Here is a 52863-nt window from a genome sequence, read left to right on the forward strand (position 1 = left end):
GGCTTCCGCGCGATGAAGGCGGCGCTGGCTCGGGCGGGTATGACGCCCGACAAGATCGACTACATCAATGCGCATGGTACCTCGACCATGGCCGACGTGATCGAGCTGGGTGCGGTGCAGCGTCTGCTGGGCGATGCGGCCAAGACGACAACGATGAGCTCGACCAAATCCTCGGTCGGCCACCTTCTGGGGGCTGCCGGCGCGGTTGAGGCGATCTTCTGCGTGCTCGCGATCCGTGACCAGATCGCGCCGCCGACGCTCAATCTCGACACTCCTCCGGAAGAGGCGGTGATCGACCTTGCGCCGAAGGCTGCGGTCAAGCGCAAGATCGATGTGGCGCTGTCGAACAGCTTCGGCTTTGGCGGCACCAATGCGAGCCTCGTGCTCGGTAAGGTGCAGGACTGATGTGGCGTAACATCGTCTCGAATTTCCTGACGCTGCTGATCGTGATCCTGGTGGCGCTTGGCGGGCTGGTGGCCTGGGCAAAGCGCCAATATACCGAGCCCGGCCCGCTGGCGCAGGCAATGTGCCTGCGCGTGGCGCCCGGGGCGAGCATCCAGGGGGTCTCGGGTGACCTCGTGGATCATGGCGCGGTCAGCTCGGCCTACATTTTCCGTACCGGTGCGCAATATGAAGAGAAGGCGGGCAAGCTGAAATTCGGCTCCTACCTGATCGAGCCCAACAGCTCGATGCAGCAGATCGTGGATCAGATCACGGCAGGTGGTCCCTCGACCTGTGGCACCGAGCTGGTGTTCCGCATCGGGGTGGGCGGCAATGATGTGCTGCTGCGCGAGCTGGACCCGAAAACCGGCGATTACGAGAAGGTCGCGGAATATAACCCCGAGACCGAGACGCCGCCCGAGGGGTTCGAGGCGAAAGCCGAGGCGCCCGATGTGCGCGCCCGCGTGACGGTGGTCGATGGCGTGACGAGCTGGCAGATCGTGCAGGGGCTCAAAGAGGCGAGCTTCCTTGCCGGTACGATCGACGGCGTTCCTGCCGAAGGGACGCTCGCGCCTGACAGCTACGAGGTCAAGCGCGGGGCCGACCGGCAGGCGCTGGTTGACCTGATGAAGGACCGTCAATCGAAGATCCTGGCCGACGCATGGGCAGGGCGGGCCGAAGGTCTGCCCTATGACAGCCCCGAGCAGGCGCTGATCATGGCGTCGATCGTGGAGAAGGAAACGGGCGTGCCGAGCGAGCGCGCGCAGGTCGCGAGCGTCTTCATCAACCGTCTCGAGAAGGGGATGAAGCTGCAAACCGACCCGACGGTGATCTACGGGGTGACCGAGGGCAAGGGGGTGCTGGGCCGCGGGCTGCGCCAGTCCGAGCTGCGCAAGGCCACGCCCTACAACACCTATGTCATCGACGGGCTGCCACCGACCCCGATCGCGAATCCCGGTAAGGCTGCCATCGAGGCCGCGCTGCATCCCGATTCGACGCCCTATCTGTTCTTCGTGGCTGACGGGTCGGGCGGGCATGCTTTCGCGACGACGATCGAAGAGCATAACCGGAACGTGGCGAAGTGGCGCGAGATCGAAAAGCAGCGTCAGGAAAACGCCTCAGGGAATTGATATTGAACGGAAAACCCCGGTTCGCGCCGGGGTTTTTCTTTGGCGGGCGTCACAACCCTGAATTTAGCGCTTGACTTAGCGAACGCTCTAAAGTAGAGATAAGGCATGCTAGGAGAAGTGGGCAAACGCCGCGGGGCAACCCGACGGCGTTTTTTCATGTCTTTCGAACGGGCCAACTTGGAACGGGTGGGTTCGTATAGATGCAAAAAGACGAATTGGGTGGGGCGGGCGCTCCGGTGGATCTGCTGGATCAGACCGAGGCGCTCTATCGGGATGTGGCCGAAGAGCTCGCGCAGGCGTTGCAGGGGGTGCGGCGCGGCGAGATCTCGGAGGCGAAAGCGGCGGTGCAGGCGGTCAAGGACCTCCGCACCGCTTTTCATTTGGTGATGGAGGAGCGCTCTCGTGTCGAGAAACTCCGCAGACAGCTGGCGGGCGTTGCCGCCGGGCGCGATGTCGCGCTCGATTTCGACGCCGCCCGAGCTGAAATCGGGCGCCGCCTGGCTCGCCTCCGCAACGCAGGAGGATGTTGACGCCTTCCTCGACGGGCTCGAGGAAAACGCGTTGCTGGCCTTGCCCTGGATTTTCGAATTCTGGGCCTTGCCGCATCAGCTGCCGCCCGCAGGTGCCTGGAAAAGCTGGGTCATCATGGGCGGCCGCGGGGCCGGCAAGACGCGGGCCGGGGCCGAGTGGGTGCGTTCCATGGTGGAAGGCGCCAGACCGCTCGACCCCGGCCGGGCAAGGCGCGTGGCCCTGCTCGGAGAGACCTTCGATCAGGTCCGCGACGTGATGGTGATGGGGGAGAGCGGGATCCTGGCCTGCTCTCCGCCCGACCGCCGCCCGGATTGGGAGGCGGGGCGCAAACGGCTCGTCTGGCCCAACGGCGCGACGGCGCAGGCGTTTTCGGCCCATGAGCCCGAGGCGCTTCGCGGTCCGCAATTCGATGCCGCCTGGGTCGATGAACTGGCGAAATGGAAGAAGGCCGAGGAGGTCTGGGACATGCTGCAATTCGCGCTGCGGCTGGGCGATCATCCGCAGCAGGTGATCACCACGACGCCGCGCAATGTGGGCGTGCTGAAGATGATCCTGAACAACCCCTCGACCGTGGTGACCCATGCCCCGACCGAGGCGAACCGGGCCTATCTGGCCGAGAGTTTCCTCGAAGAGGTCCGGGCGCGCTATGCGGGCACGCGGCTGGGGCGGCAGGAGCTGGACGGGGTGCTCTTGGAGGATGTCGAAGGCGCGCTCTGGACGACGCGGATGCTGGAGGCGGCGCGGGTGGCAGATGCGGGCGATCTGGACCGGATCGTCGTGGCACTCGATCCGTCGGTGAGTGGCAAGGCAGCGTCGGACGAATGCGGGATCGTGGTCGTCGGCGCGAAGACCCAGGGCCCGGTGCAGGACTGGCGCGCGGTGGTGTTGGAAGATGCCAGCACGCGCGGCAAGCCGATCGACTGGGCGCGGGCCGGGATCGCCGCGATGGAACGCTGGGGCGCGGAAAAACTGGTGGCTGAGGTCAATCAGGGCGGTGATCTGATCGAGACGATGCTGCGCCAGATCGACCCGCTGATCCCCTTCAAGGCGCTGCGCGCGAGCCGGGGCAAATCCGCGCGGGCCGAACCCGTGGCCGCGCTTTACGAACAGGGCCGGGTGGCGCATCTCAAATCCGCCGATCTGGGGCTCCTGGAAGATCAGATGTGCCGGATGGGGTTGCAGGGCTATCAGGGCAGGGGCTCGCCCGATCGCGTGGACGCGCTGGTCTGGGCGATCACCGAACTGATCCTGGAACCTGCCGCGCATTGGCGACGGCCGCAGATGCGGGGGCTTTAGCGGCCCTTCGGCGCGGGACAGATGAATTCAAGAGCAAGGGCCGAGGTCGAACCTCCGGCCCTTTTTCTTTGCCAGCCGGTCTCGATCTGGGGCCGCGAGAAGGAGACGGGAATGGGTTGGAACATCTTTCGCAAATCTGAAGGCGCGCGCCCGCCGGAGGTGAAGGCCTCGGCGACGGGACGGATCGTCGCGATGGCGAGCGGATCGGGGCGCGTCGTCTGGTCGCCGCGCGACACGGCGAGCCTGACGCGGCAGGGCTTTACCGGCAACCCGATCGGGTTTCGCTGCGTGAAGCTGATCGCGGAAGCCGCCGCCGCGCTGCCGCTGGTGTGCCAGGATGCGGAGCGGCGTTACGACATTCACCCGATGCTGGATCTGATCGCGCGGCCCAACGCGGCGCAGGGGAAGGGCGAGTTCTTCGAGGCGCTGTTCGGGCAGATGCTGCTGTCGGGCAATGGCTATCTCGAGGCGGTGGCGATGGAGCCGGGCCTGCCGCGCGAGCTGCATGTGCTGCGTTCGGACCGGATGAGCATCGTGCCGGGCGCGGATGGCTGGCCGGTGGCCTATGACTACACGGTGGCCGGGCGCAAGCATCGCTTCGACATGACGGGCAGCCCCGATCCGATCTGTCACCTGAAAAGCTTCCACCCGCAGGACGACCATTACGGGCTGAGCCCGTTGCAGGCGGCGGCGGTGGCGCTCGATGTGCATAACAGCGCGAGCGCCTGGTCGAAGGCGCTTCTGGACAATGCCGCGCGGCCCTCGGGCGCGATCGTCTACAAGGGCACGGACGGGCAGGGCACGCTGTCGCCCGATCAATATGACCGGCTCGTCTTCGAGATGGAGACGCATCATCAGGGCGCGCGCAATGCGGGGCGGCCGATGCTGCTCGAAGGCGGGCTCGACTGGAAGCCGATGGGGTTCAGCCCCTCGGATATGGAGTTCCACGAAACCAAGATCGCCGCCGCCCGCGAAATCGCGGTGGCCTTCGGCGTGCCGCCGATGCTGCTCGGGATCCCGGGCGATGCGACCTACGCGAACTATGCCGAGGCGCATCGGGCTTTCTACCGGCTGACGGTGCTGCCGTTGGCCACGAAAGTGGCGGCCGATATCGCGTGGTGGCTGTCGGTCTGGGCGGGGGAGCGCGTGAACCTGAAGCCCGATCTCGACCAGATCCCGGCGCTGGCGATGGAGCGCGATCAGCAATGGAAGCGCGTCGGCGAGGCGAGCTTTCTGAGCGATGCGGAGAAGCGCGCGCTGCTGGGGCTGCCGCCGCTGGCGGAGGATTGAGATGGCGACAGCGGGTTCGCGCTATCTCAAGGAGCCTTTCGCCGTTCACGAGGAGCGGATGCAGGCGACCGAGAAGATCATGGAGCTGCAATTCACCCAGGTCGAACAGCGGCTCGGCAAGATCGAGGGGATGATCGAACGGCTCGAGCGGCGGCTCTGGATGGCGGTTTACGGCGTGGTGGCGGTGATCCTGACGCAGGCGGTGATCAGCCTGATTGAGATCGGGCCGAGATAAGGAAAATGACATGAAGACAGATGATTACGGTTTGGAGTTGAAGTTCTGCTCTGCCGAGGCGCAGCCGGTTCGTGTCACCGATGGGACGATCATCGAAGGCTATGCGAGCCTCTTCGGTCTGCCCGATCAGGGCGGCGATATCGTGTGCAAGGGCGCCTATGCGAAAGGGCTGGAGCGGCTCAGGGCGCGGGGCGGCAACGTCAAGATGCTCTGGCAGCACGACCCGGCCCAGCCGATCGGGATCTGGGACGAGATCTACGAGGATACGCGCGGGCTCTACGTCAAGGGCAGGCTGCTGCCCGATGTGGCGCGCGCGAAGGAAGCGGCGGCGCTGATCGCGGCGGGGGCGATTGACGGGCTGTCGATCGGCTATCGCACGATCGCCGCCGAGAAGGACGCAAAAGGCCAGCGGCTGCTTGCGGAACTGGAGCTTTGGGAAGTGTCTCTGGTGACCTTTCCGATGCTTCGCGAAGCGCGGGTGGCGGCAAAGGGCGAGAGCCTGGAGAGCAGCCTGCGTGATCTGGCCGAGGCGCTGAACGGTGCCGCGGCGGAACTGGCTGACCGCTGACGCGGCCCGGCCTCTGACCCCATTGGAGATGGAGCGACGATGAAGACCGAGACCAAGGCTCGGGCCGGGGCGGGTATGTCCGAAGGCCCGGATCCGGCAGCTGACGTGAAGACCGCGCTGGCCGGGTTCGTGAAGGAAGTCAAAAACTTCCGCGACAAAGTTGAAGTGAAGATGCAACAACAAGATGAGCGTTTGACCATGCTGCAGACCAAGACCATGACCGCCGGGCGTCCCGCCCTTTCCGCCGCCGCTTCGGAAGAAGCGCCGCATCTCAAGGCCTTTGCCTCCTATCTGCGTTCGGGCGATGACGACGCGCTGCGTGGCCTCTCGCTCGAGGGCAAGGCGCTGAATACGGCCGTTGCGGCCGAGGGTGGCTATCTCGTCGATCCGCAGACCTCGGACACGATCCGTTCGGTGCTCAAGGCGACCGCTTCGATCCGCCAGATCGCCAATGTGGTGAATGTCGAGGCGACCTCCTATGACGTGCTGGTCGACCGCACCGATGTCGGTACCGGTTGGGCGACCGAGACCGCGACGCTGACCGAGACCGCGACGCCGATGATCGACCGGATCTCGATCCCGCTGCACGAGCTCTCGGCGATGCCGAAAGCCTCGCAGCGCCTGCTCGACGACAGCGCGTTCGATGTCGAGGGCTGGCTCGCGCAGCGCATCGCGGAGAAATTTGCCCGCGCCGAGGCCGCGGCCTTCATCTCGGGTGACGGTATCGACAAGCCGACCGGCTTCCTGACCCATCCGAAACTGGCCAATGATGCCTGGGACTGGGGCTCGCTCGGTTATGTCGCGACCGGTGCGGATGGCGATTTCTCGGGCGCGAACCCGGCCGATGCCGTGGTCGATCTGGTCTATGCGCTCGACGCGGAATATCGCGCCAATGCGAGCTTCGTGATGAACTCGAAGACCGCCGGCGCCGTGCGCAAGATGAAGGATGCGGATGGCCGGTTCCTGTGGACCGACGGTCTGGCCGCGGGCGAGCCGCCGCGCCTGATGGGCTACCCGGTGCTGATCGCCGAGGACATGCCCGATATCGCCTCCGACAGCTTCGCGATCGCTTACGGCGATTTCGACGCGGGCTACACGGTTGCCGAGCGTCCGGATCTGCGCGTGCTGCGCGACCCCTTCTCGGCCAAGCCGCATGTGCTGTTCTACGCCTCGAAGCGCGTGGGCGGTGATGTCAGCGATTTTGCCGCGATCAAGCTGCTGAAATTCGCGATCGCCTGAGGCGCGTGACCCGGATCGGGGGGCGGGCGCCTTCCGGTCCTTGGGCCGGGCGACCGGTTCCGAGGCGGGCGCGGGGCTGACGGCCGTCGCCTAGCTGCTCCCTCCGTTCGAGCGGCGGCGGGGCTCGCGCCCGACATGACAGACGGCATCCCGAGGAGCCGGGGTGTCGTCTCGCGTTTTTCGGAGACGATCCATGATGTTGAAAGAAGAGACGACGGTGGCCTCGGGCACGCTGCCGGTCGCGGAGTTTCGTGCGCATCTGAGGCTGGGCACCGGGTTTGCGGATGTGGGAGCAGAGGATGCGGCGCTGGAGGCTTACCTGCGCGCGGCCCTCGCGGCGATCGAAGGGCGCACGGCGAAAGTGCTTCTGGCGCGCGATTTCATGCTGGGCCTGGCGGCCTGGCGCGGCGCGGTGGAGCAGCCCTTGCCGGTCTCGCCGGTGAGCGCGATCTCCGAGATCCGGCTCGTCGATGCGGCGGGCGTTTTCACGACGGTCCCGAGCGAGAGCTATCGGCTGATCGCGGATCTGCAGCGCCCGCGTATCGAGGCGCTGAGCGGCGTGCTGCCCTCGATCCCGGCGGGCGGCACGGTGGAGATCCGGTTCCGAGCCGGGTTCGGACCGAGCTGGTCCGATCTGCCGGTCGATCTGGCGCAGGCGGCCTTTCTGCTCGCCGCGCAATATTACGAGCTGCGCCATGAGGGTGCGGGCGAGGGCGATGCGATGCCCTTCGGCGTGGCCGCGCTGATCGAGCGCTGGCGCACCGTGCGGATGCTGGGAGGCCGGGGATGAAGGTTCCGGTCCTCAATCGACAGCTGGTGCTGGAGGCGCCCGATCGGGTGCCGGACGGCGCGGGCGGCTTCATCGAGGTCTGGTCCGAGCTAGGCGTGCTCTGGGCGCAGATGAAACCGGGCACCGGGGTGGAGCGCGCGGGCGAGTTCGTCACGCTCGCCTCGGTGCCCTGGAAGATCACGGTGCGCGCCGCGCTCGAGGGTTCGCCGCGCAGGCCGCGCCCCGAGCAGCGTTTTCGCGAGGGCACGCGGGTGTTTCGCATCCTCGCGGTCGCAGAGGCCGATGCGGGGGCGCATTACCTGACCTGTTTCGCGCGTGAGGAGGTGGTGGCATGAGCTACGCGATCGGAGCCGCGCTTCAGGCGGCGGTCTATACAAGGCTGCAGGGCGATGCGGCGCTTACCGCGCTGTTGGGAGGCGCCGTCTATGACGCGGCCCCCGCGGGCACGGTCAGCGGGACTTATGTGAGCCTCGGGCCGGAAGATGCGCGCGATGCCTCGGACATGACGGGCGACGGCGCGGTGCATGATTTCATCGTCTCGGTGGTCAGCGATCTGGCCGGGTTTCAGGCGGCGAAACAGGTTGGCGAGGCGATTTCGGACGCGCTCCTGAGCGCACCGCTGGCGCTGTCGCGGGGCCATGTCGTGGGGCTGTGGTTTCTCAAGGCCAAGGCGCGGCGCGTCGACAAGGGCACCTCGCGCAGGCTCGATCTGACCTTCCGGGCGCGGGTCGAGGCCTGACAAGACTTTCACTTTTTCAACATTTCGGCCGGGCGATTGTTGCTCAGTCGGAAACAAACTATCCAAAATCGGAGAAAAGGCCATGGCGGCGCAGAACGGCAAGGATCTTCTGATCAAACTGGACCTGAACGGGGACCAGACTTTCGAGACCATAGCGGGGCTGCGTGCCACTCGCATCACCTTCAATGCCGAGACGGTCGATGTGACCTCGCTCGAAAGCGAAGGCCGCTGGCGCGAACTGCTGGGCGGTGCAGGGGTGCGTTCGGCACAGATCTCGGGCTCGGGGGTCTTCAAGGACGCGGGCACGGACGAACGTGCACGACAGATCTTCTTCGATGGAGAGGTACCGGAGTTCCAGGTGATCATTCCAGATTTCGGTATCGTGCAGGGCCCCTTCATGATCACCTCGATCGACTATGCGGGCGCCCATGACGGCGAGGCAAGCTACGAGATCGCGATGGCCTCGGCCGGCGCGCTGAGCTTCACGGCGATCTGAGGTGAGTGATGGCGAACCCCTGGGCAGGTGAGGTCGAGATCACGCTCGACGGGCAGCGGCATGTGGCGAAGCTGACGCTGGCTGCGCTGGCGGAGCTTGAGGCGGAGATTGGCGAGACTGGCGGCATGATTGCGCTGGTGGAGCGGTTCGAGGCGGGGCGCTTTGCGAGCCGCGACGTGCTGGCGGTGATTGTCGCTGGTTTGCGCGGCGGGGGATGGCAAGGCCGGGTCGGGGATCTCGGAACGGTCGAGATCGGCGGCGGGCCAATGGGTGCCGCTCGCAAGGCCGCGGAATTGCTGGCGCGGGCGTTTTCGGTTCCGGGCGAGGGCGCGGCGTGAGTGAGGCGCTCGACTGGCCGGGGCTGATGCGGGCGGGGCTGCATCGTCTTGGGCTGCGTCCGGCGGAGTTCTGGGCGCTGACCCCGGCGGAGCTTGCGTTGATGCTGGGCGAGGGCGCGACGGGCGCTCCGCCGATGGGACGCGGACGGCTCGAGGAGCTGATCGCGCGTTTTCCCGATGGCTCGATGGGCAATCAAAGGAGTGAAAGATGACGGACTCGGACGGAATCGACGGGTTGAGCCAGCAGGCGATCGAGTTGGAACGATCACTCGGTGGCGCGGTGGCTGTTGCGGAGGTCTTCAATCAGGAACTGGCGGCGATGCGAGAGAGCCTTGTTTTCACAGGTCGCGAGGTGACGAGCCTGAGTACTTCGTTTGGATCGGGATTGCGGCGGGCTTTCGACGGGGTGGTGTTCGACGGGATGCGGCTGTCGGACGCCTTGCGCCAAGTTGCTCAGAGCATGGCCGACAGCGTTTACAACGTGGCGATGAAGCCGGTGCAGCAGGCGCTTGGCGGGGCGCTGGCTTCGGGGCTTAACGGTCTGGTGAGCGGCATGTTTCCCTTTGCTGATGGGGCGGCGTTCTCGCAAGGTCGCGTGATGCCTTTCGCGAAGGGCGGTGTCGTCAGTAGCCCGACGAGTTTTCCGATGCGCGGGGCGACCGGGTTGATGGGAGAGGCTGGGCCGGAGGCGATCATGCCGCTGACCCGCGGTGCCGATGGACGGCTCGGGGTCGTCGCGCAGGGTGGCGGGCGAGCGGTCAATGTCGTGATGAATGTCTCGACTCCGGATGTTGCGAGTTTCCAGCGCAGCTCCAGTCAGGTTGCGGCACAGATCAACCGCGCGCTGGCACGCGGCGATCGCAATCGCTGAGGAGGGAGAGATGGCTTTTCACGAGGTGAGATTTCCCGCCAACCTGAGCTTCGGTTCGGTGGGCGGGCCAGAAAGGCGCACGGAGATCGTAACGCTGACCAATGGGTTCGAGGAGCGCAACAGCCCGTGGTCCCATTCGCGCAGACGCTATGACGCGGGGGTGGGGTTGCGCTCTCTCGACGATGTGGAGCGGTTGCTGGCGTTTTTCGAGGCGCGAAGTGGTCAGCTGCACGCGTTTCGTTGGAAGGACTGGGCGGATTACAAGAGTTGCGCGCCGTCTAAGATCGTCGATTACGAGGATCAGTTGATCGGGCATGGCGACGGAGTGACGACGCAGTTCCAGCTTTCGAAAGCCTATGTTTCGGGCGGTGTCGAATATCGCCGCCCCATCGCCAAGCCTGTCGCGGGGACGGTGAAACTCGGCGTTCAGGGCGGCTATCAGGCCGAGGCGGTGGATTGGGAGGTCAATCTCGCGACCGGAACGATCGGGTTCTTCTCGGCCCCCGCCGCCGGCGCGCCGATCACTGCCGGGTTTGAATTCGATGTGCCTGTGCGCTTCGATACCGATGCGATTCAGGTCTCTGTGCAGAGTTTCCAGGCGGGGGATATGCCGCAGGTGCCGGTCGTGGAGGTGCGGATCTGATGAGCTATTCGGAGGAATTTCGCGCCCATTTCGACACGGGTGCGACGACAGTCGCGCGGGCATGGGCGGTGACCCGCCGCGATGGGCTCACACTAGGTTTCACCGATCACGATGGCGGGCTGAGTTTCGATGGGATCGCCTTCGAGCCTGACAGCGGGATGACGGCGAAGGCGGTGGCTCAGGGAACCGGGCTCGCGGTCGACAATAGCGAAGTCTATGGCGCATTGAGTTCTGATGCGATTTCGGAGGCGGAAATCCTCGCCGGTCGCTATGACGGGGCGGAGGTCCGGGTCTGGCTGGTGAACTGGGCCGACGTGTTACAGCGCGCGCTTCTGTTTCGTGGCCATCTGGGCGAGATCACCAGGTCTGCGGGGGCGTTCACGGCTGAACTGCGCGGGCTTAGCGAGCCGTTGGGGCTGGAGCGTGGGCGGATCTACCATCCGCGATGCGCGGCGGTGCTTGGGGACGGCAAATGCCGCTTCGATCTGAACGAGCCCGGGTATTTTCATGAAGGCAGCGTGGATATTGCCGAAGACTCGGTGCTTTTTCGCTTCGATACTTTGGCCGGTTTCGAGCCGCGCTGGTTCGAGAAAGGCCGGTTTCGTGTGTTGACCGGAACGGCGGCAGGGCTTTCTGGGGTCATCAAGGCAGATCGCATGGTTCGCGGCGGCGCGCGGGAGATCGAACTGTGGCAGCGGATCGGAGCGGAGATCATCACGGGCGATAGGGTTCGGCTTGAGGCTGGATGCGATAAGCGAGCCGCGACTTGTCGTTCTAAATTCGACAATTTCCTCAATTTCCGAGGCTTTCCACATGTCCCGGGCGAGGACTGGTTGGTGTCTTATCCGGTTCAGAGCGGTGCGAATGATGGCGGGAGCCTTTTCGAGTGAGCGATGGGCATGCGTTGGGTCCTCGCGTGGTCGAGATCGCGCGGGGCTGGATTGGCACGCCCTACCTTCATCAGGGTTCGTGCCCACGTGTGGGTTCAGACTGTCTGGGACTGTTGCGCGGGATTTGGCGCGTCCTCTACGGATGCGAGCCAGATGCGGTGCCGGTTTACACGCCCGACTGGGCCGAGCCGGGCCGTGACGAACAGCTTTGGCGTGGATTGCGAGCGCAGATGCGGGAAGTGAACGGTGCTCCGCAGCCCGGAGAGGTACTCCTGTTTCGAATGCGCGCGGGCTCGGTGGCCAAGCATCTCGGGATCGCGTCGTCGGTCGGCCGCGCACCGAGTTTTGTGCATGCCTATCGCGGCCATGGGGTCGTCGAAAGCCCGCTGAGCGCGCCATGGCAGCGTCGGATCGTGGCGCGATTTCAATTCCATGAAGGAGCCAGATGAATGGCGACGATTTTGCTCTCGGCGGCAGGGGCCGCGATCGGTGGGGCTTTTGGCGGGACTGTTCTGGGGCTTTCCGGTGCGGTGATCGGGCGGGCCATCGGGGCGACGCTGGGTCGTGCGATCGACCAGCAATTGCTGGGCGGTGGTTCAGGCACGGTGGAGACGGGACGCGTCGACAGGTTGCGGCTGACGACGGCATCTGAAGGTGAGGGCCTCGGGCGCAGTTGGGGTCGTATGCGCATGGCCGGTCAGGTCATCTGGGCCACGCGTTTTTTCGAAACGAAGAAGAAATCGGGTGGTGGCAAGGGTGAGCCCTCTATTGCGAGTTACAGCTATTCTGTCAGCCTTGCGGTTGCGCTGGGGGAAGGCGAAATCCTGAGGGTCGGACGGGTCTGGGCCGACGGGGTCGAGCTCGATACGCGAGATCTTAACATGCGTGTCTATACCGGAAGCGAAACCCAGCAACCGGACCCGAAGATCGCTGCGGTCGAGGGGCTGGAACAAGCGCCGAGCTATCGTGGGGTCGCCTATGTGGTCTTCGAAAATCTCGACCTCAGCCCCTTCGGCAATCGAGTGCCTCAATTCACGTTTGAGGTTGTGCGCGCAGCGCAGGGGGAAAACCTGCCGAGCGAGCCGGATCTGAGCCGTGCGATTGAGGCTGTGGCGCTGATCCCCGGGACGGGAGAGTATTCGCTTGCGACCCGCCCGGTGAGCGAGCAGCGCATTCGTTCGAACCCAGTAAGCTACCCTTCGAACTCGTCGCTGTTCTTTCTGAATGGCTGGGGCATTACGGCCGAGGTCGATCCGGTAAACCAGCATGCGCCAAGTGGGCAGACCGATTTTGCGGTGAGCCTCGAGATGCTCGATGAAGAACTACCCAATTGCGGGGCGGTCTCGCTGGTGGTGTCCTGGTTCGGGAGTGATCTGCGCTGCGGGAATTGCGCGGTGCAGCCGAAGGTTGCGTCTAAGACGGTCGATGGGCGCGAGATGAGTTGGCAAGTCTCTGGTGCGGGGCGTTCATCTGTCGAGGCGGTGCCAAAGCTTGACGGTCGCTCGATCTACGGGGGGACGCCCGCAGATGCGGCGGTGATCGAGGCGATCGAGGCGCTGCATGACGCGGGCAAGTCGGTGACCTTCTATCCCTTTATCCTGATGGATCAACTTGACGGCAGCGGATTGCCTGATCCCTGGGGCGGTGGGGAAGAGCAACCGGCACTGCCTTGGCGCGGCCGGATTACGACATCTCTGGCACCCGGGCAGGCAGGATCGCCGGACGGGACGGCTATTGCCGCCGACGAGGTCGCGGCGTTCTTTGGAGCGGCGGAGGAGAGCGATTTTGCACCCTCCGGCAGCACCGTCGTTTATTCCGGCCCAGCTGAATGGTCGTTTCGACGGTTTATCCTGCATTACGCGCATCTGTGCAAACTCGCTGGCGGAGTCGAGGCGTTTTGCATCGGCTCGGAGATGCGCGCGCTGACGCAAATCCGGGGGGAGAGTAACAGCTTCCCGGCCGTGGAGGCTCTGAAAGTTCTTGCTGGAGAGGTCCGACAGATCCTTGGGCCGAATTGCAAGGTCGGCTATGCGGCGGACTGGAGCGAATATTTTGGTTATCAGCCGGGCGATGGCGATTGCTTCTTCCATCTTGATCCGCTTTGGGCGGATGAGGCGATCGACTTCATCGGGATCGATAATTACATGCCGCTATCGGATTGGCGCGATGGCGAGCATCATGCTGACGCGCATTGGGGGGCGATCTACAGTCTCGACTACCTGCGTTCGAATATCGAAGGTGGGGAGGGGTATGATTGGTATTATGCCTCCTCGCAGCATCGCGACGCGCAGATCCGTACGCCAATCACCGACGGCGCGCATGATGAGCCCTGGCTCTGGCGGTACAAGGATATTCGCGGATGGTGGGAGCACGATCACCATGAGCGGATCAATGGTGTGCGGCTTGAGGAGCCCACGGCATGGGTGCCTCGCTCGAAACCGATCTGGTTTACGGAGATGGGCTGCGCCGCGATCGACAAGGGCACAAACGAGCCGAACAAGTTTCTCGATCCAAAAAGCTCGGAAAGTGCTTTGCCACGCTACTCCGATGGTCGGCGTGATGACACGATTCAGATGCAATATCTGCGCGCGATGGCGAGCTACTGGGCTGATCCTTTGGTAAACCCGATATCGGATCTCTATGGCGGTCCGATGATCGACATGTCGCGCGCGCATGTCTGGGCCTGGGACGCCCGGCCCTATCCGCAGTTTCCGGGGCTTGAGGATGTCTGGAGCGACGCGGGGAATTACGCGCGGGGGCATTGGCTCTCGGGGCGCTCAAGCGCTCAACCGCTGGCGAATGTCGTAACCGAGATCTGCGAGATGGCAGGCGTGCGCGATTTTGACGTAAGCGGTCTCTACGGGGTGGTTCGCGGCTTTGCGATGCAAGGCGGGATTACGCCGCGTGGGGCGCTCCAATCACTCAGCATCACTTATGGGTTCGATGCGCTCGAGCGCGACGGGATTTTGGTGTTCCGGATGCGTGACGCCTCGGCCGATGCCGTGCTTGAACCGCCGCAGCTCGCTCTTGACGATCAGGGTATGAGCTTGGAGACCCAGCGGGCGCCGGAGGCGGAGATCGCCGGGCGGGTGCGGCTCTCTTATGTCGAGGCGGACGGAAATTTCGAGATTCGTGCGGTCGAGACTATCTTTCCTGACGAGGAAAATGGGCCGACGGCTGCGAGCGAGCTGCCACTGGCGCTGACGCGTTCAGAGGGGATGCGTGTCGTGGATCGTTGGCTCTCAGAGGCACGCGTGGCGCAGGATCGGGCGCGTTTCACGCTACCGCCTTCGTTGGGCTGGCTTGGTCCGGGCGATGTCGTCACGCTGAAGACTGAGGCGAGTGCCGATCGTTACAGGATCGATCGTGTCGAGCGTGCCGAGACGATTCAAGTCGAGGCCGTGCGGGTCGAGCCGGGGATCTATGAGCCGGCTGACGAAGACGACGAGAGTGCGCATGTTGCGCCTTATGCGCCACCGGTGCCAGTGACACCGGTTTTTCTGGACTTGCCGTTGATGACAGGGGCCGAAGATCCCTATGCACCGCATCTGGCGGTCGCAGCGAACCCTTGGCCAGGCGCGGTCGCGGTCTACTCGGCTCTTCAGGATGCGGGTTATGAGCTCAACTCGAAATTTGAGGTGCAAGGGGTAATTGGCACGACATTGTCGCCGCTCAGAGCTGCGCGAACTGGCCTTTGGGATCGGGGCGAGCCGCTGCGGGTTGAACTGATCTCGGGCGAGTTTGAAAGCGCCGCAGAAGAGGGCGTTCTTTCTGGTCTCAATGCGCTCGCAATCGGGGACGGGTCCTCGGGGAACTGGGAAATCTTGCAGTTCCAGCATGCGGAGCCGGTCGAGCCGGGCGTATGGGATCTGAGTATGCGGTTGCGCGGGCAGCTTGGCACCGATGCGGTGATGCCGGCAGTCTGGCCTGAAGCCTCGGTCGTGGTGCTTCTCGACGGACGGACGCAGCAAATTGAGCTGTCCCCGGCGGCACGCAATCTGGCGCGGCATTACCGGATCGGGTCTGCCGCGAGGCCTTATGACGACCCTTCATACGTGCATACTGTTCAGGCATTCGCCGGTAACGGTCTTCGGCCGTTATCCCCGTGCCACCTGCGGGTTTCGCCCGAGGTAAGTGGATGGCGGATCAACTGGGTCCGGCGCACTCGGATCGGTGGCGATGACTGGGACGCGATGGATGTGCCGTTGGGCGAAATGTCCGAGCGTTACTTGCTGCGGGTTCTCGAGGGGGATGCGATCCGGCGCGAGGTCATTCTGACCAGTGTCGAGTGGAACTATTCGACTGCGCAGAAAACGGCAGATGGCATTACCGGTGCGTTCTGGGTCGAAGTGGCGCAGCTTTCGGATGTCTTCGGCCCCGGTCTGCCCGAGCGCGTGCAGGTTTTGGCCTGAGGCATGCGGCAGTTGCGTTATGGGATTTGCTCTTGGCGGCGCGCGTTGCGCGCCTCTGGTCAGAGGCGGAATGCGGTGCGCGCTTGATGTGACTTTTTGATGAGGCACATGCGGCTGATTGTTACCGCAAGCGAAGCGGGCGTGCCCATCCGTGCTGGGGCAATGGCACGCTGACGGCGGCGGCGCTGGGCCGAATGGGCGCGCACCTGACTTAATGACGGCATCAGTGGCGGCGCTGGCTCGGTTTGTCTGGCAATAGAGCTATGGCGCGCCAGGCATAGATAATGGGCGCAAGCCCTTCCTCTATCCGACAAAAAGCCTATGTGTTAGTCTCACGCGCGACGAGGGAGATTTCTATGTCGAGACAACAGGCGAAAGTGGCGGCGGTCGATCCGGTCTGGACACGGCTGTGCGACGAAGCACGGGCGGCGGTGCGTGACGAACCGCTTCTGGGCGCCCTGATCCATGCCGGTTTGCTGCATCACCCGTCTCTCGAGCGTGCACTGGCCTATCGCTTTTCGATGAAGCTCGCCTCAGGTGAAATGAGCGAACAGATCCTGCGGGAAATCGCTGACGAGGCCTATCGCGCAGATCCGGCTCTCGGGCAGGCGGCGCGAGCGGATCTCGTTGCGGTGCTAGAACGTGATCCGGCCTGCCACCGCCTTCTCCAGCCCTTGCTGTTCTTCAAGGGGTTCCAGGCGTTGCAAGCTTACCGCGTGGCGCATTGGCTGTTTACCAATGGGCGGCGCGATATGGCCTATTTCGTGCAGATGCGTGCTTCGGAGCTCTTCGGTGTCGATATCCACCCCGGCGCGCGTATCGGTCGGGGCATCATGATGGACCACGCCCATTCGATCGTGATCGGTGAGACGGCTGTCGTAGGCGACAATGTCTCGATGCTTCATTCGGTTACGCTCGGTGGCACCGGCAAAGAAGACGAGGATCGTCATCCCAAGATCGGAAATGGTGTGCTGATCGGCGCGGGTGCGAAGGTTCTGGGCAATATCAAGGTGGGCGATAATTCCCGGATCGCAGCAGGTTCGGTCGTGCTTTCGGAAGTGCCCTGCTGCAAGACCGTCGCAGGTGTGCCAGCGAAGATCGTGGGCGATGCTGGCTGCGATCGACCGGCGTCGGAGATGGACCAGCTCCTGCATGACGACTGATAAGAATATGTTTTGAAAAAAGGGCGAGCGCTGAGGCGTCCGCCCTTTTCTGGACTCTGCGCGTCTGATCGGAGATGTCGCGCTGGTCAGCCCTTCGAGAGAAGGTCGAAACATTCGAGCGTCTTCATGCCATACATCATGGCCGGACCGCCCCCCATGAGGACGGATACGTTGACCGTCTCCTCAAGCTCCTCGCGCGTCGCGCCTGCGTCGATACAGGCCTGCACGTGGAACCCAATGCAGTAGGAACATTGCTTGGCGATCGCAATCGCCAGCGCGATCAGTTCCTTTTGCTTGGTGCCGAGCGCGCCGGGGGCGAGGGCGGCTTGATGCAGGGCGCCAAAGCCCTGTGCACTTGCCTGCTGTTTCGCTCCGTAATCGCCCATATTGTCTTTGACGGTGGCGATCTCTTTTTTCCATTCCATGACCGGACTCCTGTTCTGGATGTGAGAGCAAGGGGAGATTAGCTCTCCAGACAACTTTGTCGGTGATCGAGATCAACGTAGTACATAAAAAGCCGGCGGGTCCCAGAACTCGTCTGGTTGCTCAAATTTAGAGCCATTTGGCGGCCCTCTCCGTATCTCTTTTGAGCAAGAAATGGAGGGTTCCATGATTTCGGGAATGAAAGCAGGCATCTCAGCTGCGATGCTGTGCGCAGTGGGTGCGGGGGTTAACCCAGCGATGGCGGACGAAAGCCTGATTGAACCGCTCGTCGTGTCTCGAGGTGACCTGTCCGAGTATCTTTGGACCAACAGGGTGGTGTTGATTTTCGCGCCCTCGGCACAAGATCCCGATTATCGCGTAGCGTCGGAGATGATCGTGGAGCGCCGGTCGGGTCTTCGGGAACGCGATATCGTCGTGCTCGCCGAAACTGCGCCCGAGCAGGGGGGCGTTTTGCGTGTAAAATTTGGGGTTGATGGGTTTCGGATGCTGCTAATTGGCAAGGATGGTGGCATCAAGATGGATGAGCCCGCTCCGATCCCGGCGGAGACACTATTTGCCACGATCGATGCGATGCCGATGCGTCAGCGTGAGATGGGCGAGAATTAACTCTCTAAACGGAAATGAGAAACGCCCGGGCCGATCGGTCCGGGCGTTCTTGCATTTTCGGGGTGTCGACCGCGCTTAGGCAAGCATTAGCATCGGGTTCTCGAGGTTTTCGCAGATCGCGTTGAGAAGCTCCGCGCCGAGCGCGCCGTCGATCACGCGGTGGTCGACCGACAGGGTCATCGACATGACGGTTGCCACCTCGATGTCGCCGGCATCATTCACCACCGGCTGCTTGATGCCCGCGCCGACGGCGAGGATCGCGCCATGCGGCGGGTTGATGACCGCGTCGAAATTCTCGATCCCGAACATGCCGAGATTGGATATCGCGAAGCTGCCGCCCTGATATTCGTGCGGCGCGAGCTTGCGGTCGCGGGCCCGGGTGGCAAGGTCTTTCATCTCGGCCGACAGCGTCGAGAGCGATTTGCTCTCCGCATCCTTCAGCACCGGCGTGAACAGCCCGCCTTCGATCGCGACCGCCACGGCCACGTCCGAGGGTTTCAGCTTGAACACCCGATCGCCGGCCCAGACCGCATTCGCATTGGGCACCGCTTGCAGCGCCAGCGCACAGGCCTTGATGATGAAATCGTTGACCGAGAGCTTCACGCCGCGCCCTTCGAGCTGCTTGTTGAGCTGCGAGCGGAATTTCATCAGCGCGTCGAGCTTGACCGAGCGGCGCAGGTAGAAATGCGGGATCGTCTGCTTGGCCTCGGTGAGACGCGCGGCGATGGTCTTGCGCATCCCGTCGAGGGCGATTTCCTCGTAGTCGCGCCCCTCATACATCTTCGCGATGGTTGAGGCGGAGACGCTGGGCGCGGCGGCCGGGGCGGGGCTTGCCGCTTGCGCCGGAGCAGCTGCGGAGGCTGCTTTGGCGGGCGCTGCCGCGCTGCCCTGCGCGGCTTCGACATCGGCCTTCACGATCCGGCCTTTCGGGCCCGAGCCCGACAGCGCGGCCAGATCGACGCCCTTGTCGGCGGCGATGCGGCGCGCGAGCGGCGAGGCGAAGATGCGCTTGCCGTCAGAGCCTTGCGGCGCGGCCGGGGCAGGGGCGGAGGGTGTGCTCTCCGCTTTCGCGGGGGCAGCCTCAGCCTTGGCTTCCGGCGCGGGTGCTGCGGCAGGAGCCTCCGCAGCCTCGGCGGCCGAAGCATCCTCGCCCTCTTCCAGCAGAACCGCGATCGGGTCATTGACCTTCACGCCCGAGGTGCCCTCGGCCACGAGGATCTTGCCGATCACGCCCTCATCCACGGCCTCGAATTCCATCGTGGCCTTGTCGGTCTCGATCTCCGCGAGAATGTCGCCCGAAGAGACCGTATCGCCCTCTTTCACGAGCCATTTCGCGAGCGTGCCTTCCTCCATCGTGGGCGACAGGGCGGGCATCAGAATCTGGGTTGCCATTGCGCTATCCCCTTACCGGTAGGTGACTTTTTTGACCGCCTCGACGACCTCGTCCGAGGTCACGAGCGCCAGTTTCTCGAGATTCGCCGCGTAGGGCATCGGAACATCCTTGCCCGTGCAGTTGATCACCGGCGCGTCGAGATAATCGAACGCACGTTCCATGATCACCGCCGAGAGGTGGTTGCCGAAGCTTGCGACCGGGAAGCCTTCCTCGACGGTCACGCAGCGGTTGGTCTTCATCACCGAGGCAAGAACCGTATCGTAATCGACCGGGCGCAGGGTGCGCAGGTCGATCACCTCGGCCTCGATCCCCTCTTTGGCCAGCTTTTCAGCGGCTTCCAGCGAATGGCTCATGCCGATGCCCCAGCTGACGATGGTGACATCCGCGCCTTCGCGCCAGATCTTGGCCTTGCCGAAGGGGATGGTGAAGTCCTCCAGATCCGGCACTTCGAAGGAACGCCCGTAAAGGATCTCGTTTTCGAGGAAGATCACCGGGTTCGGATCGCGGATCGCCGATTTCAGCAGACCTTTCGCATCCGCCGCCGAATAGGGCTGCACAACCTTCAGGCCCGGAATATGGGCATACCACGCGCCGTAATCCTGGCTGTGCTGGGCGCCCACGCGGGCCGCCGCGCCGTTCGGGCCACGGAACACCATCGGCGCGCCCATCTGGCCACCGGACATATACAAGGTCTTCGCGGCCGAGTTGATGATATGGTCGATCGCCTGCATCGCGAAGTTGAAGGTCATGAATTCGACGATCGGGCGCAGACCACCGAAGGCCGCACCGACGCCGAGACCGGCAAAGCCATGCTCGGTGATCGGCGTGTCGATCACGCGCTTGGCACCGAACTCGTCGAGCAGGCCCTGGCTGATCTTGTAGGCGCCCTGATACTCGGCGACCTCTTCGCCCATCAGGAACACATTCTCGTCGCGCCGCATCTCTTCGGCCATCGCATCGCGCAGCGCCTCGCGGACGGTCTGCGTCTTCATCTTCGTGCCTTCGGGCCAATCCGGCGTGGTGTCGGGCTTGGGCATGTCATCGGCCTCGGCGGGTTTCGCCTGGGCCGGTGCGCTCGCCGGAGCCGCCGCAGCCTCGGGTTTGGGGGCTTCGGCCTCTTCGGCGGCCGAGGCATCCTCGCCCTCCTCCAGCAGCACCGCGATCGGGTCATTGACCTTCACGCCGCTCGTGCCTTCGGGCACGAGGATTTTGCCCAGCGTGCCTTCATCGACCGCTTCGAACTCCATCGTCGCCTTGTCGGTCTCGATCTCGGCGATGATGTCGCCGGCCGAAATCGCGTCGCCCTCTTTCTTGAGCCATTTCGCCAGCGTGCCCTCTTCCATCGTGGGCGAGAGCGCGGGCATCAGAATCTTGGTTGCCATCTGTTCTTCCCCCTCAGGCGTTCTGCGGCGCCGTTTCGGCGTAAATGTCGGTCCAGAGCTCTTCGAGCGCGGGCTCGGGGCTCTCCTTGGCGAAATCGGCAGATTCGTTGACGATCGCCTTGATGTCCTTGTCGATCTGCTTGAGCTCGTCCTCGGTCGCGTGCTTGCCGGTCAGCAGAAGCTGGCGGACATGCTCGATCGCGTCGCGCTCTTCGCGGATCTTCTGGACCTCCTCGCGGGTCCGGTATTTCGCCGGGTCCGACATCGAGTGGCCGCGATAGCGGTAGGTCTTGATCTCCAGGATATAGGGGCCCTTGCCCGCGCGGCAGTGCGCGACGGCCTTTTCGCCCGCGGCCTTCACCGCCAGCACATCCATCCCGTCGACCTCTTCGCCCTCGATCCCGTAGGCGATGCCGCGCTCGTAGAAATCGGGCGACTTGGTCGCGCGCTGAACGGAGGTGCCCATCGCATATTGGTTGTTCTCGATCACGAAGATCACCGGCAGGTCCCAGAGCTCGGCCATGTTGTAGGTCTCGGCCACCTGGCCCTGGTTCGCCGCGCCATCGCCGAAATAGGCGAAGGTGACGTTGTCATTGCCCTTGTATTTATCCGAGAAGGCGAGGCCCGCGCCGATCGGCACCTGCGCGCCGACGATGCCGTGGCCGCCGTAGAAATGCTTCTCTTTCGAGAACATGTGCATCGAGCCGCCCTTGCCCTTCGAATAGCCGCCCTCGCGGCCCGTGAGCTCGGCCATCACGCCTTTCGGGTCCATCCCGCAGGCGAGCATATGCCCGTGGTCGCGATAGGAGGTGACGCGCTTGTCGCCCTCTTTCGTCGCGGCTTCCAGGCCCACGACCACCGCTTCCTGCCCGATATAGAGGTGGCAGAAACCGCCGATCAGGCCCATGCCGTAAAGCTGACCCGCCTTCTCCTCGAAGCGCCGGATCAGCAACATGTCATGGTAGAATTTCTTGAGTTCCTCGGCCGAGACATTCGCGCCCGCTTTGGCGCCGCTCGCCGAGCCTTTCCGTGCTGCCATTGGTCAGACCTCCCTTGGCCGGAATAGTTTAGCGTTAAACCATTTATTATATCAAAGCCGGGGAAATGGCAATGACCCCACGGCATCGCGCGGGAAAATGGCTATCACGATTGAAGTAGGGCCGGGCAGCGTTGTTTCGAGCGTGAGCTCAGCGGATCACGATCTCGTCCGAGCGCATCGCACCCAGCACCTCGCGGGCGCGCGCATCGAGCAAGTCGAGATCGAGATAATCATCCGAGAGACGATGCGTCAGATTGGCCATCCGGTCCACCTGCGCGCGCAGATCATCACGTTCAGCGCGTTTGGCGTCGATTTCGGCCTCGATCTGGACACGGCGCAGAATGCCATACTCGCCCTGCACGGCCGAGAAGGCGAAATAGGTGCCCAGCACCACCGCCACGGTCACCGAAATCAAGGGCCCGATCGTGGGGCGCTTCAACGTCATCATCCTGCCTCGCATCTTCGGGTCGCCTGTCCGGTACGCCCCCAGGCCTCTGTCGGGCCGTTTCAAGAATCATGACATAAGTGATTCGCCAAGGGAATCCCCCGAACGTTCAATTTCGCAAAGAATTTCGCGGCCCCACTCCGCTGTTGCACGGGCATGACACCTGTTCCGAAATGCAAAAAGCAGGACCGAGTGCAAACGCTCCTGCCTTCTTCTTGATCGAAATATCTCGGGGGTGAGCCCGGAACGGGCGAGGGGGCAGCGCCCCCTCTCTCCTGGCACGTGCTCTCCTCAGGCGACTGAGGGGCGCGCCGCCCGCCTGCGATCAGCCAGCCACCGAGGCCGCGTGGATCGAGTCGATCGCCTCGCCCAGCATCGCGTCGAACTCCGCATCCGATTGCTGCGCCGAAAGCCCCTCGGTCAGCGCGCGCGAGAACGACGCGATCATGCCGGTGTTCTGGGCGAGCTTCGCGTTCGCCTCGTCGCGGGAATATCCACCCGAGAGCGCCACGACCTTCAGCACCTTCGGATGATCGACCAGCGGCTTGTAGAGGTTCGCTTTCGTGGGCAGCGAGAGCTTCAGCATGACCTGCTTGCCCTCGGGCACCGCATCGAGATGGCTCAGGATCTCGGCCAGCAGCATCTCTTCCGCCTCGGCCTTGTCGGCGATCGAGATCGTCACCTCCGGCTCGATGATCGGCACCAGCCCATGGTTCAGAACCTGCGCGCCCAGCTCGAATTGCTGATCGACCACCGCCTTGATGCCGCCGACATTGGCCGCCGAGATCACCGAGCGTTCCTTCGTGCCGAAGATGCCTGCCTTCACTGCACGCGACAGCAGGTCGTCGAGGCCCGGGATCGGTTTCATCAGCTGGCAGCCGTTCTCTTCCGCTTCCAGCCCCTTGTCGATTTTCAGGAAGGGCACCACGCCGCGTTTTTCCCAAAGATAGGTGGCGGTCGGAATACCGTCGATCGCGCGGTCCATCGTCTGCTCGAACAGGATCGCGCCCACGACCTTGTCGCCGGTGAAGGCGGGGGATTTGATGATCCGCGCGCGCATCTCGTGGATCAGGTCGAACATCTGCTCTTCGCCGTCATAGGCGTCTTCCTCGATGCCGTAGAGCCGCAGTGCCTTGGGCGTCGAGCCCCCGGACTGGTCGAGCGCTGCGATGAAGCCGTTGCCTTCGCGCATCTGGTCTGTCTGCTGGGCGTTGGACATGGGAATTCCTCCTGCGGGATGTGGGTCACCGAAGGGATAGGTTCTGCATTGCGGCGATGCAACGCTGGTGACGCTAACAATCGGGAGGGGAGGTGAATTCAGCCCGTCCGACGCAGGAAAAGCCCGGTCATGAAGCTCGTCATGCGGCGCGGAACGACGCGGGTGAGCAGCGCGAAGAGCCGATTGGGCCAGCCCGTTACCACGACCCGCCGCCCCGCCATGCACCCTTGCCAGCCGGCCTGTGCGACGCTGGCCGCGCTCGGCATCGGGGTCAGTTTCATCAGCCAGGTCGTCTCAGTCTTCGCGCGGTCGAAAAAAGCCGTGCGGGTAGCACCGGGACAAAGCGCCGTGACGGTGATCGCTGTGGATTTGAGCTCCTCTGCCACCGCTTCGCTCAGATGCAGCAGATAGGCCTTCGAGGCGTGGTAGACGGCCATGTTCGGCCCCGGCATGAAGCCTGCCGCCGAGGCCACATTCAGGATCCGCCCCGCGCCGCGATGGCGCATGGCGTGAACGGCAAGGCGCATCAACTCGGTTGCGGCGACGATATTCACCGCGATCAGCTCATCTTCACGCGCGTCTCCCGCCGTGTCGGAGGCGAAATCGCCATAGCGCCCGAGCCCCGCATTGTTCACCAGCACATGGATCGGCCCGTCCGCCAGCGCGCAGGCCCGCGTCCACAGATCGGCCGCCGCGCGGGGTTTCGACAGATCCGTTGGGCAGGGGCGAGCGGTCACACCGCTCGCCGCCTCGATCTTGTGGGCGAGTTCGGCCAGAGCCGCCTCGTCCCGCCCCGAGAGCACGAGGTTATAGCCCTCGGCCCCCGCGCAGCGCGCCAGTTCCATCCCGATGCCTGACGAGGCCCCGGTCACCAAAGCCCAGCCGCGCGGGCCAGCCATCTCAGTCCCGCTCAAGGGCTGCCACGCCGGGCAGCTCCTTGCCTTCCATCCATTCGAGGAAGGCGCCGCCCGCGGTCGAGATATAGGTGAAGTCCTTCGCCGCATCGGCCTTGTTGAGCGCGGCCACCGTATCGCCGCCACCGGCGACCGAGATCAGCTTGCCCGCGCGGGTCAGCTCTGCCGCCTTCGCCGCCGCCGCATTGGTCGCGGCATCGAAAGGCGCGATCTCGAAAGCGCCAAGCGGGCCGTTCCAGATCAGCGTTTTCGAGGCTTCGAAGACCGAGGCGATCTCGTCGACCGATTTCGGTCCCGCATCGAGAATCATCGCATCCGCCGGGCAGGCGTCATTCGCGACGGTTTCGTTGTCGGCACCCGCCTTGAACTCGCGCGCCACGACGACATCGACGGGCAGGTGGATCGTGCAGCCCGCATCCTTCGCTTTGCCCATGATCTCGCGGGCGGTGTCGGCCATGTCGCGCTCGGCCAGCGATTTGCCGACATCGATGCCTTGGGCCACGAGGAAGGTATTGGCCATGCCGCCGCCGATGATCAGATGGTCGACCTTGCTCACGAGGTTGCCCAGCAGATCGAGCTTGGTCGAAACCTTCGCGCCGCCCACAACCGCGGTAACCGGCCGCTTGGGATCTCCAAGTGCTGCGTTGAGCGCCTTCAGTTCGGCCTCCATCAGGCGGCCCGCGACGGCCGGAAGCACGCGCGCGATCCCCTCGGTCGACGCATGAGCGCGGTGCGCGGCCGAGAAGGCGTCGTTGACGTAGATATCCCCCAGCGCGCCCATCTCGGCGGCCAGCATCGGGTCATTCTTTTCCTCGCCCGCGTGGAAGCGGGTGTTTTCCAGCAGCAGCACCTCACCCGCACCGAGCGCCTGCACTGCGGCTTTCGCAGGGCCGTCCACGCAATCGCTGGCGAATTTCACCGGCGCGCCGATCGCGGCTTGCAGCGCGGGCACCAGCGGCTCGAGGCTCATCTCGGCCACGACCTGCCCCTTCGGGCGACCGAAATGGGCCAGCAGCACCGGTTTGCCGCCCTTTTCGAGGATGTCGCGCACGGTGGGCACGATCTTCTCGATCCGCGTCGCGTCGGTCACTTTTCCGTTTTCCATCGGCACGTTGATATCGACACGCACCAGCGCGACCTTGCCCGCAAGATCGACCTCATCGAGGGTTTTCCAAGCCATATCTCTCTCCCTTGGGACGCGGGGGGCCGTCGTTCTTGCGGCCCGCTCCCACGGCTCGCGATATTCTTGCCCTGCGGCGATGGGTCGCGTCAACGTTCGCGGCCTGACTGCGGCGCTTTGTCCTTGCTGCGCTAGCGCGCCCCTCCTATGGTCGGGCCAAATCTCAAAGGAGGACCCAATGGCCGAGATCAAGGATCCCGAAAACACCATCATCATCGAGCTCAAGGACGGGCCGGTCGTGATCGAACTTCTGTCCGATGTCGCCCCCAAGCATGCCGAGCGCATGAAGCAGCTCGCCCGCGATGGCGCCTATGACAACGTGGCCTTCCACCGCGTGATCGAAGGCTTCATGGCCCAGACCGGTGATGTCGAGAACGCCAATATGGAGAAGGATTACAACCCGCGCCGCGCTGGCACCGGCGGGTCGCAATATCCTGATCTTCCCGCCGAATTCTCGAAGCTTCCGCATGATCGCGGCACGCTGGGTGCGGCCCGTTCGATGAATCCGAACTCGGCCAATTCGCAGTTCTTCATCAACTTCAAGGACAACCATTTCCTGAACGGTCAATACACGGTCTATGGCCGCGTGATCTCGGGCATGGAGCATGTTGACAAGATCGCGCGCGGCGAGCCGCCGGCGAACCCTGACCGCATGATCTCGGTGAAGGTGGCCGCCGATGCGTAATATCGCCCGCCGTACCGTCCTGGCCGCAGCGCTCGCGCTCGCAGCGCCCGCGGCCTTCGCGCAAGACAGCTCGGGTGTGCCCGATACCGGCGGGCCGAAGCTCGTGCTGGAAATCGGTGGCTCGACCTCGGGCAAGGTCGTGATCGACCTGCTGCCGGGCAAGGCGCCCAAGGCGGTCGAGCGCCTCGAGACGCTGGCCAAGGAAGGCAAGTATGACAACGTGGTCTTTCACCGCGTGATCGACGGCTTCATGGCCCAGACCGGCGATGTCCAGTTCGGCAAGAAAGGTGGCGACACCTCGATGGCGGGCATGGGCGGTTCGGACCTGCCGGATCTGCCGGCGGAGTTCTCGAACGTCTCCTTCCAGCGCGGCATCGTGGGCATGGCCCGCGCGGCCAATCCGAATTCGGCCAATTCGCAGTTCTTCATCATGTTCGCGCCGGCGCCCCATCTTGATGGGCAATATACCGTCGTGGGTCACGTGGTGAGCGGCATGGATGTGGTCGACCAGATCAAGAAGGGCGACCCAGGCCGCAACGGCGTCGTGGAAGATCCCGATTACATCGTCTCGGCGACGGTCGAGGAATGATCTGAGCGATCCGCTTGTACGGATGTGAGTGAGGGGGCTTCGGCCCCCTCATTTCTTTTGCGGCATCGCCCGCAGGGAGGGCCGCACCGGCTCAGTGTCCGGGCGCGACCTGTCCGCCATTCGAGAGCTTGTCGATGATCGTCTCGGTCGCGTGGTTCATGCCCACGACCTTCACATCCGTACCGGCGAGCCGGAACTTGCCCACCGCCCGGTCCAGCGCCGCGACCGAGGAGATGTCCCAGATATGGGCGTGGGTGAGGTCGATCACCACACGGTCGAGCTTTTCCTGGAAGTCGAAGGCGCGGTTGAACTCTTCCACCGTGGCGAAGAAGATCTGGCCCTTGATGTAATAGGTGCGCAGATTGTGGGTCTCGTTGTAGCGCGAGGTGATCTCGGTCATCTGCGCGATCTTGCCCGCGAAGAAGATCCCCGAGAGAAGCACACCCACCAGCACCCCGATCGCGAGGTTATGCGTGACCACGACGAAAGCCACGGTCGCCAGCATCACCACGTTCGAGGACATCGGCATCGTGCGCAGCTGGCCGATCGAGGCCCAGCTGAACGTCCCGACCGACACCATGATCATGATCGCCACCAGCGCGGGCATCGGAATGCGTCCGACCCATTCGCCCAGCACCACGCAGAAGATCAGCAGCGCGACGCCTGCGGTCAGGGTGGACAGCCGCGTGCGCCCGCCCGAGGTCACGTTGATCACCGACTGGCCGATCATCGCACATCCCGCCATGCCGCCGATGAAGCCCGAGCAGACATTCGCGATGCCTTGACCGTAGCACTCCTGTTTGCGGTCCGAGCGCGTATCGGTCATCTCGTCGACGATATTCTGCGTCATCAGGCTTTCCAGCAGCCCCACCACCGCCACAGCGACCGAATAGGGCAGGATGATCTGCAAGGTCTGGAAGGTGAAGGGGATGTCGGGGATCAGCAGCGAGGGAAGCTGATCGGGCAGGGCGCCCATATCGGCCACCGTGTGCACGTCATCGAGGCCCAGCCCGATCGTCACCGCGCTCAGCACGAGGATCGCGATCAGCGGCGAGGGGATGGCGCGGAAGACGCGCGGCAGCAGGTAAATGATCGCAAGCCCCGCAATCACCAGCGCATAGGTGATCGGCGGCACCTTGCTGGGATCAAGTTCGGGCCATTGTGCCATGAAGATCAGGATCGCCAGCGCGTTCACGAAGCCGGTCATCACCGATTTCGACACGAAGCGCATCACCGTGCCGAGGTTCAGCGCCCCCGCGATCATCTGGATCACCCCCGCGAGGATCGAGGCGGCGAGCAGGTAGTCGAGCCCGTGCTGACGCACCAGCGTGCCCATCAGCACCGCCGTTGCCGCTGTCGCAGCCGAGATCATGCCCGGACGGCCGCCAAAGAATGCGGTCACGGTCGCGATCATGAAGGAGGCATAAAGGCCGACTTTCGGGTCCACGCCCGCGATGATCGAGAAGGCGATGGCCTCGGGGATCAGCGCCAGCGCCACCACGAGACCGGAGAGGATGTCGGCGCGGGTGTTGCCAGTCCACTGGCTGCGCCATTGCGACAGGGTCATGCGTCTTGTCCTGTAAAGCAAAGGCCCGCGACCGGGGAGGGGCGGGCCGTGAATTTCAGATTTGCTTCGCAAATATCGCCGCAGCGCAGCAAAGCCAAGCGTTTCGGCGGCTGTTTAAGGAAATTTCAAGCAGAGTTAAACAGTGCTGCGCGATTTCGCGGCGAATTGGGCAAGACTGGTGGCCAGATCGCCATAGCCGGTAAAGCGCCGCTCATAGCGCAGGCCCAGCCGTTCAGCGGCCTCGGCCGCCTTCGCATCGAGCGCGGGATCGTCAGTCTGCGCCTGGTAGATCAGCCGGTCGTAATTGCCAAACATCATCGGCACCAGCTCGGGATGACGGTCGAATCCCATCGGGCGCCAGACGAAGGCGTCGAACTGGCGCACGAGAAAATCAGTGAGATAGAAAGCGGTGATCTCGTCCTCTGCCTTCTCGGCAAAGACCGCATTGCCCTCGAAGAAGGAATAGCAATGCGGCCCGGCAATCATCTCGACGCCGAGCTCGGCACAGCGCGCCTCAAGCTGCCCGCCCGTGCCGCAATCGGCATAGACAACAAAGATATCGTCATACTGGTTGCGGAATTTCTCGACCGCCGCAGTGACCGCATCGGTGATCTTCTCGGGGTACAGGTGCAGGTTCGCGGGCAGGCAGGTCAGATCGAGGTGATCCCAGCCATTCATCTCCTTGAGCGCAAGGATTTCGCGTGCCAAAGCCCCGCAGGCGATCAGCAAAAGCTTTCCCGTACCTTCGGGTGCAAGACCATCTTTGGATAGGGCAACATCGCCGGGAAGGGCAGTCATTCCACCCGCGCCATCATCCGCGCCACGCCCGCCGCGATCAGCACCATGAGCCCGAGCATCGCCATCGGCACGCCCGAGGCGGCAAAAGCCCAGATCGTGGCCCCGGCCAGAACGATCACGATCAGGATCAACAGCAGAAAATGTGGCAGCGGCATATCGCGTTTCCTCCGTCCCCTAGAGTATGGGGCGCGTGGCGGGATATGAAAAGGCCCCGATGAAAAAATCGGGGCCTTTGCAATGCATGGCTGGGCTGTAATCCGCTCAGGTCTGGAGGGATCAGGCGCCGACCTGATTGTGCTTGCGCGCGATGAAAGCCTTCGCGGTTTCCACCGCCACGGCGGCGTCGCGACAATAGGCATCGGCACCGATGGCCTTGCCGAACTCTTCGTTGAGCGGTGCGCCGCCCACCAGAACGATGTAATCGTCGCGGATGCCCTGCTCCTTCATCGTGTCGATCACGACCTTCATGTAGGGCATCGTGGTGGTCAGCAGCGCCGACATGCCGATGATATCAGCGCCTTCGGCCTTCGCCGTATCGAGATAGTTCTCGACCGGGTTGTTGATCCCGAGATCGACGATCTCGAAGCCCGCGCCTTCCATCATCATCGCCACGAGGTTCTTGCCGATATCGTGGATATCGCCCTTCACGGTGCCGATGACCATCTTGCCCATGCGCGGCGCGCCGGTCTCGACCAGCAGCGGCTTGAGGATGGCCATGCCGCCCTTCATCGCGTTGGCGGCCAGCAGCACTTCCGGTACGAACAGAATGCCGTCGCGGAAGTCGTTGCCCACGATGGTCATGCCGGCGACCAGTGCCTTGGTGAGGATGTCATAGGGCGTCCAGCCGCGATCGAGCAGGATCCGGGTGGCCTCCTCGATCTCTTCCTTCAGACCGTCATAGAGGTCATCCATCATCTGCGCGGTGAGCTCGTCATCGTCGAGTTCGGAGAGGATGATATCGTCGTCTTCGGCCATGTGTGCGTTCTCCTGCTAGCCGGTGTTACCTTTGTGGTGAGGCCAGGGCCCCGTCAAGTCTTGGCGAATTGCGACATGCGCGGTGTTTTGTCCGACCTCGCGGGGCGTTGTCGGGACTCCACTTGGCAAATGTTCTCATTTCGTTCTAAATTCAGGGCATGAGTCTGCCCTTCGATCTTCCCCCCGCGAACCCGTCCGAGCGCCTGCGCGCGCGCGGCGCCGCGGCGCGTCCCGTCGGCCGGTTCGAACCCTATGCCCGTGCGCCTGAGCATGACGGCTGGGACATCGCGGAGGAGGAGCGCCTGATCCGCACCGAGGTCTCGGTCGAGCGTCCGCGCTCGGCCATCACGCGAAATCAGTCGCCGGATGTTCCCTTTGAACGCTCGCTCAATCCCTATCGCGGCTGCGAGCATGGCTGCATCTACTGTTTTGCGCGGCCCAGTCACGGCTATCTTGGCCTTTCGGCGGGGCTGGATTTCGAGACCCGCCTGATTGCAAAGCCCGAGGCGCCGCAGGTGCTTGAGGAGGAGCTGCGCAAGAAAAACTACCGTCCCGATGTGCTTGCCATCGGCACAAATACCGATCCCTACCAGCCGATCGAGCGCAAGTTGGAGATCATGCGCCGCCTGCTCGACGTGCTCTGGACCTATCGCCACCCGGTCGCGATCGTCACGCGCGGCTCGACGATCCTGCGCGATCTCGACATCCTCGCGCCGATGGCCGAGGCGGGTCTGGTGCAGGTGGGGATCTCGGTCACGACGCTCGATGCAGGCCTCGCCCGCGACCTCGAGCCGCGCGCACCCAGCCCGCCGACCCGCATCCGCATGATCCGTGAACTCTCGCGCGCGGGCATCCCGGTGCGCGTCATGGCTGCGCCGATGATTCCGGGCCTGACCGATCACGAGCTGGAGGCGATCCTGACCGAGGCGCGCCGGGCCGGTGCGAAAGCCGCCTCGATGATGCCGGTGCGCCTGCCGCACGAGGTGGCCCCCCTCTTCGCGGACTGGATGGAACGCCATCACCCCGGCAAGGCCGAAAAGGTGCTCGGCCGGATTCGCGACATGCGCGGTGGTCGGTTGAACGACCCGCGCTTCGGGGCGCGGATGAAGGGGGAGGGCGAGATGGCGGAACTGCTCCAGCAACGCTTCAAACTCAGCTGCAAGCGCCTCGGCCTGGCCCGCGCGCTGCCCGATCTCGACTGCACGCAGTTCCACGTGCCGCCCCGGCCGGGCGATCAGCTCGAACTGTTCTGACCTGCTGTGCAACGCGCGCATGCTCCAACTGCCGGGAAAACCCGACCCTTTCTTCCAACTGCTTCAAATATCCCGGGGGGAGGCCGTCAGGCCGGGGGGCAGCGCCCCCCAACCGCGCTCAGCCGCGCCGACGCCCGCGCCGTTCGCGCTTGGCCCCGCCTTCGCCCAGCCCGTCATCTTCCGACGAGAACCCGCCCAGCTTGGCCGAGATTTCCTCGAGCGTCGGGCGCGGCCCGCGGGGGCGGGTCTCCAGCGCCTCGCGCATCGCGACCAGGTGCTCGGCCATCGTGCCGCAGCAGCCGCCGATGATCGTGGCGCCACAATCGCGCGCCATCACCGCATATTCGGCCATCAGCTCGGGCGTGCCGTTATAGCAGATATGGCCGTCGACATATTTCGGGATGCCCGCATTGCCCTTGGCAATGATCGGGCGCTCGGTCCCGGTGGCGGCAAAGCCCAGCACGGTGCGCAAAAGGTCGGAGGCGCCAACGCCGCAATTCGCGCCGAAGGCCAGCGGCGGGTAGGCCAGCTTGTCGACCATGTTGACCATCGCCTGCGAGGTCACGCCCATCATCGTACGGCCTGCCGTGTCGAAGCTCATCGTGCCGCACCAGGGCATGCCCGCGAGCTGGCAGGCTTCGGCTGCGGCCTTGTATTCCTCGGGCGCCGAGATCGTCTCGACCCAAAGCACATCCGCGCCGCCCTCTTTCAGGCCCTCGGCCTGTTCGTGAAACATCTCGACCGCGAGTTCGTGGGTCAGAGTACCCATCGGCGCGAAGATCTCGCCCGTCGGGCCCATCGAGCCGGCCACGACCACGGTACGGCCCGCCTTGTCAGCGACTTCGCGGCCGATCTCGGCGGCGAGGCGATTGAGTTCGCGCACCCGGTTTTGCGAGTTGTGCAGTTTCAGGCGCGAGGCATTGCCGCCGAAGCTGTTGGTCAGGAACAGGTCAGAGCCCGCATCGACCGAGAGCGAATAAAGCGTGGCGATTTTCGCCGGCTCGTCGGCATTCCACAGCTCCGGCGCATCGCCCGAGCTCAGCCCCATGTTGAACAGGTTCGTGCCCGTCGCGCCATCGGTCAACAGCCAGTCGCGGGTTTCCAGAAGGCGGCTCAGCGCGTCAGTCATCGGGGCCTCGTCAAAATGCAATCGGGCCGCGTCAGGCGCGGCGGTTGGGTCTTCTCCTGCCACGACCAGCCGGAATTGGCAAATTCCTTTCCTTCATGAAGGTCTTGAGCGCCGTTTGAGAACGGCCGCGGTAGGGCAGGCAAGGAAAAAGGCCGGGTGCTTGCGCATCCGGCCCCGTATTCGGCTTGGTTCTGGCCGAGATCAGTCGGCTTCTTCGAGAACCTGGCGACGCGCCTCGGCCATGCATTCGGCCATTTTCGCGCGGATCGCCGCCTCGTCGGCCTTGTCGCCGAGATCGGCCGAGAGCTTGCGGAACACGTCCTCATGGCCGGCTTCCTCGAAGTCGGCTTTCACGACCGTGACAATGTAAGCCTCGGCCTCCGCGCCGCTTTTGCCCAGCAGGCCCGCAGCCCATTGGCCGAGCATCTTGTTGCAGCGTGCATCGGCCTTGAATTGCAGCTCCGCATCATGGGCGAACTTGTTTTCATAGGCGTTTTCGCGATCGTCGAACGTAGTCATCGCCTGCTTCCTCCCGGTAAAGTATCCGTTACCTTGGATATGCACGCCCCTGCGGCCGCCCGCAAGGGTAAAGGCGGGTGAAAAACCCGATTTGGCGCGCTTTGACGAGGGTGTGTTTCCTTGTGAAGACGCACGCGCTTTGCCTTGCGGCAACGCCGGGCTTGGCCTATAGGGCGATCAATACCCTTTCGCGGGAGGCGCGCGGGGGCGAAGCGCTATCTGCGGCGCGCAGCCCTTGACCCGACCTTTCGCGCCTAGCGAGAACGGAGACGCGATGGCACCCCGGCGCAAGAAGATCTACGAAGGCAAGGCGAAGATCCTGTATGAAGGCCCCGAGCCCGGAACGCTCGTGCAATATTTCAAGGACGACGCGACCGCCTTCAACGCCCAGAAGAAAGCGACGATCGAGGGCAAGGGGGTGCTCAACAACCGCCTGTCCGAATATTTCATGACTGGGCTCGCGAATATCGGTGTGCCGAACCACTTCATCAAGCGGCTCAACATGCGCGAGCAGCTGATCCGCCAGGTGGAGATCGTGCCGCTCGAAGTGATCGTGCGCAATTTCGCCGCCGGTTCGATCGCGAAACGTCTCGGGCTTGAGGAAGGCACGCCGCTGCCGCGCCCGATCGTGGAATACAGCTACAAGAATGACGAGCTGGGCGACCCGCTCGTGCCCGAGGAATATATCATCGCCTTTGGTTGGGCGAACCAGCAGGACCTCGATGATATCGTGGCGCTGGCGCTGCGGGTGAACGATTTCCTCACCGGCGTGTTCTATGGCGTGGGCATCAAGCTGATCGACTTCAAGATCGAGATCGGCCGGATCTGGGATGGCGATTTCATGCGCCTGATCGTCGCCGACGAGATCAGCCCCGACAGCTGCCGGTTGTGGGACGTCAAGACGGGCCAGAAGCTCGACAAGGACGTCTTCCGCCGCGATCTCGGTTCGCTGACCGATGCCTATACCGAAGTCGCCAAACGTCTGGGCGTGCTGCCCACGAACACGCAGCCGATCAAACCGACGCTGATCAACTGAAAGGAGCCTCCCCGATGAAAGCCCGCGTTCATGTGATGCTGAAAGATGGGGTGCTTGACCCGCAGGGTGAGGCCGTGCGTCACGCGCTTGGCCATATGGGCTTCGGCGGTGTCGAGGCTGTGCGCCAGGGCAAGGTGATCGAGCTCGATCTGGCCGCTACGGACAAGGCTGCGGCCGAGGCCGAGGTCAAGGATATGTGCGAGAAGCTGCTCGCCAATACCGTGATCGAGAAATACACGATCGAGATCGCCTGATCCGGGTTCCCCGGATCGGGAGCGGGGGAGGGGGCGCTGCCCCCTCGGGCTTGCGCCCTCACCCCCGGGATATTTCAAGCAGTTGGAGGCAAGGAGCCGTTCGCCATGAAAGCCGCCGTCATCACCTTCCCCGGATCGAATTGCGACCGTGACCTGAGCGTGGCTTTCGCGCGGGCCGGGGCCGAGGTCGTCAAGGTCTGGCACAAGGAGACCGAGATCCCTGCGGGTGTCGATGTCATCGGCGTGCCGGGCGGCTTCTCCTATGGCGACTACCTGCGCTGCGGCGCGATTGCCTCGCGCTCGCCGATCGGGCAGGCCGTGGCCGATTTCGCGGGGCGTGGCGGCTATGTTCTGGGGATCTGCAATGGGTTCCAGGTGCTGACCGAGATGAAGCTGCTGCCGGGCGCCCTGATGCGCAATGCGGGGCTGAAATTCGTCTCGAAGCCCTTGTCGCTGCGTGTCACGACGACCGACAGCGCCTTTACCTCCGCCTATGAGGCGGGGCAGGAGATCGTCATCCCGGTCGCCCATCACGACGGCAATTACCAGATCGACGCGGAGGGGCTTGCGCGGCTTCAGGGCGAAGATCGGGTGGCGTTCCGCTATGTCGAGAACCCGAATGGGTCCGTCGATGACATCGCGGGCGTGCTGAGCGAGAACCGCCGGGTTCTGGGGATGATGCCCCATCCCGAGCGCGTGATCGAGAATGCGCAAGGCGGTGCCGATGGGGCGGCGCTTTTCCGCGCGTTGACCTCGGTGCTCGAGAGCGCCTAACCGCCCGCGCTTGTTGCGGCTTTGCCTCTGGCTTAGACTCCGCGCATGACGCAAGAGATGCCAGATCCGCTGATCCTGCAAGAACCGCTGCCCGAGAGCGACAGCGGGATCAGCCTGTTGGGCCGCACGCGGCGCTCGCGCTGGATGTTGCGCATCGCGGTCGTGGTGATCCTTGCGCTGGCGGGCGCGGTGATGTGGGTGACCAATCAATGGCTTACCCAGCGTTTCACCGAGACGACGCGGGTGCGTACCGAGCTGCGTCTGGCGCTGTATACCGGCAACATCATGTCCGAGCTGCAACGGACCTCCGTTGTGCCGTTGCTGCTTGCGCGCGACCCGCAGCTCACGCAGGCGCTAGATACAACGGATTATTCCACCGCCTCGGCGCAGCTGATCACGGCGCGCAAGGAGGTGGCGGTGGCATCGATCCGGTTGCTGGACATGCAGGGTCGCGTTGTCGCCTCGACCAATCGCACCCAGATCGGGATGAATTTCTCGAACACGCCCTTCTTCGTGGATGCGACGCGATCGCGGGGAACGATCTTCTCGGTCAATACCAATGAGGCGGGCGGCACGGAATTCGACTATTCGCGCGCGGTGATTCAGGACAATCGCCCCGTCGGCGTGATCGTGGTCGAGGCGGATCTGTCGAAATTCGAGCGCGCCTGGGCAGGGATTTCGGATGCGCTGGCGGTGGTCGACAGCGAAGGAAAGATCATCCTGACGACCGAGCCGCGCTGGAGGGGCGTGACGATGGAAGAGGCGCTTGCGGCGCGCTCGGCCCCTTCGGCGATCCAGCGCGCACTTCAGGCGACGGCCGATTGGGCCAATGAGGCGCCCGATGCCTATCTGCGTGGACAGGCGGTGATGCGCACGGAGGCGCGCATACCCTTCCGCGGCTGGAAGATGATCGCCTTCACCAGCTACGATTCCGTGCGCGAGCGGGTGAACGCGGTGCTGGCCTTGCAGATCATGGGCTTTGCGATCCTGCTGGCGCTGGTCTTCTATGGGCTATCGCGGCGCGCGCGGCGGCAGAGTCAGGTGCTGCGGGCCGAATCGGCGGAGCTGCGCGCGCTCAACGCCCGGCTCAGCCGCGAGATCGCCGAGCGCGAGAAGGCGCAGAAGGATCTTGCGGTGGCCGAACAGACGCTGGCGCAATCGTCGAAACTGGCCGCTTTGGGCGAGATGTCGGCCGCCGTGAGTCATGAACTCAACCAGCCGCTGGCCGCGATGAAGACCTATCTGGCTGGAGCGAAGCTTCTGTTGCAGCGCGCCCGCGTCGAGGAGGCGCTGTCGTCCTTCCAGCGCATCGACGATTTGATCGGGCGGATGGGGGCGATCACACGCCAGCTCAAATCCTATGCCCGCAAGGGCGGCGAGGCCTTCGAGCCGGTCGATTTGCGCTCGGCGCTCTCCGAGGCGCTTTCGATGATGGAGCCGCAGCTCAAGACCCGCAAGGTCCACATCATCCGCACCATGCCGCGCGCCTCCGTGATGGTGATGGCGGATCGGATCCGGCTCGAGCAGGTGATCATCAACCTGTTGCGAAACGCGCTCGACGCCACCAAGTCAGTGGAAGAGCCGCAGGTCGAGATCCTGCTCACCAGCGGCGAGACGGCGGTGCTGAGCGTGCGCGACAACGGCCCCGGGATCACCGATCTCGACAAGCTGTTCGAGCCGTTCTGGACGACGAAAAAACCGGGAGAGGGAACCGGGCTGGGTCTCGCGATTTCTTCTTCCATCATTAGTGATTTCGGCGGTCGTCTGACCGCCCATAATTCCGAGAGCGGGGGGGCGGTCTTCGAAGTCCAGCTGCCGCTTCTGTCGGACAAGAACAGGTCCATCAGGGCCGCGGAGTAAGACATGGCAAGAACGTTGAAAGTGGCGATCGTCGATGACGAGGAAGATATGCGGCAATCGGTCAGCCAGTGGCTGGCGCTGTCGGGCTTCGACACCGAGACTTTCGCAAGCGCGGAAGAGGCGCTCAAGGAGATCGGGCCGGACTGGCCGGGGGTGGTGATCTCGGATATCCGCATGCCGGGCATGGACGGGATGGCCTTTCTCAAGCGTCTGATGGGCATCGACAGCGGTCTTCCGGTGATCATGATCACCGGCCATGGCGATGTGCCGATGGCGGTCGAGGCGATGCGGCTCGGCGCGATGGATTTCATGGAAAAGCCGTTCTCTCCGGACCGGATGACGGAACTGGCCAAGCGTGCGACGCAGATGCGCCGCACGACGCTCGACAACCGTGCCTTGCGTCGCGATCTGGCCGAGGGCGAGAAGGTGATGGGCAAGCTGATCGGCACCTCCGAGCCGATGGAGCGGCTGCGCGAGGATATTCTCGATCTCTCCCAGGCCGACGGGCATGTGCTGATCGATGGCGAGACCGGCACCGGCAAGACGCTGGTGGCCCATGCGCTGCATGCGACCGGCCCGCGCGCGGGCAAGAAATTCGTGGTGGTGAGCTGTGCGGCACTGACCGAAGAAGCGCTCTCGGCCAAGCTTTTCGGCCCGGTCGAAGAGGGCGGGCTGCCGCTCGTCGAAGAGGCGCGCGGGGGCACGCTGTGTCTTGAGGATGTCGAGGCGCTCAGCCAGGCGCTGCAGGCTCGGTTGCTGCAATTCATCAACGACCAGGGCGCGCCGGCCGAGACCCGGATCGTCGCGATCTGCAACACCCATGGTGAGGGCAAGACGGTCGAGGATGCGTTGCGGCCCGATCTCTATTATCGCCTGGCCGCCCTCAAGATCACCCTGCCGCCGCTGCGTGCGCGTGGCGAGGATATCCTGACGCTCTTCAATCGCATGTCCGAGCAATTCGCCGATGAATATGGTTGCGATGTGCCGGAAGTGACTGCGCAGGAAGCCGCGCAGCTCTTGCAGGCGCCATGGCCGGGCAATGTCCGCCAGCTCATCAACGTGGCCGAACGCGCGGTGCTGCAATCGCGCCGTGGCTCGGGTTCGATCGCGTCGCTCTTGATGGCCGATGACGAAGAGGCGGGACCGGCCGCGATCACCACCGAGGGCAAACCGCTGAAGGAATATGTCGAGAGCTTCGAGAAGATGCTGATCGACAATACGATGCGGCGCCATAAGGGGTCGATCTCGGCGGTGATGGAGGAGCTGTGCCTGCCGCGCCGGACGCTCAACGAGAAGATGGCGAAATACGGTCTCGCGCGCGCGGATTATCTCTGAGAGCGAAAGGGGCGGTGCCCCCTTCCGTCACCGGGCGGTGACGATCTTTGGGATGAAGAGGGGGCGCTGCCCCCTCTGGCCTGCGGCCATTCACCCCCGAGATATTTGGGTCAAGAAGAAGGGGCGGGGGGATTTATCTTGCCGCGCTTTGACGCTAGAGCTTTGCGGAACAGACGCGCGAGGTGAGCCATGGCCGACGACCTGATCAATTCCTTCATGAACGTGCCCGACGAGAACGGGCGTTTCGGCATTTTCGGCGGGCGGTTCGTGTCCGAGACGCTGATGCCGTTGATCCTTGCGCTGGAAGAGGAATACGAGAAGGCCAAGACCGACCCGGAGTTCTGGGCCGAGATGGACCATCTCTGGAAGTATTACGTCGGTCGTCCGTCGCCGCTGTATTTCGCCCCTCGCATCACCGAGGAGCTGGGCGGCGCGAAGGTCTATCTCAAGCGCGACGAGCTCAATCACACCGGCGCGCATAAGATCAACAACGTGCTCGGCCAGATCCTGCTCGCGCGGCGCATGGGCAAGACCCGGATCATCGCCGAGACCGGCGCGGGTCAGCATGGGGTGGCGACCGCCACGGTCTGCGCGCGTTTCGGGCTGAAATGCGTGGTATATATGGGGGCCACCGATGTCGAGCGGCAGGCGCCCAACGTCTTCCGCATGCGGCTTCTGGGTGCCGAGGTCGTTCCGGTCAAATCGGGCCGCGGCACGCTGAAGGATGCGATGAACGACGCGCTGCGCGACTGGGTGACCAATGTGCGCGACACGTTCTACTGCATCGGCACGGTCGCGGGCCCGCATCCCTATCCGGCGATGGTGCGCGATTTCCAGTCGATCATCGGTAAGGAAGTGCGCTGGCAGTTGGAGGAGCAGGAAGGCGAAGGCCGTCTGCCCGACACGGTGATCGCCGCGATCGGCGGGGGCTCAAACGCGATGGGGCTGTTCCACCCGTTCCTCGATGATCCGTCCGTGCGCATCATCGGCGTCGAGGCTGGCGGGCATGGCGTCGACGAGAAAATGGAGCATTGCGCCTCGCTCACCGGCGGGCGTCCGGGCGTGCTGCATGGCAACCGCACCTATCTGCTGCAGGACGAGGACGGGCAGATCCTCGAAGGGCATTCGATCTCGGCCGGGCTCGACTATCCCGGCATCGGGCCCGAGCATAGCTGGCTGCATGACACGGGCCGCGCGGAATATGTGAACATCACCGACAAGGAAGCGCTGGAGGCGTTCCAGTTCTCCTGCCGTCTCGAAGGGATCATCCCCGCGCTGGAGCCCAGCCACGCGCTCGCCCATGTGATGAAGATCGCGCCCGATCTGCCCAAAGACCATATCATCGTGATGAACATGTGCGGTCGTGGCGACAAGGACGTGTTCACCGTGGCGAAGCATCTGGGCTTCGATATGGGTGAATAAGGGCCATAAACCTCGGTTTATTTGCTTTCAACTTAGGTTTGAAAGCCGTCACCTAACCCTCGGGCCGATGGACCGGTGCGGGTCGGGCGCTGATCCTGACCTCACCTTGCCGTGATCGCGGCAGCCCATTTCCGGAGGAGTGACGATGATGACCATGAAAACCCCGATCGCCGCGTTGGCCGTTCTGGCCGCAGGCGCGCATTTCGCCCTGGCCGAAGTGTCGACCGACGGGATCGCCGCGGATCTGCAAGCCAATGGCTTCACCAATATCGAGATCGAGGTCGGTCCGACCGAGGTGAAGGCCGAAGGCTACAATCCGAACGGCACGAAGATCGAAGTTATCTATGACCGCGCGACGGGCCAGATCCGCAGCCAGGAGACTTACCGGACGCGCGCCGGTGCGGATATGACCCAAGGCGTGAGCGTGCAGAGCCGGTCCGAGGATTTCTCCGATGACGACGGGGAGGATCACGACACGATGGAGGACGATCACACCTCGGATCACGAAGACGATCATTCAAGTTCCGACCATGAGACGAGCGATCATGAATCCGGTGGTCACGACTCGGGGGATCATGACTCGGGCGGTCACGACGACGATTGAGGATCGAACGGCTTGCCCGGCGCGTCATGCGCCGGGCATAGTCGTGCGTAAAGGAGGCCTGGAGAGAGTGGGAATGAAAAGGCGAAGCTTCATGGGTGCGGGCCTTGCGGCGCTGGTCGTCGCGCCGGGGCTGGCGATTGCGGAAACCGCCACCGAGGCGGTGGTCCGACAATTGCGCGCCTATGGCTATCGCGAGATCGAGGTCGAACGCTCTTTCCTCGGCCGGATCCGGATCACCGCGGAACGCAAGGATATCGAACGCGAGATCGTTCTCGATCCGCGCACCGGAGAAATCCTGCGTGATCTGTCGCGCAAGGGACGCGCGCCGATCCTTGGTAATGAACGGCTGCGCACTGAAGGGGGCGGCAGCACGCCTGGCACGACCTCCGACAGAGGCGACTCCGATGACGGCAGCGACTCGGACTCGGATCACGACAGCGATGGGTCGGACGGATCCGACGATGGTGGTTCGGATGGCGGTTCCGATGGCGGTTCGGACGACGGTGGAGGCGACGATGACGATTGAGCCTTGTGAAGGCACAGGGCGATGAGTCCGCGTCACCGCCGGGCGGCGGTCGTGGGCGCGATCCTGATCCTCCAGGCGGTCTGTGCGCTGTTTTTCGTCTCCGACATTCTTCTGTCCGTCTTTGGTCTCTATCCGGCGCCGATCAGCTGGCAAAGCCGCGAAATCCTCGAGATCGGCGCGGCGCTCGGCTTGCTTCTCGGGCTCGGTCTCGGCGCGTTTGCGCTTGCCAGCGCATTGCGGGACGGGGCGCGCACCCGAGACCGGCTGCGGCTTGCGACCTCGGCGTTCGAGGATCTGCTGGAGCAGCGCTTCGCCGATTGGGGGCTTACGGCCGCGGAGCGCGAGGTGGCGCTTTTCGCCATCAAGGGGTTGTCGATCCCCGAGATCGCGGCGATCCGCGAGACCTCGGAGGGCACGGTGAAGGCGCAAAGTGCCGCGATCTATCGCAAGGCCGGGGTCAACGGGCGTGGTGCGCTTCTGAGCCTCTTCGTCGAGGATATGATGGATCAGCGCGCGGTGACGCAGGTGCCCGAGCCACCGCAGATCGCGGCTGCGCTCAAACGCTCGGCTGGCGGCTGATCCGGCCCGAGCCTAGGCCTGATCACAGGACTTGCGCGCATCCTCGCGGGCAAACTCGATCAAGGCGCGCAGTTTGCGCGGTAGTTTCGGCCCGTCGAGATAGACGGCATGAAGCGCGGTGTCATGCAGGATCTCGGGTGGAAAGATCGACACCAGTCGCCCCGCCGCGATCTCGGGGCCCATCACGAAATCCGGCCCATAGGCAATGCCATGTCCGGCCAGCGCCAGCTCGCAGGTGGCGCGGGCGCTGTTGACCATGATCTGCGCAGGCACCGGCACTTCGCGCACCGTGCCGCCCTCGCGGAAGCGCCAGCGCCGTGTCGGGCCGTGATTGGTGTCGTGGATGCAGCGGTGCCGCGCGAGATCCTCGGGCCGTTCGGGGCGTGCGTGATGAGCGAGATATTCGGAGGAGGCCACGACGCGCATCCCGATATCGCAAAGTTTGCGCGCGCGCAGGCTGTGATCGCTCAGCGCGCCGATGCGGAAAGCGAGGTCGATGCCCTCGGCGGCTAGATCGGTCTGCGCATCGGAAAGTTGCAGATCGATCGTCAGATCCAGATGCGGGGCGGCGAAACGGGCGAGCATTTCGGCCACATAGACCTCGCCGAAGGTAACGGGGGCCGAGATCCGAAGGCTGCCCGAGAACCCGCGCGATTGCTCGGAGACATCGCTGAGCAGATCGTCGAGCCCGTCGAGCAGGGCAGGCGCCTCGGCCAGCATACGCTCGCCCGCGGGGGTGAGCCCGACGCGCCGCGTCGTGCGCTGCAATAGCCGCGTGCCGAGCCGGTCTTCGAGTTCGGCGACATATTTCGAGGTCAGCCGGTTCGAGATCCCCAACCGTTCGGCGGCGGCGGTGAAAGAGCCGGTCTGGGCGGTGGCGACGAAGGCGCGGAGTTGATCGGTGATATCCATTACATTCAGAACATAACGTAGAAAGTCATTCCATATCATAACCATTTTATTGGAAGAAAGGATAGCCCATCTTCCGCCCATGCAAAGGCTGCATCGCACCGGGCAGGTGTTCGGAGAGGCGGCAGCCACGGGAGATCAAGATGACCGATACCAAACTTGCGCCTTATGGCATTCTCGTTCTGCGCCTCGTGACGGGTGCACTGTTCCTGACGCACGGGCTGACCAAGCTCTTCGTCTTCACCCCCGCGGGCACGATGGGCTTCTTCCAGTCGCTCGGTCTGCCGGGCTGGCTCGGGGTCGTGACGATGATCGCCGAGATCGTGGGTGGTCTTGCCCTGATCGCGGGCATCTATGCGCGGATCGTTTCCTTCGGGCTGACCTTCATTCTGCTCGGCGCGGCCTTCACGGCGCATTGGGCGAACGGGTTCAGCTTTGCCAATCAGGGCGGCGGCTGGGAATATCCGATGATGTGGGCCGCAGTGCAATTCGCGCTCGCGCTGCTCGGCGACGGGGCCTATGCGCTCCGCCCGACGCGGAAATAAGAGGAGGGTGTCATGGCAACCAGTGATGCAATCGTTCAGATCGGGCATGTGACGCTTGTTGTTCATGACCTCGATCGGGTCGGCGCCTTCTATGAAGACGTGATCGGGCTGGAGCAGATCTCTCGCGATGCCTCCGAGGCGCGCTACGGGGTCGATGGCAAGGTGCTCGTGCAGCTCCTCGCCGACAAGACCGCCCGCAAATCGGGGCGAGAGGAGGCAGGGCTCTTTCACACCGCCTTCCTTCTGCCCGAACGCGCCGATCTGGGCGCTTGGCTCAACCGCGCGGCCGAGAAGGGCTGGCGGCTGGAAGGCGCCTCGGATCACCTCGTGAGCGAAGCGCTTTACCTGTCGGACCCCGAAGGCAACGGGATCGAGATCTACCGCGACCGTGCCCGCGAAGATTGGCCGCGCAAAGGCGGTCAGATCCTGATGGCGACCGATCGGCTCGACCTTCGCGACGTGATGGCCGAGGCCCGCGGGCCCTGGCGCGGCGCGCCGAGCGGCACGGTGATCGGCCATGTGCACCTTCAGGTGGGCGCTCTTGATCCGGCCGAGCCGTTCTACGCCGAAACGCTCGGTGCGGATGTGATGGCTCGCTACCCCGGCGCGAATTTCCACGGCTGGAGCGGCTATCACCATCACCTCGCGACCAATGTCTGGAACAGCCGCGGCGCGAAGGAACGCCACCAGCCCGCGACGGGTCTGGCAGAGGTGGGACTGCGCGCGGAGCCCGAGGCACTGGCGCACTTCACCGAGCGCTTCGGCGAAAGCGTGACCGACCCTTGGGGCACGCGTTTCACGATGGCCGCAAAGTGATCCTGCGTTAAGGACTTTGACCGGATCAGAAAAGAAAGCGCTGGCCCGCCGAGACGGGCCAGCGCTTACGCCATTTCAGGTTGGCCTCAGAGAATGTGGTTCACATGACCCATCTTGCGGCCCGGCTTGACCTCGGCCTTGCCGTAAAGATGGACTTGGTAGCGCGCGAGCTTCGCAAGCTCGGGCACCCGGTCCATGTCGTCGCCGATCAGGTTCTCCATCTCGACATCGGCATAGCGCGAGCCATCGCCCAGCGGCCAGCCGGTCACGGCGCGGATATGCTGTTCGAACTGATCGACCGCGCAGCCCGCCTGCGTCCAGTGGCCCGAATTATGCACGCGGGGCGCGATCTCGTTCACGATCAGCGCATCGCGCGTCACGAACAGCTCGACCCCCATCACGCCGACATAATCGAGCTTGTTGAGGATCTTCGCCGCCAGCAGCACCGCATCGGTGCGCTGCGCATCGGTGATCGCGGCAGGCACGGTGGTCGTGCGCAGGATGCCGCCCTCATGTTTGTTCTGGCCCGGATCGAAGCAGGAAATCGCGCCGTCCTGCGCGCGCGCGCCGATCACCGAGATCTCCTTGAAGAAGGTCACGAAGCCTTCGAGGATCGCAGGCGCGCCCTTCATATCGGCCAGCGCGGCCTCGGCCTCTTCGGGGGCGTTGATCACCACCTGACCCTTGCCGTCATAGCCGAAGCGGCGGGTCTTGAGGATCGCGGGGCAGCCGATCTCGGCGATGGCCTCTTGCAAATCGGTCAGATCGTCCACGGCGGCAAAGGGCGCGGTCGGCAGACCCAGATCGTTGAGGAAGGCCTTCTCGACCAGACGATCCTGGCTGACCGCGAGGGCGCGGCGGTTCGGACGGATCGGCTTGAGGCTTTCAAGCAGATCGAGCGCCGAGGTCGGCACGTTCTCGAACTCGTAGGTGATGACATCCACCGCCTCGGCAAAGGCGCGCAAGGCGGCCTCGTCCTCGTAAGGCGCGGTGGTCACCGCATGGGCGACATCGCCTGCGGGCGGGTTCGGCCCCGGCTCGTAGATATGGGTCTTGTAGCCCAGGCGCGAGGCCGCGACCGAGAGCATCCGGCCAAGCTGACCGCCGCCGAGGATGCCGATGACGGCGCCGTAGGGAAGGGGCTCACTCATCCTGCGGCTCCTGTGGGATCGAGGCGGAAAGCTTCTCGCGCCAGTCATCGAGCCGCGCGGCGAGATCGGCATCGCTGATCGCGAGGATGCCCGCCGCCATCAGGCCAGCATTGGCCGCGCCGGCCGCGCCGATCGCCATGGTCGCGACGGGGAAGCCCTTGGGCATCTGAACGATGGAATAGAGGCTGTCGACGCCCGAGAGCGCGCGGGTCTGGACCGGAACGCCGATTACCGGCACGCGGGTCTTCGAGGCCATCATGCCGGGCAGGTGGGCCGCGCCGCCTGCACCGGCGATGATCACGTGCAATCCGCGGTCGACGGCGGTCTTTCCATAGTCCCAAAGGCGGTCAGGCGTGCGATGCGCCGAGACGATCTTCGCCTCATAGGCCACACCGAGTTCGTCGAGAATAGTCGCCGCCTCTTTCATCGTGGGCCAGTCCGACTGGCTGCCCATGATGATTCCCACTTTCACGCCCATGAAATCCCCTCTCGCAGATGGAGCGCGCACTATAGAAATCTGTGCCGTCGCGGCAAGCCCTGCGGGGCGCTCAAGCGATGATGTCGGGGGTGAGCTGGTCCTCGATCCGCGCGATCTGGTCCTTGAGCGCCAGTTTCTGCTTTTTCAGGCGCACCATGCGCAGCTGATCGGGGTGGACGGCTTCGGTGAGCGCGTGGATTGCCTCGTCGAGATCGCGGTGTTCGCGTTTGAGCACCTCGAGTTTCACACGCAGCACTTCCTCGTGGTTCATCTCGATATGGGCATTCATGTCCGGCATCCGGTCCTGTCACGCAAAGAACACACGCCCGACTCGTCTGAACCGATTGGGCGAGACCTGAATATAGCAGTTTGCGAAGCACTTAGGAGAAAAATCCGCGCCTTTGGTTCTGTTCCGCCTCTTGCGGCGCGCGGGCACCCCGCCCATATTCGATACAGGCGGATTGCCGGTCTCCGGGGTCCGTTTTCGCAACGTCGCTTGAACAAGGGCTTGCCTGATGACGAAACTGAGCTTTGGCGCACATCCCTACCTTCTGGGCTTCGATCAGCTTGAGCGGCTGGTGGAACGCACCGCGAAAGGCTCGGATGCCTATCCCCCCTACAATATCGAACAACGCGGCGAGGATGCCTTCCGTATCACGCTCGCTGTCGCTGGCTTTCGCGAAGATGACCTGTCGATCACGCTCGAGGATCGGGCGTTGGTGATCCGGGGGCGTCAATCCGAGGGTGAGGAAGAACGCATCTTCCTCCATCGCGGCATTGCGGCGCGCGCCTTCCAGCGCAGCTTCGTGCTTGCCGATGGGGTCGAGGTGGCGGGGGCCACGACCGAAAACGGGCTCTTGCATGTCGATCTCAAACGGGCCCAGCCCGAAACGATCGTGCAGACCATCCCGATCGCCAGGAAATGAGCCTTCGGCAGGAACGGCAGGAAAGGAAACGCGCATGAACACGAAATTCGATTTTGGCGACAAGGGCGAGCAGCCCATCGTCTATGTCCGCGAAGTGGCGGTGCAGGATCTGCCCAAGGAATTGCAGGCGGAACTGGCTGGCGTGGATCATCTTTACGCGGTCCATGACAGCGATGGCGAGCGCCTCGCGCTGGTCAAGGATCGCAAGCTGGCCTTCGTTCTGGCCCGCCAGAATGATCTGGAGCCGGTCTCGGTGCACTGAAACTGAAACCGAGAGAATACCCGAAAGGCGCCGAGGCTCAGGCCTGCGGCGCCTTTTTCGATTCCAGATGCGAAATCGCGAAGGACGCGCCGACACAGGCGGTGAACAGATAGAGCCCCCAGCCGGTTTCAAGTCGACCAAGCCCAATGCCTTTCGCCACCACGATATATATCGCGATCAGGAAGACATCGGCCATCGCGAGCTTGCCCAGAAGGTTCAGCGCCGGCTTGAGCTTGGGGGAGGCGAGGTTGAACTGGATCAGCGCGATCCCGATCACCTTCAGATAGGGGGCGAAGAGGGCGAGGAAGCTCACGACGACGGCGAGGAAGATATCCTTCTGCCACAGCGTCTGCAGCCCGCTGAGCACCGAGATCGTGTCGAGATCGAAAAAGGGCAGCAGCCCCGCGCGCAAGAGCGGCGCTGCCCAGGCGATGGGAAACAGGATCAACAGGGCCAGATTGGCGAATTTCAGCATGGGGCCTCGCGAGACGATCTTTCCCTCCGGTCTAGCCGCAAGGGTCTGAAAAGTCATCCGGTTTCAGCGAAGCGTCTCGATCGGGCCCTCGGCGCGGCCGTGGATGAACTGTTGGACGTAAGCATCTGGCGTTGCGTCCATTTCGGCAATTGGGCCTTCCCAGCGGATCTTGCCTGCGTGCAACATCGCCACCCGGTCGGCAATCGCGCGCACCGAGGTCATGTCATGCGTGATCGTCATCGCGGTCGCGCCCATCTCGGTCACGATCTCGCGGATCAGTTCGTTGATGACGCCCGCCATGATCGGGTCGAGCCCGGTCGTGGGTTCGTCAAAGAAGATGATCTCGGGCTCGGCGGCGATGGCGCGGGCAAGGCCCACACGTTTCTGCATCCCGCCGGACAGTTCCGCCGGGAACAGGTCGGCCACATCGGGCGACAGGCCCACGCGGCGCAGTTTCTCGATGGCGATCTCGCGCGCCTCGGGTTTCGGGCGCTTGAGCGAGCCGCGCAGCAGGCGGAAGGCGACGTTTTCCCAGACCGAGAGGCTGTCGAACAGCGCGCCGCCCTGAAACAGCATGCCGAAGCGGGCGAGGAAGGCGTCTCGGTCGCCCTCATGCACGTCCACGCCGTCCAACGTGATCGTGCCGCTATCGGGCTCGATCAGCCCGAGGATGCATTTCAGCAGCACCGATTTGCCCGTGCCCGAGCCGCCGATGATGACGGTCGATTGCCCGGTCGGCACCACGAGGTCCACACCGCGCAGCACATGTTTGGAGCCGAAGCTCTTGGTGAGGGCCTCAAGCGTGATCATGCCGAGAAGAAGGCCTCCGTCAGCAGGTAGTTCGCGGCGAGGATCGCGACCGAGGCCGCGACCACGGCGGATTTCGTGGCCCGGCCCACGCCTTGCGCGCCCCGGCCCGAATTCATCCCGTGATAGCAGCCCATCGTGGCGACGATGAAGCCGAAGGCTGCGCCCTTCACGAGACCCGAGCCCACGTCCCAGAACTCCAGGAAATCCCAGGTGTTCTTGAGATAGGTGGCCGAGTTGAAGCCCAGCCGCGTCGTGCCGACCATCCAGCCGCCCATGATCCCGATGATGTCGCCCACGCCCACCAGCAGCGGCACGCAGAGCGTGGCCGCGACGACGCGCGGAACGGTGAGATATTTCATCGGGTTGGTGGACAGCGTGGTCAGCGCGTCGATCTGCTCGGTCACCTTCATCGTGCCGATCTCGGCGGCGATCGAGGAGGCCACGCGCGCCGCCACCATCAGCCCGCCCAAGACAGGGCCAAGTTCGCGCACCATGCCGATCGCGGTGATCGAGGGCACGACCTGCTCGGCCGAGAAGCGCGCGCCGCCCGCGTAGATCTGCAGCGCCAGCGCCGCCCCGGTGAAAAGCGCGGTCATGCCGACGACCGGCAGCGACAGCCAGCCGATATTCAGACAGGCCAGCCAGAATTCGCGCGCATAGAAGGGCGGGCGGATCAGGTGGCTCAGCGTCTGGCCGACGAAGAAGGTCAGCCGTCCGGTCGCGGCCATCAGCGCCAGCGTCGCACGGCCCAAAGCCGCGAGAGGAGAGGTCAGCGTTGCGACGCTCACCCGGCCTGCTCCGAATAGACGCGGTTATAGCGAGGTCCAAGCGCGGTCAGAATCTCGTAGCCGATCGTGCCAGCAATATCGGCCAGCGCATCGACGCCCTGAGAGGGGCCGATCAGGTCGAGCGTGTCGGGCACTTCGTCGAGATCGGTCACATCCACGGTCAGGAGGTCCATCGAGACCCGGCCGCGCAGCGGGCAGGGAATGTCGCCCGCGTAGAGATCGGTGATGTTCGACAGCACCCGGTGGATACCATCCGCGTAACCGGCCGCGATTGTGGCCATCGTCGTGATCCGCTCGGCCTGCCAGGTGTTGCCGTAGCCCACCGTCTCGCCGGGCTGAACCACGCGGGTCTGGATCACCGGGAGCGACAGGGTCGCCACGCCAAGCGCCGCCTCGAACGGGCGCCCGCCGTAAAGGCCTATGCCGGGGCGGGTGAGGTCGAAATGATAGTCAGGCCCCAGCAGGATGCCGCCTGTCGCCGCGAGCGAGCGCTTCACGGCCATACCGTCCGTCATCCGCTTGAATTCGGCGAGCTGCTGGGCGTTCATCTCGTGCTCGGGCTCGTCAGCACAGGCGAGGTGGCTCATCACCAGCTCGATCCCGCGGTCGAGCAGAACGGGCGCGGCCTCCTGCCAAGCGTCGTCCTCCATCCCGAGACGGTTCATCCCGGTGTCGAGCTGTACGCCGAAGGGCGCATCGGGCAGGGCGTCCAGGTGGCGCGCCATCTGTTCGGGCGAATTCAGCATCGGGATCAGGCCCGCCTCGCGGATCAGCGGCGCATCGCCCGCCATATGGCCGCCAAGCACGAAAATCCGCGCCTCCGGGCCCAGATGCGGGCGCAGCTTCGCCCCTTCCTCGGCAAGCGCCACGAAGAACTCGCGCGCCCCGGCGCGATAGAGCGCAGGCGCGACCTTCGACGCGCCCAGCCCATAGCTATCCGCCTTCACGACCGCCGATGTGCGCGTCGCCTCACCCGAGCGCGCATCGAGCGCGCGCCAATTCGCGACCACAGCGTCGAGGTCGATTTTCAGAGATGCCTGTGCCATGGCTTCTTTTTCTGCGCGTGGACGCCAAGGTCAAGTGCAATCCGTCTTGCGCTCAGGGAAAGGCTGTGCCGCTGGCAAGCCGGGTGTGGATCGCCTGGGCGCCGCCCTCATGGGCCGCCCAGATCAGCACCGCGCAAGCGGCTTGCGCGTAAAGGCCGTTATCGCGCCCGGCCAGTGGCGCCCATTCGAAGGGTGAGACGGGCAGGGGCTGGTCGGGCAGGGCCTTGCACCGCTCGATCCCGGTGCCGGGATTGAGATAGCGGGGATCGTCCGAGACCAGCACCGAGAGCCCCTCGTCGAACCAGGCAGGCATCTTGCCCCGGATCTGGCCGAGGATGCCAAGCCGGGCATGAGTCTCGGTATGGGTCAGCTCATGGGCAAGGATCGTCTCGGTCAGCCCGCGTGGGGCCACGCGCACCACCGCCCAAGATCCCAGCGAATAGGTTACCGCTGCCGCCCCGCGCCCGCCCAACCGCTGGTCGCAGGCCTTCGTAGAGCAGGCGAGAATGCGGCTATGAGCCTCGCGGTCCGGATAGAAATGCGCCACCTGCGCGCGCGCGCCGTCAATCGTCTCGACCAGCGCGCGGCGGTCGTCACGCGACATCGCGCTATCGACGAAGATGCAGGGCGCCGCCCGGTCCAGCCCGAAACAGCGCGGGCAGATCCCGGCGGCCAGCACCGGGTAGAACCACAACAGCGCCAGAAGCCCCAGAACGCCGCCCGTCGCCAAAGCCAGAAAAGAGACACGGAAAACTCGCCACATGCGCCTTAAAATGGCGCAGGGAGCCGATTTGACCAAGCGTCAGTCGCGCCCACGGAGAATTTGTCGCAGAGCGCCGTGCAGCGTCTGCACCTCCGAGCGCGTCATCGCGAAGCGCGTCCACATGTTGCGCAGGTTGCGCTTCATCATCGGCGCCTTTTCGGGCGGGTGGAAGAAACCGGCTTCTTCCAGCCGCTGCTCGAAATGATCGCCGAGCTTCTCGACCTCGATGGCCGAGGCCGGATCATGCCCCGCAAGCCCCGGATCGACCGGCACGGCCTCAAGCGTGTGGCGCGAATACTCATAGGCGGTCAACAGCACCGCCTGCGCGAGATTGAGCGAGAAAAACTCCGGGTTAACCGGCACGGTGATGATCGCGTTGGCGCGGATGATGTCGTCATTTTCCAGCCCCGTGCGCTCGGGGCCGAACAGGATGCCGACCTTCTGGCCCGCGACGATGCGCTTGCGCGCCTCGACCATCGCAGCCTCGGGCGTGAAGATGGGCTTCGGCAACTCGCGCCCGCGCGCGGTCGTGGCGAAAACGTAATCGCAATCGGCAACCGCTTCGGCCACGCTGTCATAGACACCCGCGAAATCGAGCACCTGACCCGCCGCCCCCGACGCCATCGCCACAGCTTTCGGGTTCGGCCAGCCGTCGCGCGGATCCACCAGCCGCATCTTGCGCAGCGAGAAATTCAGCATCGCGCGCGCCGCCGCCCCGATATTCTCGCCCATCTGCGGGCGCACGAGGATAAAGGCAGGCTGGGCGGGATCGGGCAGGTCGGGCATGAGGCAGTCCTTTCGCGCCCCTCCTAGTCGCGCAAGCAGGCACTGGCAAGGCCGCGCGCCTTGCGCTAAGAGGCCCAAGACACGCAAAGGAGCCCGATCATGGCCGAGGATCGCCCGCAAATCTACCTGATCACGCCGCCTGCGTTCGACGCAGCGGAGTTCGCACCGAAACTGGCCTCGGTGCTCGACGCCCACGAGGTTGCCTGCATCCGCCTGGCATTGGCCAGTCGCGACGAATACGAGATCGGCCGCGCCGCCGATGCCCTGCGCGAAGTTTCCCATGCCCGCGATGTGGCGCTGGTGATCGAGACCCATCTTGGCCTCGTTGAACGCCACGGGCTCGACGGCGTGCATTTCACCGATGGCGCGCGCCAGATCCGCGCGGCGCGCAAGGCGCTCGGGACCGATGCGATCGTCGGCTCGCATTGCGGCGCCTCGCGTCATGAAGGGATGAATGCGGGTGAGGCGGGCGCCGATTACGTCTGCTTTGGCCCGGTGGGTGAGACGACCCTTGGCACAGGCGCTCGCGCCGAGCACGATCTCTTCCAGTGGTGGTCCGAGATGATTGAAGTGCCGGTTGTGGCCGAAGGGGCATTGAGCGAGACGCTGATCGCCGAGTTCGCTCCCGTGACTGACTGGTTTGCGCTTGGTGAGGAAGTTTGGCGCGAAGACGATCCCGCGGCCGCTTTGGGTCGCTTCATCGCGGCGATGGGCTGAGCGGCCCCATGTCTGACTGGCTTGGCGACAGCAATGGCCCGATGGGCGATCACGGCGCCTTCATGGAGAGCGAGCTTCAGGTGCCCCGCGCTGATCTCGCCGCCCATATTCGCCAGCTCGATGGCGACCGTCTCCTGATCGCGGTGGTCGGCGGCCCCGGCGCGGGCAAGTCCCATATCGCGCGCGAACTCGCTGAGGCGCTCGGGGAAAGAGCGGCGATCGTCGCGATGGACGGATTTCACCGTGACAATGACTGGCTCGATGCGCACGGGCTGCGTGCTGTGAAAGGCGCGCCGGAAACCTTTGATGTTGATAGTCTTTCCGACCTTCTCGCTCGTCTCAAGGTGGCTCGGGACGATGCGTCGGTTCCGACGTTTGACCGCGACGCCGACGCCACTGTGACCGGCGGTGGCTCGGTCCCGGCAAGCGCAAAATACCTGATCGTCGAGGGCAATTACCTGCTCCTGACCCGCCCCGGCTGGCGTGATCTCTACCCGCTCTTCGACCTCTCGATCCGCATCGACCTGCCCGAGGCGGTGCTGCGCCAACGCCTCACCGAACGCTGGCGCGACCAGGGCTGCGATCTGGCCGAGACCCGTCGCCGCGTCGAGGAAAATGACCTCCCCAACGGCCGCCTGATCGCCCGCGAAAGCCGCGCCGCCGATCTGGTCATCCGCGACTGATCCTTCTTCTTCTTGATCCAAATATCTCGGGGGGCTCGCAACGCGAGCGGGGGCAGAGCCCCCTTGCCATGAGGTTTGCTCGCCGACGCGAGCGGGGGCAGAGCCCCCT

At 64.2% G+C, this 52863-nt stretch carries 63 protein-coding genes and 1 pseudogene (1 of these 64 running past the window's edge); 40 read left to right on the plus strand and 24 right to left on the minus strand.

What is annotated here, in order from left to right; genetic code table 11:
• From fabF to cysE, 21 genes and pseudogenes are all read left to right on the plus strand, one after another.
• Positions 1-405 carry the end of a beta-ketoacyl-ACP synthase II gene (gene fabF, locus TP2_RS03030; RefSeq protein WP_038073069.1) on the plus strand. Its footprint begins 858 nt before the window's first position, so only the last 405 of its 1263 coding nucleotides appear in the window; the start codon falls outside the window, past its left edge; the stop codon is at positions 403-405.
• On the plus strand, positions 405-1571 hold the full coding sequence (gene mltG, locus TP2_RS03035; protein ID WP_038073070.1) for an endolytic transglycosylase MltG: 1167 nt from the start codon (positions 405-407) through the stop codon (positions 1569-1571). Before fabF ends, mltG begins: the two co-directional genes overlap by 1 nt.
• 200 nt (positions 1572-1771) lie before the next feature.
• On the plus strand, positions 1772-2101 hold the full coding sequence (locus tag TP2_RS03040) for a hypothetical protein (protein ID WP_038073071.1): 330 nt from the start codon (positions 1772-1774) through the stop codon (positions 2099-2101).
• On the plus strand, positions 2022-3398 hold the full coding sequence (locus TP2_RS03045) for a DNA-packaging protein (protein WP_084713854.1): 1377 nt from the start codon (positions 2022-2024) through the stop codon (positions 3396-3398). The genes TP2_RS03040 and TP2_RS03045 overlap by 80 nt, the downstream gene beginning before the upstream one ends.
• A 111-nt stretch (positions 3399-3509) precedes the next feature.
• A complete protein-coding gene (locus TP2_RS03050) occupies positions 3510-4688 on the plus strand; it encodes a phage portal protein (RefSeq protein ID WP_038073072.1) in 1179 nt (392 codons plus the stop codon).
• A gap of 1 nt (position 4689) precedes the next feature.
• Entirely contained in the window at positions 4690-4923 is a 234-nt protein-coding gene (locus tag TP2_RS03055) for a GTA head formation protein, RCAP_rcc01685 family (RefSeq protein WP_038073073.1), read from the plus strand.
• A gap of 10 nt (positions 4924-4933) precedes the next feature.
• On the plus strand, positions 4934-5491 hold the full coding sequence (locus TP2_RS03060) for an HK97 family phage prohead protease (protein WP_038073075.1): 558 nt from the start codon (positions 4934-4936) through the stop codon (positions 5489-5491).
• Positions 5492-5530: 39 nt separating this feature from the next.
• Positions 5531-6730 (plus strand): phage major capsid protein, encoded by a 1200-nt coding sequence (locus tag TP2_RS03065; protein WP_157617020.1) that lies wholly within the window; start codon positions 5531-5533, stop codon positions 6728-6730.
• Positions 6731-6923: 193 nt separating this feature from the next.
• Positions 6924-7520: a head-tail connector protein gene (locus TP2_RS03070; RefSeq protein ID WP_038073077.1), complete on the plus strand. Its 597-nt coding sequence runs from the start codon at positions 6924-6926 to the stop codon at positions 7518-7520.
• Positions 7517-7855, plus strand: a complete 339-nt coding sequence (locus TP2_RS03075) for a head-tail adaptor protein (RefSeq protein WP_038073079.1) — start codon at positions 7517-7519, stop codon at positions 7853-7855. The genes TP2_RS03070 and TP2_RS03075 overlap by 4 nt, the downstream gene beginning before the upstream one ends.
• A complete protein-coding gene (locus tag TP2_RS03080) occupies positions 7852-8259 on the plus strand; it encodes a DUF3168 domain-containing protein (protein ID WP_038073081.1) in 408 nt (135 codons plus the stop codon). The genes TP2_RS03075 and TP2_RS03080 overlap by 4 nt, the downstream gene beginning before the upstream one ends.
• A gap of 82 nt (positions 8260-8341) precedes the next feature.
• Positions 8342-8755, plus strand: a complete 414-nt coding sequence (locus TP2_RS03085) for a phage major tail protein, TP901-1 family (protein ID WP_038073083.1) — start codon at positions 8342-8344, stop codon at positions 8753-8755.
• An 8-nt stretch (positions 8756-8763) separates the two neighbouring features.
• Positions 8764-9093: a gene transfer agent family protein gene (locus tag TP2_RS03090; RefSeq protein WP_038073085.1), complete on the plus strand. Its 330-nt coding sequence runs from the start codon at positions 8764-8766 to the stop codon at positions 9091-9093.
• Positions 9090-9305, plus strand: coding sequence for a rcc01693 family protein (locus TP2_RS03095; protein WP_084713856.1), 216 nt, complete (start codon positions 9090-9092; stop codon positions 9303-9305). The genes TP2_RS03090 and TP2_RS03095 overlap by 4 nt, the downstream gene beginning before the upstream one ends.
• On the plus strand, positions 9302-9964 hold the full coding sequence (locus TP2_RS03100; protein ID WP_038073087.1) for a phage tail tape measure protein: 663 nt from the start codon (positions 9302-9304) through the stop codon (positions 9962-9964). The genes TP2_RS03095 and TP2_RS03100 overlap by 4 nt, the downstream gene beginning before the upstream one ends.
• A 10-nt stretch (positions 9965-9974) precedes the next feature.
• Positions 9975-10607, plus strand: a complete 633-nt coding sequence (locus TP2_RS03105; RefSeq protein WP_038073089.1) for a DUF2460 domain-containing protein — start codon at positions 9975-9977, stop codon at positions 10605-10607.
• The gene (locus TP2_RS03110) at positions 10607-11497 is read left to right on the plus strand and encodes a DUF2163 domain-containing protein (RefSeq protein WP_038073091.1); all 891 of its coding nucleotides are present in this window, start codon (positions 10607-10609) and stop codon (positions 11495-11497) included. The genes TP2_RS03105 and TP2_RS03110 overlap by 1 nt, the downstream gene beginning before the upstream one ends.
• Positions 11494-11946, plus strand: coding sequence for a C40 family peptidase (locus TP2_RS03115; RefSeq protein ID WP_240473694.1), 453 nt, complete (start codon positions 11494-11496; stop codon positions 11944-11946). The genes TP2_RS03110 and TP2_RS03115 overlap by 4 nt, the downstream gene beginning before the upstream one ends.
• Entirely contained in the window at positions 11947-15909 is a 3963-nt protein-coding gene (locus TP2_RS03120; protein WP_038073093.1) for a baseplate multidomain protein megatron, read from the plus strand. It abuts the gene before it with no gap.
• Positions 15910-16013: 104 nt separating this feature from the next.
• Positions 16014-16124: pseudogene (locus TP2_RS19060) on the plus strand (DUF7742 family protein); the annotation flags it as partial.
• A gap of 141 nt (positions 16125-16265) precedes the next feature.
• Complete coding sequence (gene cysE, locus TP2_RS03125; protein WP_038073095.1) at positions 16266-17072, plus strand: serine O-acetyltransferase; 807 nt, start codon at positions 16266-16268, stop codon at positions 17070-17072.
• Between the two features lie 86 nt (positions 17073-17158).
• Here the strand turns inward: cysE and TP2_RS03130 are convergent, their stop codons facing one another.
• Positions 17159-17497 (minus strand): carboxymuconolactone decarboxylase family protein, encoded by a 339-nt coding sequence (locus TP2_RS03130; RefSeq protein WP_038073096.1) that lies wholly within the window; start codon positions 17495-17497, stop codon positions 17159-17161.
• 184 nt (positions 17498-17681) lie between these two features.
• Here TP2_RS03130 and TP2_RS03135 point away from each other — a divergent pair, with 184 nt between their 5' ends.
• On the plus strand, positions 17682-18122 hold the full coding sequence (locus tag TP2_RS03135; RefSeq protein WP_169739501.1) for a DUF4174 domain-containing protein: 441 nt from the start codon (positions 17682-17684) through the stop codon (positions 18120-18122).
• A 75-nt stretch (positions 18123-18197) separates the two neighbouring features.
• Here the strand turns inward: TP2_RS03135 and TP2_RS03140 are convergent, their stop codons facing one another.
• The 7 genes from TP2_RS03140 to TP2_RS03170 form a co-directional block, all read right to left on the minus strand.
• Positions 18198-19514, minus strand: a complete 1317-nt coding sequence (locus TP2_RS03140) for a pyruvate dehydrogenase complex dihydrolipoamide acetyltransferase (RefSeq protein WP_038073098.1) — start codon at positions 19512-19514, stop codon at positions 18198-18200.
• A gap of 12 nt (positions 19515-19526) precedes the next feature.
• Entirely contained in the window at positions 19527-20897 is a 1371-nt protein-coding gene (locus TP2_RS03145; RefSeq protein WP_038073099.1) for a pyruvate dehydrogenase complex E1 component subunit beta, read from the minus strand.
• A 13-nt stretch (positions 20898-20910) separates the two neighbouring features.
• A complete protein-coding gene (pdhA, locus tag TP2_RS03150; protein WP_038073101.1) occupies positions 20911-21936 on the minus strand; it encodes a pyruvate dehydrogenase (acetyl-transferring) E1 component subunit alpha in 1026 nt (341 codons plus the stop codon).
• Positions 21937-22084: 148 nt separating this feature from the next.
• Positions 22085-22384, minus strand: a complete 300-nt coding sequence (locus tag TP2_RS03155) for an FtsB family cell division protein (protein WP_420804584.1) — start codon at positions 22382-22384, stop codon at positions 22085-22087.
• Positions 22385-22706: 322 nt separating this feature from the next.
• Positions 22707-23600: a fructose bisphosphate aldolase gene (locus TP2_RS03160; RefSeq protein ID WP_038073104.1), complete on the minus strand. Its 894-nt coding sequence runs from the start codon at positions 23598-23600 to the stop codon at positions 22707-22709.
• Between the two features lie 98 nt (positions 23601-23698).
• Positions 23699-24499: an SDR family NAD(P)-dependent oxidoreductase gene (locus TP2_RS03165; RefSeq protein ID WP_051692139.1), complete on the minus strand. Its 801-nt coding sequence runs from the start codon at positions 24497-24499 to the stop codon at positions 23699-23701.
• Between the two features lies 1 nt (position 24500).
• Positions 24501-25694, minus strand: a complete 1194-nt coding sequence (locus TP2_RS03170) for a phosphoglycerate kinase (protein ID WP_038073108.1) — start codon at positions 25692-25694, stop codon at positions 24501-24503.
• A gap of 178 nt (positions 25695-25872) precedes the next feature.
• On the opposite strand from TP2_RS03170, the gene TP2_RS03175 reads away from it, so the two are divergent.
• Together TP2_RS03175 and TP2_RS03180 are read left to right on the plus strand one after the other, a co-directional pair.
• Positions 25873-26379 (plus strand): peptidylprolyl isomerase, encoded by a 507-nt coding sequence (locus TP2_RS03175; protein ID WP_038073110.1) that lies wholly within the window; start codon positions 25873-25875, stop codon positions 26377-26379.
• A complete protein-coding gene (locus TP2_RS03180) occupies positions 26372-26968 on the plus strand; it encodes a peptidylprolyl isomerase (RefSeq protein ID WP_038073112.1) in 597 nt (198 codons plus the stop codon). The genes TP2_RS03175 and TP2_RS03180 overlap by 8 nt, the downstream gene beginning before the upstream one ends.
• 91 nt (positions 26969-27059) lie before the next feature.
• Here TP2_RS03180 and TP2_RS03185 read toward each other — a convergent pair whose 3' ends face one another.
• The 4 genes from TP2_RS03185 to TP2_RS03195 all read right to left on the minus strand — a co-directional run bounded on the left by TP2_RS03185 (position 27060) and on the right by TP2_RS03195 (position 30308).
• Positions 27060-28535 carry a SulP family inorganic anion transporter gene (locus TP2_RS03185; protein ID WP_038073114.1) on the minus strand — a complete coding sequence of 492 codons (1476 nt, stop codon included), beginning with the start codon at positions 28533-28535 and terminating at the stop codon, positions 27060-27062.
• Between the two features lie 135 nt (positions 28536-28670).
• Positions 28671-29333: a DUF1638 domain-containing protein gene (locus TP2_RS03190; RefSeq protein WP_038073116.1), complete on the minus strand. Its 663-nt coding sequence runs from the start codon at positions 29331-29333 to the stop codon at positions 28671-28673.
• A complete protein-coding gene (locus TP2_RS18595) occupies positions 29330-29488 on the minus strand; it encodes a hypothetical protein (protein WP_169739502.1) in 159 nt (52 codons plus the stop codon). Before TP2_RS18595 ends, TP2_RS03190 begins: the two co-directional genes overlap by 4 nt.
• A 121-nt stretch (positions 29489-29609) precedes the next feature.
• Complete coding sequence (locus tag TP2_RS03195) at positions 29610-30308, minus strand: corrinoid protein (protein ID WP_038073118.1); 699 nt, start codon at positions 30306-30308, stop codon at positions 29610-29612.
• Between the two features lie 158 nt (positions 30309-30466).
• Here TP2_RS03195 and TP2_RS03200 point away from each other — a divergent pair, with 158 nt between their 5' ends.
• Positions 30467-31561, plus strand: coding sequence for a PA0069 family radical SAM protein (locus tag TP2_RS03200; RefSeq protein WP_038073120.1), 1095 nt, complete (start codon positions 30467-30469; stop codon positions 31559-31561).
• 118 nt (positions 31562-31679) lie between these two features.
• Here TP2_RS03200 and bmt read toward each other — a convergent pair whose 3' ends face one another.
• Together bmt and TP2_RS03210 are read right to left on the minus strand one after the other, a co-directional pair.
• Positions 31680-32690, minus strand: a complete 1011-nt coding sequence (gene bmt / locus TP2_RS03205; protein ID WP_038073494.1) for a betaine--homocysteine S-methyltransferase — start codon at positions 32688-32690, stop codon at positions 31680-31682.
• 201 nt (positions 32691-32891) lie between these two features.
• Positions 32892-33209 (minus strand): DUF1476 domain-containing protein, encoded by a 318-nt coding sequence (locus TP2_RS03210; RefSeq protein WP_038073122.1) that lies wholly within the window; start codon positions 33207-33209, stop codon positions 32892-32894.
• Positions 33210-33483: 274 nt separating this feature from the next.
• On the opposite strand from TP2_RS03210, the gene purC reads away from it, so the two are divergent.
• The 9 genes from purC to TP2_RS03255 all read left to right on the plus strand — a co-directional run bounded on the left by purC (position 33484) and on the right by TP2_RS03255 (position 41599).
• Positions 33484-34245, plus strand: a complete 762-nt coding sequence (gene purC, locus TP2_RS03215; protein ID WP_038073124.1) for a phosphoribosylaminoimidazolesuccinocarboxamide synthase — start codon at positions 33484-33486, stop codon at positions 34243-34245.
• 14 nt (positions 34246-34259) lie between these two features.
• Positions 34260-34499 (plus strand): phosphoribosylformylglycinamidine synthase subunit PurS, encoded by a 240-nt coding sequence (gene purS / locus TP2_RS03220; protein ID WP_038073125.1) that lies wholly within the window; start codon positions 34260-34262, stop codon positions 34497-34499.
• A 105-nt stretch (positions 34500-34604) separates the two neighbouring features.
• A complete protein-coding gene (gene purQ, locus TP2_RS03225; protein ID WP_038073126.1) occupies positions 34605-35273 on the plus strand; it encodes a phosphoribosylformylglycinamidine synthase subunit PurQ in 669 nt (222 codons plus the stop codon).
• A gap of 57 nt (positions 35274-35330) precedes the next feature.
• A complete protein-coding gene (locus TP2_RS03230) occupies positions 35331-37133 on the plus strand; it encodes a sensor histidine kinase (RefSeq protein ID WP_084713862.1) in 1803 nt (600 codons plus the stop codon).
• A 3-nt stretch (positions 37134-37136) separates the two neighbouring features.
• The gene (locus TP2_RS03235) at positions 37137-38468 is read left to right on the plus strand and encodes a sigma-54-dependent transcriptional regulator (RefSeq protein WP_038073128.1); all 1332 of its coding nucleotides are present in this window, start codon (positions 37137-37139) and stop codon (positions 38466-38468) included.
• A 189-nt stretch (positions 38469-38657) separates the two neighbouring features.
• Positions 38658-39890 (plus strand): tryptophan synthase subunit beta, encoded by a 1233-nt coding sequence (trpB, locus tag TP2_RS03240; RefSeq protein ID WP_038073130.1) that lies wholly within the window; start codon positions 38658-38660, stop codon positions 39888-39890.
• Positions 39891-40038: 148 nt separating this feature from the next.
• A complete protein-coding gene (locus TP2_RS03245) occupies positions 40039-40494 on the plus strand; it encodes a hypothetical protein (protein WP_157617021.1) in 456 nt (151 codons plus the stop codon).
• 73 nt (positions 40495-40567) lie between these two features.
• Positions 40568-41020, plus strand: a complete 453-nt coding sequence (locus tag TP2_RS03250) for a PepSY domain-containing protein (RefSeq protein WP_157617022.1) — start codon at positions 40568-40570, stop codon at positions 41018-41020.
• Between the two features lie 21 nt (positions 41021-41041).
• Positions 41042-41599 (plus strand): helix-turn-helix transcriptional regulator, encoded by a 558-nt coding sequence (locus TP2_RS03255; RefSeq protein ID WP_038073136.1) that lies wholly within the window; start codon positions 41042-41044, stop codon positions 41597-41599.
• A gap of 12 nt (positions 41600-41611) precedes the next feature.
• On the opposite strand, the gene TP2_RS03260 is transcribed toward TP2_RS03255, so the two are convergent.
• Positions 41612-42511, minus strand: a complete 900-nt coding sequence (locus TP2_RS03260) for a LysR family transcriptional regulator (RefSeq protein ID WP_038073138.1) — start codon at positions 42509-42511, stop codon at positions 41612-41614.
• Between the two features lie 140 nt (positions 42512-42651).
• Here TP2_RS03260 and TP2_RS03265 point away from each other — a divergent pair, with 140 nt between their 5' ends.
• Positions 42652-43053 carry a DoxX family protein gene (locus TP2_RS03265; RefSeq protein ID WP_038073140.1) on the plus strand — a complete coding sequence of 134 codons (402 nt, stop codon included), beginning with the start codon at positions 42652-42654 and terminating at the stop codon, positions 43051-43053.
• A 12-nt stretch (positions 43054-43065) separates the two neighbouring features.
• Positions 43066-43869 carry a VOC family protein gene (locus tag TP2_RS03270; protein WP_038073142.1) on the plus strand — a complete coding sequence of 268 codons (804 nt, stop codon included), beginning with the start codon at positions 43066-43068 and terminating at the stop codon, positions 43867-43869.
• An 86-nt stretch (positions 43870-43955) separates the two neighbouring features.
• Here the strand turns inward: TP2_RS03270 and TP2_RS03275 are convergent, their stop codons facing one another.
• The 3 genes from TP2_RS03275 to TP2_RS03285 form a co-directional block, all read right to left on the minus strand.
• A complete protein-coding gene (locus TP2_RS03275) occupies positions 43956-45020 on the minus strand; it encodes a 5-(carboxyamino)imidazole ribonucleotide synthase (RefSeq protein ID WP_038073144.1) in 1065 nt (354 codons plus the stop codon).
• Entirely contained in the window at positions 45013-45498 is a 486-nt protein-coding gene (gene purE, locus TP2_RS03280; RefSeq protein ID WP_038073145.1) for a 5-(carboxyamino)imidazole ribonucleotide mutase, read from the minus strand. Before purE ends, TP2_RS03275 begins: the two co-directional genes overlap by 8 nt.
• Positions 45499-45568: 70 nt before the next feature.
• Positions 45569-45787 carry a YdcH family protein gene (locus TP2_RS03285; protein WP_038073502.1) on the minus strand — a complete coding sequence of 73 codons (219 nt, stop codon included), beginning with the start codon at positions 45785-45787 and terminating at the stop codon, positions 45569-45571.
• 226 nt (positions 45788-46013) lie between these two features.
• Between TP2_RS03285 and TP2_RS03290 the strand changes: the two genes are divergently transcribed.
• Both TP2_RS03290 and TP2_RS03295 read left to right on the plus strand, forming a co-directional pair.
• Positions 46014-46424 carry an Hsp20 family protein gene (locus TP2_RS03290; protein WP_038073147.1) on the plus strand — a complete coding sequence of 137 codons (411 nt, stop codon included), beginning with the start codon at positions 46014-46016 and terminating at the stop codon, positions 46422-46424.
• Between the two features lie 34 nt (positions 46425-46458).
• Positions 46459-46686 (plus strand): DUF1150 family protein, encoded by a 228-nt coding sequence (locus tag TP2_RS03295; protein WP_038073149.1) that lies wholly within the window; start codon positions 46459-46461, stop codon positions 46684-46686.
• Positions 46687-46723: 37 nt separating this feature from the next.
• Here TP2_RS03295 and TP2_RS03300 read toward each other — a convergent pair whose 3' ends face one another.
• From TP2_RS03300 to TP2_RS03325, 6 genes are all read right to left on the minus strand, one after another.
• A complete protein-coding gene (locus tag TP2_RS03300; protein WP_051692140.1) occupies positions 46724-47161 on the minus strand; it encodes a paraquat-inducible protein A in 438 nt (145 codons plus the stop codon).
• A gap of 63 nt (positions 47162-47224) precedes the next feature.
• Entirely contained in the window at positions 47225-47971 is a 747-nt protein-coding gene (locus TP2_RS03305) for an ABC transporter ATP-binding protein (RefSeq protein ID WP_038073151.1), read from the minus strand.
• A complete protein-coding gene (locus TP2_RS03310) occupies positions 47968-48699 on the minus strand; it encodes an MlaE family ABC transporter permease (protein ID WP_051692154.1) in 732 nt (243 codons plus the stop codon). The genes TP2_RS03305 and TP2_RS03310 overlap by 4 nt, the downstream gene beginning before the upstream one ends.
• A 56-nt stretch (positions 48700-48755) precedes the next feature.
• Positions 48756-49805 (minus strand): alanine racemase, encoded by a 1050-nt coding sequence (alr, locus tag TP2_RS03315; RefSeq protein ID WP_038073153.1) that lies wholly within the window; start codon positions 49803-49805, stop codon positions 48756-48758.
• A 52-nt stretch (positions 49806-49857) separates the two neighbouring features.
• Positions 49858-50568: a hypothetical protein gene (locus TP2_RS03320; protein WP_038073155.1), complete on the minus strand. Its 711-nt coding sequence runs from the start codon at positions 50566-50568 to the stop codon at positions 49858-49860.
• A gap of 39 nt (positions 50569-50607) precedes the next feature.
• On the minus strand, positions 50608-51354 hold the full coding sequence (locus TP2_RS03325) for an RNA methyltransferase (protein WP_038073156.1): 747 nt from the start codon (positions 51352-51354) through the stop codon (positions 50608-50610).
• A gap of 99 nt (positions 51355-51453) precedes the next feature.
• Between TP2_RS03325 and TP2_RS03330 the strand changes: the two genes are divergently transcribed.
• Both TP2_RS03330 and TP2_RS03335 read left to right on the plus strand, forming a co-directional pair.
• Positions 51454-52071, plus strand: a complete 618-nt coding sequence (locus tag TP2_RS03330) for a thiamine phosphate synthase (protein WP_038073158.1) — start codon at positions 51454-51456, stop codon at positions 52069-52071.
• A gap of 8 nt (positions 52072-52079) precedes the next feature.
• Entirely contained in the window at positions 52080-52754 is a 675-nt protein-coding gene (locus TP2_RS03335) for a nucleoside/nucleotide kinase family protein (protein WP_051692141.1), read from the plus strand.
• Positions 52755-52863 lie beyond the last annotated feature (109 nt).

The organism is Thioclava pacifica DSM 10166, from assembly GCF_000714535.1.
Lineage (GTDB): Bacteria > Pseudomonadota > Alphaproteobacteria > Rhodobacterales > Rhodobacteraceae > Thioclava > Thioclava pacifica.

What these genes read in the sequence shown, in the direction of transcription:
- purC (WP_038073124.1), top strand. Translation starts at nt 33,484, where the DNA reads ATGGCACCCCGGCGCAAGAAGATCTACGAAGGCAAGGCGAAGATCCTG.
- TP2_RS03210 (WP_038073122.1), bottom strand. Translation starts at nt 33,209, where the DNA reads ATGACTACGTTCGACGATCGCGAAAACGCCTATGAAAACAAGTTCGCC.
- TP2_RS03105 (WP_038073089.1), top strand. Translation starts at nt 9,975, where the DNA reads ATGGCTTTTCACGAGGTGAGATTTCCCGCCAACCTGAGCTTCGGTTCG.
- TP2_RS03330 (WP_038073158.1), top strand. Translation starts at nt 51,454, where the DNA reads ATGGCCGAGGATCGCCCGCAAATCTACCTGATCACGCCGCCTGCGTTC.
- TP2_RS03300 (WP_051692140.1), bottom strand. Translation starts at nt 47,161, where the DNA reads ATGCTGAAATTCGCCAATCTGGCCCTGTTGATCCTGTTTCCCATCGCC.
- TP2_RS03305 (WP_038073151.1), bottom strand. Translation starts at nt 47,971, where the DNA reads ATGATCACGCTTGAGGCCCTCACCAAGAGCTTCGGCTCCAAACATGTG.
- TP2_RS18595 (WP_169739502.1), bottom strand. Translation starts at nt 29,488, where the DNA reads ATGCCGCTGCCACATTTTCTGCTGTTGATCCTGATCGTGATCGTTCTG.
- trpB (WP_038073130.1), top strand. Translation starts at nt 38,658, where the DNA reads ATGGCCGACGACCTGATCAATTCCTTCATGAACGTGCCCGACGAGAAC.
- TP2_RS03060 (WP_038073075.1), top strand. Translation starts at nt 4,934, where the DNA reads ATGAAGACAGATGATTACGGTTTGGAGTTGAAGTTCTGCTCTGCCGAG.
- TP2_RS03190 (WP_038073116.1), bottom strand. Translation starts at nt 29,333, where the DNA reads ATGACTGCCCTTCCCGGCGATGTTGCCCTATCCAAAGATGGTCTTGCA.
- TP2_RS03245 (WP_157617021.1), top strand. Translation starts at nt 40,039, where the DNA reads ATGACCATGAAAACCCCGATCGCCGCGTTGGCCGTTCTGGCCGCAGGC.
- TP2_RS03255 (WP_038073136.1), top strand. Translation starts at nt 41,042, where the DNA reads ATGAGTCCGCGTCACCGCCGGGCGGCGGTCGTGGGCGCGATCCTGATC.
- TP2_RS03045 (WP_084713854.1), top strand. Translation starts at nt 2,022, where the DNA reads ATGTCGCGCTCGATTTCGACGCCGCCCGAGCTGAAATCGGGCGCCGCC.
- TP2_RS03250 (WP_157617022.1), top strand. Translation starts at nt 40,568, where the DNA reads ATGAAAAGGCGAAGCTTCATGGGTGCGGGCCTTGCGGCGCTGGTCGTC.
- TP2_RS03310 (WP_051692154.1), bottom strand. Translation starts at nt 48,699, where the DNA reads ATGGCCGCGACCGGACGGCTGACCTTCTTCGTCGGCCAGACGCTGAGC.
- TP2_RS03130 (WP_038073096.1), bottom strand. Translation starts at nt 17,497, where the DNA reads ATGGAATGGAAAAAAGAGATCGCCACCGTCAAAGACAATATGGGCGAT.
- TP2_RS03290 (WP_038073147.1), top strand. Translation starts at nt 46,014, where the DNA reads ATGACGAAACTGAGCTTTGGCGCACATCCCTACCTTCTGGGCTTCGAT.
- TP2_RS03285 (WP_038073502.1), bottom strand. Translation starts at nt 45,787, where the DNA reads ATGAATGCCCATATCGAGATGAACCACGAGGAAGTGCTGCGTGTGAAA.
- TP2_RS03260 (WP_038073138.1), bottom strand. Translation starts at nt 42,511, where the DNA reads ATGGATATCACCGATCAACTCCGCGCCTTCGTCGCCACCGCCCAGACC.
- alr (WP_038073153.1), bottom strand. Translation starts at nt 49,805, where the DNA reads ATGGCACAGGCATCTCTGAAAATCGACCTCGACGCTGTGGTCGCGAAT.
- TP2_RS03185 (WP_038073114.1), bottom strand. Translation starts at nt 28,535, where the DNA reads ATGACCCTGTCGCAATGGCGCAGCCAGTGGACTGGCAACACCCGCGCC.
- TP2_RS03195 (WP_038073118.1), bottom strand. Translation starts at nt 30,308, where the DNA reads ATGGCCGAAGACGACGATATCATCCTCTCCGAACTCGACGATGACGAG.
- TP2_RS03200 (WP_038073120.1), top strand. Translation starts at nt 30,467, where the DNA reads ATGAGTCTGCCCTTCGATCTTCCCCCCGCGAACCCGTCCGAGCGCCTG.
- TP2_RS03065 (WP_157617020.1), top strand. Translation starts at nt 5,531, where the DNA reads ATGAAGACCGAGACCAAGGCTCGGGCCGGGGCGGGTATGTCCGAAGGC.
- purE (WP_038073145.1), bottom strand. Translation starts at nt 45,498, where the DNA reads ATGGGCGTGAAAGTGGGAATCATCATGGGCAGCCAGTCGGACTGGCCC.
- TP2_RS03175 (WP_038073110.1), top strand. Translation starts at nt 25,873, where the DNA reads ATGGCCGAGATCAAGGATCCCGAAAACACCATCATCATCGAGCTCAAG.
- TP2_RS03275 (WP_038073144.1), bottom strand. Translation starts at nt 45,020, where the DNA reads ATGAGTGAGCCCCTTCCCTACGGCGCCGTCATCGGCATCCTCGGCGGC.
- TP2_RS03235 (WP_038073128.1), top strand. Translation starts at nt 37,137, where the DNA reads ATGGCAAGAACGTTGAAAGTGGCGATCGTCGATGACGAGGAAGATATG.
- TP2_RS03075 (WP_038073079.1), top strand. Translation starts at nt 7,517, where the DNA reads ATGAAGGTTCCGGTCCTCAATCGACAGCTGGTGCTGGAGGCGCCCGAT.
- TP2_RS03085 (WP_038073083.1), top strand. Translation starts at nt 8,342, where the DNA reads ATGGCGGCGCAGAACGGCAAGGATCTTCTGATCAAACTGGACCTGAAC.
- TP2_RS03080 (WP_038073081.1), top strand. Translation starts at nt 7,852, where the DNA reads ATGAGCTACGCGATCGGAGCCGCGCTTCAGGCGGCGGTCTATACAAGG.
- TP2_RS03050 (WP_038073072.1), top strand. Translation starts at nt 3,510, where the DNA reads ATGGGTTGGAACATCTTTCGCAAATCTGAAGGCGCGCGCCCGCCGGAG.
- TP2_RS03100 (WP_038073087.1), top strand. Translation starts at nt 9,302, where the DNA reads ATGACGGACTCGGACGGAATCGACGGGTTGAGCCAGCAGGCGATCGAG.
- TP2_RS03155 (WP_420804584.1), bottom strand. Translation starts at nt 22,384, where the DNA reads ATGATGACGTTGAAGCGCCCCACGATCGGGCCCTTGATTTCGGTGACC.
- TP2_RS03040 (WP_038073071.1), top strand. Translation starts at nt 1,772, where the DNA reads ATGCAAAAAGACGAATTGGGTGGGGCGGGCGCTCCGGTGGATCTGCTG.
- TP2_RS03055 (WP_038073073.1), top strand. Translation starts at nt 4,690, where the DNA reads ATGGCGACAGCGGGTTCGCGCTATCTCAAGGAGCCTTTCGCCGTTCAC.
- bmt (WP_038073494.1), bottom strand. Translation starts at nt 32,690, where the DNA reads ATGACTGACGCGCTGAGCCGCCTTCTGGAAACCCGCGACTGGCTGTTG.
- purS (WP_038073125.1), top strand. Translation starts at nt 34,260, where the DNA reads ATGAAAGCCCGCGTTCATGTGATGCTGAAAGATGGGGTGCTTGACCCG.
- TP2_RS03180 (WP_038073112.1), top strand. Translation starts at nt 26,372, where the DNA reads ATGCGTAATATCGCCCGCCGTACCGTCCTGGCCGCAGCGCTCGCGCTC.
- TP2_RS03140 (WP_038073098.1), bottom strand. Translation starts at nt 19,514, where the DNA reads ATGGCAACCCAGATTCTGATGCCCGCCCTGTCGCCCACGATGGAGGAA.
- TP2_RS03145 (WP_038073099.1), bottom strand. Translation starts at nt 20,897, where the DNA reads ATGGCAACCAAGATTCTGATGCCCGCGCTCTCGCCCACGATGGAAGAG.
- TP2_RS03070 (WP_038073077.1), top strand. Translation starts at nt 6,924, where the DNA reads ATGATGTTGAAAGAAGAGACGACGGTGGCCTCGGGCACGCTGCCGGTC.
- TP2_RS03265 (WP_038073140.1), top strand. Translation starts at nt 42,652, where the DNA reads ATGACCGATACCAAACTTGCGCCTTATGGCATTCTCGTTCTGCGCCTC.
- TP2_RS03120 (WP_038073093.1), top strand. Translation starts at nt 11,947, where the DNA reads ATGGCGACGATTTTGCTCTCGGCGGCAGGGGCCGCGATCGGTGGGGCT.
- purQ (WP_038073126.1), top strand. Translation starts at nt 34,605, where the DNA reads ATGAAAGCCGCCGTCATCACCTTCCCCGGATCGAATTGCGACCGTGAC.
- TP2_RS03325 (WP_038073156.1), bottom strand. Translation starts at nt 51,354, where the DNA reads ATGCCCGACCTGCCCGATCCCGCCCAGCCTGCCTTTATCCTCGTGCGC.
- TP2_RS03320 (WP_038073155.1), bottom strand. Translation starts at nt 50,568, where the DNA reads ATGTGGCGAGTTTTCCGTGTCTCTTTTCTGGCTTTGGCGACGGGCGGC.
- TP2_RS03110 (WP_038073091.1), top strand. Translation starts at nt 10,607, where the DNA reads ATGAGCTATTCGGAGGAATTTCGCGCCCATTTCGACACGGGTGCGACG.
- TP2_RS03165 (WP_051692139.1), bottom strand. Translation starts at nt 24,499, where the DNA reads ATGGCTGGCCCGCGCGGCTGGGCTTTGGTGACCGGGGCCTCGTCAGGC.
- TP2_RS03270 (WP_038073142.1), top strand. Translation starts at nt 43,066, where the DNA reads ATGGCAACCAGTGATGCAATCGTTCAGATCGGGCATGTGACGCTTGTT.
- TP2_RS03135 (WP_169739501.1), top strand. Translation starts at nt 17,682, where the DNA reads ATGATTTCGGGAATGAAAGCAGGCATCTCAGCTGCGATGCTGTGCGCA.
- TP2_RS03090 (WP_038073085.1), top strand. Translation starts at nt 8,764, where the DNA reads ATGGCGAACCCCTGGGCAGGTGAGGTCGAGATCACGCTCGACGGGCAG.
- TP2_RS03160 (WP_038073104.1), bottom strand. Translation starts at nt 23,600, where the DNA reads ATGTCCAACGCCCAGCAGACAGACCAGATGCGCGAAGGCAACGGCTTC.
- pdhA (WP_038073101.1), bottom strand. Translation starts at nt 21,936, where the DNA reads ATGGCAGCACGGAAAGGCTCGGCGAGCGGCGCCAAAGCGGGCGCGAAT.
- TP2_RS03295 (WP_038073149.1), top strand. Translation starts at nt 46,459, where the DNA reads ATGAACACGAAATTCGATTTTGGCGACAAGGGCGAGCAGCCCATCGTC.
- mltG (WP_038073070.1), top strand. Translation starts at nt 405, where the DNA reads ATGTGGCGTAACATCGTCTCGAATTTCCTGACGCTGCTGATCGTGATC.
- TP2_RS03230 (WP_084713862.1), top strand. Translation starts at nt 35,331, where the DNA reads ATGCCAGATCCGCTGATCCTGCAAGAACCGCTGCCCGAGAGCGACAGC.
- TP2_RS03170 (WP_038073108.1), bottom strand. Translation starts at nt 25,694, where the DNA reads ATGGCTTGGAAAACCCTCGATGAGGTCGATCTTGCGGGCAAGGTCGCG.
- TP2_RS03335 (WP_051692141.1), top strand. Translation starts at nt 52,080, where the DNA reads ATGTCTGACTGGCTTGGCGACAGCAATGGCCCGATGGGCGATCACGGC.
- cysE (WP_038073095.1), top strand. Translation starts at nt 16,266, where the DNA reads ATGTCGAGACAACAGGCGAAAGTGGCGGCGGTCGATCCGGTCTGGACA.